Origin of the sequence: Paenibacillus xylanexedens (genome assembly GCF_001908275.1) — a bacterium.
In the GTDB taxonomy this organism is placed as follows: domain Bacteria; phylum Bacillota; class Bacilli; order Paenibacillales; family Paenibacillaceae; genus Paenibacillus; species Paenibacillus xylanexedens_A.
The window spans coordinates 4,210,020-4,267,690 of sequence record NZ_CP018620.1 but is presented as its reverse complement, the minus strand read 5'-3'; the positions used below and the strand labels follow the sequence as shown (position 1 = coordinate 4,267,690).

The following is a 57,671-nucleotide window of genomic DNA, read 5'->3' as shown; positions in this document are numbered from 1 at the left end:
CAACCATTGTTTTAATGACCGTGCTTTCACTTGGAAACGTACTCAATGCTGGCTTTGACCAAATCTATAATCTCTACTCCCCTGTTGTCTATCAGACTGGTGATATTATTGATACCTATGTCTACCGTCTGGGAATTCAGCAGGCACAGTATTCGATTGGTACCGCTGTCGGGTTATTTAAATCGATCATTTCCAGTGTTCTCGTTGCTGTATCGTACATCCTAGCTTACAGAGTGGCTGGCTATCGTATCTTCTAAGAAGGAGGAACTCACATTATGATCTATGATAAAAGTATGAGCAGACGTGTATTTCTTATCATAAACTACACCATACTGCTTCTAATCTCTCTCCTATGTATCCTGCCGTTTATCAACTTGCTGGCTGTTTCATTCAGCAGCAGCGCAGCTGTATCTGCGGGGAGTGTTACGTTCTGGCCTGTGGAATTTACGACAAAAGCCTATGAATTTGCATTAACGGGAGGATCATTTTTCTCCTCTCTCTGGGTAGCCATTCAACGAACGGTTATCGGAACGTTGGTGAATCTGGTTCTGATCGTACTCACGGCTTATCCCCTCTCCAAATCAAAACAAAAATTGATGGGGCGTAATATCTATATGGGATTTTTCATAATAACCATGTTATTCAGTGGAGGATTAATTCCAACCTATCTCGTGGTCGTCAAAATGGGACTAATCGATTCCATATGGTCTCTGATCCTGCCTGGAGCTCTCCCCGTATTCAGTATGATTATCCTCATGAATTTCATTCGGGGGCTGCCCGAGGAAATTGAAGAATCAGCAATTATCGATGGTGCTGGGCCTGTACAGGTATTGCTTCGTATTCTACTCCCACTTCTCAAGCCCGCTCTCGCTACGGTTGGTTTGTTCAGCATCGTTGCCCACTGGAATTCGTGGTTCGATGGCATTATCTATATGAACAATCCAGACAATTATCCATTGCAAAGCTACCTCCAGACCCTCCTGCAAAGTTTTGAGCAAATCATGCTCAAATCTGGGTCAGATTATACGCAGCTGTTGTCCATGATGAACGCCAGAACGGGGCGCGCCGCTCAGATGTTCCTGGGTGCCATTCCGATTTTACTCGTGTATCCGTTTTTACAAAAATATTTCACCAAAGGTTTGGTGCTAGGTAGCGTCAAAGGGTGAACAAAAGGGCTTGCAGTTCATACTGCGAGCCCTTTGTTTATATCTAAACTTATTTTTATGATCGCTGTACCGCATTATGAGATGCATAAATGAAAGCATGAATGACTATTTGGCTTCTATGATGGCAGGCAGCAGAATGGAGAAAATGGTACCTTCACCCATTTTACTCTCCACCTGTATTCCATAAGGTTTACCAAAATGAAGCTGAATCCGCCGCTGCACATTATGCAATCCAATCCCATTCGTTCCCGTACTTGCACCGGGCTTCTCTTCCAATAGATTCTGCATCGTATGGTGATCCATACCAACACCATTATCGCAGATCTCGATCACAACTTCATCCAGCTGTGATTGAATCCGAATGGTGATGATTCCGTCTTCTTCCAGTTCGGCCAGACCATGAAAAATCGCATTCTCCACAATCGGCTGCAGGATCATTTTGGGCATGCGATAATTTAGCAGTCTATCCTCAATCTCGTATCTCATCTGAATACAATCGTAATACCTGACATTCTGGATCGTTACGTAATTCGTTATATTATCAAGTTCCTCACGAATGGTTACGAGGGTTCCATCGGATTTTGTTGCATAGCGGAGCATCGAGATTAGTGCATCGGTCATTTCCACGATTTTATCAGCCTGCTGCATTGAGGCAATCCATTTCACCGACCCCAGTGTGTTATACAGAAAATGAGGCTTGATCTGGTCATGGAGCGCACGCATCTCGGCCTTGGCTTTCTCTATTTCTTCCTGCTGCATCCGTTCGACCAACCGCTTCAATTCATGCGACATTCTGTTAAATCGAATGGATAAATGTCCAATCTCGTCTCTTGAGCCAATAGGTTCAACTTGTTCAAACTGACCTTTCTCGACTAGAGCGATATTCCGTAGCAGTTTTTTAATGGGAGTTGTGATCACGTGAGATAAAAAGATGGATATGACGGCAGCAAAAAGAACAATGACTATGGCAAGCGTCACCAGATTACGGCCCAATATTTTGCCATCAGCAGTCAGCTCATCCAAAGGCATATATAAGTAAGTTGTCCATTTTTGCTGACTAAGTGGACTGGTCACCACGACATTGAGTGATTCAGGCGGACGAACGTTGTCCCGGAACAGTGTCCCGATTAATCGTTCGTTAACGTTATATACGATCTTGTCATCCTCATCAACAATCATGAATCTGGAGCGTAGTCCTTCCTGCAAGTTTCGATTGACGATTTCAATGAATTTGATATCAATGCTGACAACGATCACGCCAAGCAGTTTTCCACTAGTCACATCATGAATTTTGCGAGCGTGTGACACTGCCAGTATTTTATTCTCCAATTGCTCGTCGATTCGTGTTGTGAGGGTAATGGTTCGATCCTTATCATGCATGAACTTTTTAAACCACAATTCGTTTGCTACTTTGAAGTTTGGATCAATGGGTTGATGTGGACTGACAAAAAGGTCTTGCCCCCCGTTCATATTGTAGAGGTAAATGGAGAATACGCGGTCTTTCATCATGATGTAATTCATCAGAATATTGTATGCGGCAATCTCATGTTGTTCATCACCCTCTCGCAGGAAATCCTGGATCGGAAAACTCCCTTCATGAGTCGCAGACAGATTGTCACTAAGCCCATTGCTGGCGAGCAGCGAAATTTTCTCAATCTCCTTGAGGAACTCGTCAATGCGAATATTCGTTTGTTTGGCCAGATCGTTTAGTAACGCTGTATAGTTCTGTGCCAATAACCGCTCTGAGGAGTAATACGAGTTGATTGTCATCACCAATACCGGAAGGATAATGACCGTCATACAGATCACCATAATTTTGTACTTGATTCGGAAGGGCCGAACATGCTTCATATGCTGCACCTCTATTCACCGATTACATTCATCCCTGCTGTAATTCTCGATATTCCTCAGGAGTGACACCTACCGATTTTTTGAAAATCTTACTGAAGTACGTGTAATTATGGTAGCCCACCTTTTCTGCGATTTCATACACTCTCATTCCTCTGCTCAATAGATACGCTTTGGCATGTTCAATTCGAACTCGGGTCAAGTACGTAATAAAGTTCTCTCCTCGTTCCTGTTTGAACACGCGGCTGAGATACGACGGATTCACACTGATTTGGCTAGCGATACTTTGCAGTGAGATATCTTCCGCATAATACTTGTCGATCAATTCAGTGGCGAGATCGGTGTAGGTGCTTTCCTGTTTGATTTGGGAATCGGTTTGGAAGTAATATGCAATATGAGCAAGCATATCTTCGTGGATATCCTCCCAATACTCTCCCTTTAGAACGATTTCATAGGGTGATTTTTCTGTTAAAGAAGGTGCACCTCTTTCTGTAGCTCGGGATAGATGGGAATGTATCGTTTCCATTACCATGATATATTGCTTGCGAATGCTATTCTCATCCGCTCGTAGCTGTTCCAGATTGGATCGGATTCCTTCAAGGAACTCTTCCGCCATTTTGTTGTCTTTGCTTACCCACAACTTCAACAAATCTCGTTCTTGTTGCGGGCTCAAAGCCCCCTTAACTTCATGTCGATCTGGGGATTGAACCATATCATCGTAATACAACACCTGGTTGCTTCCTGTGAAGAAACTCTGTTGTAGAGCCGTTTCTGCCTCTTGGCAGGCCTTCCTGATGTGAAGGAAACCGGAAGTCATTCTACTTACCCCAGCCGTGAGCGATAGATTCATAAAATCCTTGATCGAAGAAAGCAATTTATTACATAGTTTGTTCAAGTCGGCGTGTACAGATTTGCTTTCAGGAAGTACATTAACGATCACCCAATATTCAGAAGAACTTTCAACAAAAATCTCTTTCTCCCACTTCGATGGAATGATCTCTTCCATAATATTAAGAATCGAAAATCGGAGCAGCTTTTCCCCCTTCTCTACATATTTCCGCTTTGCATCCTCGTAATAATTCACGATGAACTTCATGACAACCAACTGGTCCGAACGTATACGAAAATGCAGTTCTTCCGCTTTGGTGACGATATCCTCCTCACTAATGAATCCGCTTACAATATCTTGGAAGAAACTATCCTTTAGATATCTTAGGCTCTTGGAATAGTCCTGTGTTATAGAGGGTGTGTTGGTTGGGTGAACATGTTCACTTTGCAGTTTCTGTCCAACAGTACTCAGGAGGTCAATAAGGGAGGATTCGGTGATCTCACTTTTAATCAAGTAATCTGAAGCGCCAAGTTTTAGCGCCTCTTTCACATAATGAAATTCGTCAAAATTACTCAGGATGACATACTTACAGGTTTTCAGTACGCAGGAGGCCTCTTGTATAAGCTGTAGCCCATCCATAATCGGCATCTTAATATCTGTAATAATTAGATCAGGCATCACTTCAAGCGCAAGGCTTAAGGCCTCTTTTCCATTTCCCGCCTCTCCAACAACATAGAAATTATACTCTTCCCAATTCAGCATGGAACGAATTCCAACCCGCATGAGCAATTCATCATCTACGATCATCAGTTTATACATACGTATCCCCCAACATGAACCATTTTTAGATATTTTACCATTAAACGAACTGTTGCAAAGATGTCTAGCGAACCTTATCGAATTGCGGGTATCATAAATAACACTTTTACAGAACATACGTTCCTGTTATAATCAGATTATCGTATTTGGTGTAACATAACATGCCCGCCTGGAAAGGATACATATCATGAATTTATACAAGTTTGAATTAACGGTGAACGGATATCTATTACGTGTTCATTTCAGTGCATCTGAAGAAAGTGGATTGAAATGGTGCAAACGAGTTGCTTCTGAATTCCAGAATAACGTTGCCAATCTGGAGATCAAGGTTGATATACATAAAAAGCAGAAACAAAAGCATGCACGGGAATATCACGGAAAGCCATATCTGTATGACAGGACACTAAGGAAAAAGCCGATTGCGAAGAAAAATAAAACGGCTGAATCATCTGCGGTTATGTAAAGGGGAATTAACATTGCTGCTTAACGAGTCTTCTCAATAGAAAGACAAAAAGACTAAAGAACGGATTACTGATGATAGCATCAGTGGCCGTTCTTTAGTCTTTATTGAAGTACTATCGACACCTTGAGTAGACTGAAATTCCTTTCACGCCCCGGCGTCTCCAATCATTTGTCGTTCAATTTGTTTCATTTCATAAAAATAGCCTTTTTGCTCCATTAGCTCGGAATAAGAACCCGATTCCACAATCTTGCCTTGGTCCATGACCACAATCCGATCCATCTCTTCCAATCCCGTCAGCCGATGGCAGATCAGGAGAAGTGTATCTTCGGCAGCTTGTGCCAGAAGATGCTGCAACACACGTTGCTCTGTGACGTAATCCAGCGAAGAAGTTGGTTCGTCCAGAAGCCATAACCGTCCTTTACGCAGCATCGCCCGTGCCAGAGCCAGCCGCTGTTTCTCACCATCCGACAGGTTCTCCCCTTTTTCATAAACCAAATCGCTCAACAACTTATTCGGCAGTTGTACTTGATCCAGCACAGCCGACAGTTGTTCATCCGAATGTCCTTCTCCATTCAGCAACAGGTTGTCCCGGATGGTTCCCCGGAAAAAATGACTTTGCTGCAACACAACATTTGCCCTTTGCCATATGCTCTCTTCATTCAGTTCCTTCACCGAAACATCGTTTAATCGTATATCGCCAGACGTTGGTGCACGCAGCTTGAGTAACAAATCGATAATCGTTGACTTGCCTGACCCGCTCGGCCCGACAATCGCTGTTTTGGAGCCTGCTGCAAGTTGCAGGGAGAGCTCCCTCAGCGCCGGTCTCCATTCCCCTTCATATTGGAAGTTAACACCGGATAGTTCAATCGAAACCGCCTGATCGGCTGAAACTTCACCGCTTGGCTGTACAGGTTGTACATCGGAGGTTGGTACCGTTTCCGCCAGTCGCTGAGCGGCGTGTTCGCTGTCCTGCTTATATAGAGGCAATATAGCCATTGCGGCAGCTTCTTCGAACACGGTCTGCGTGGCCAGGATCAGCATGGCGAGAAATACACCGGCAAATGCTCCATTCACAATTAAGAAAGCGCTGAGTGCTAGCACTCCCCATGTAACAAGATACGTCACAAAAACGTGCATGGACTGCCCGCGCAACAGGTGCGAAGCGGCTTGCCTCTGTTCCGTTGCCAATGCAGCGGAAGCCTGCTGAAGCTGCTGCTCACGCTGTTCCAATTGGCCGTATACTTTCAAATCCCTGAAACCATACAACACTTCGGTCACTTCCGTGGACAGCAAGGCCCGTTGCTGGCGGACACGTCCGTGTATTTTTCGCTGACCTAACAAGACAATACCTGGTACAACAAATGCCGTAATCAGCATACCTAGTACTAACAAACACGCAATCCAGATCGAAAAGGCCGAAGTGAACAGCATGGTAGCCAAAAACACCATAACGACCATGATGGGTGGATACGCGACCCGCAAAAAGTAATTTTGCAAGCTTTCCACATCACCCACGATCCGCGCAAGCAGATCCCCGCTTCGGTTTTTGTTCAATATACCTGGCGTTACCGGGATCAGTTTGGCAAAAAAGGACGTCCGCAAACGGCTCAGCATGGAGAATGTTGCCCTGTGCGAATACAAGCGTTCCCCGTAGCGACTTGCCGCTCGAAGGAAACCAAGTAGTTTGACCATGGAGGTGAGTACAATTAAGGTGTACAGCGGTGGCGCAAATACTGTTTGCGATATCATATAACCACTCGCGGAAAAGAGAGCTACCCCTGCTATGCCGGCGATAAATCCGCCCAATATCGAAAGCAAGATATCCTTGCGCTCCTGAATCATCGCTTTTGACAGAATCGTCAGCTCATTCATGCTAACCCTCCTTTCCGTTGTACATCAACCATCTCCGCATATTGAGGCAGGCGCGCCAGAAGTGCTTCATGATGTCCTGAATCCACTAATACCCCACTATCCATAAACAAAATGTTGTCCGCATGTTGAATTGTATATAAACGGTGTGCCACCGTAATCATCGTTGCCGTTTTGGCTAATGCCGCAATGGATTGTTGCAATACCCGCTCGGTGTGTAGATCCAGACCAACGGTGGGTTCGTCGAACAAAATGACGGATGGTCTCTTCAGAAAAGCACGTGCTAAGGCAAGTCTTTGCTTTTCCCCACCAGACAGCCCCCGGCCACCTTCACCAACAAATGTGTCCAGTCCCTGCTCCAATTGAGCGACAACGCCAGCAAGTCCTGCTTCCTCTGCCGCCTGCTCAATTTCAGCTCTGGAGACGTTCCGACCCGCGCCAATCGCGATATTTTCGGCAAATGTACCTGCAAAAATATACGGATGCTGTGTAATATAGCTAACACGTCCAAACCATGCAGCCTCATCATGTTGTGAAATCTCGCTTCCGTTAACCAGAACCGCTCCCGAATCTGGTTTCAGTAAACCGGCAATGAGATGAAGCAGCGTGGTTTTACCTGAGCCACTTTTGCCTACAATAGCAATCTGTTCTCCTGGTCCAATTGAGATCTGTCCTGTCTTAAGTCCAAAGGAATTAGGTGTGTACTGGAATCGGACATCGTTCAGTTCAATGGTTGGTGGCATTGTTATCGACTCTGTACGAGCTGTACGAAGCTCTTCCGTCCTTGCAATTGTATCGACATTGGTTAATACGCTTTGATCCGGTCCTTCTTCAGGCTTCGTTTGTGTGCTCTTGACACTAGTGTCCGCGAGCATCTGTTCCACCTTGCGAATGGCCCCCATACTGGTTCGCCCGCTGTGAAAAGCCGTTCCTGTATTCTTCAACAGACTGTAAAACTCAGGGACGAGTAACAACACGAGAAAGGCTGTGTGGAAGCTCATCGATTTGAAAACCAGTAATTGAATAGCCAGTTCAAGCGCGACAATACCAATGCTTAACATCACGATCGATTCCAGCATAAACGTATTTGTAAATGCAATCTTCAAAATGCCCATGGTGGCATCACGATACCCCAGACTGCTGCGTTCAATCTCCTGTTGCTGACGTTTAGCCCGTCCGAATATTTTCAACGTAACCAGCCCTTGAAGCGAATCCAGGAATGTACCGGAAAACTCGGCAAGTTGCGCGTATTTCTCTTCTGATTTGTTCTTTGTCTGGAGCCCAACCAGGATCATGAACAGCGGGATAAACGGTGCCGTAAACAGCATAATCCAGCCTGTGTTGGCGTGCTGCGTAAACGTAACAACCAGAATCAGAATCGGGATCATCGCAGCTTCCATCATTCGAGGCATATATTGACTGAAATAACTGTCAGCCTCATCCACAGCATCCAAAGCAACGCTGACCTTTCCTCCCGTCTGTCCACTCAGGGTTGAAGGCATGGAAGCGCGGGTCAGGTTCTGCAACACAGATGCTCGCATATTCGTCTTGGCGCGTGCTGCCATATGCAAGCCCACTTTCCCATTGCCATACGACAACAGTGAGCGTACAGCCATAACAACCAGTAATAGGACAAGCAACAGCATCACTGATGAAAAGGAAGCTTTCTCTACAAAGATTCGCTGGACTGCTTCAGCCACCAAGGTGGCCTGGCTTATAATAGCTACACCAAGGGCCAGCGAAATGATCGCAAGGAGAAGTCTTTTTTTTCGTTGTAAAGACATTTGCTGCGAGATCAGATTGGATTTGCCTCTCCTCTTCATTGAACGCTCCTCCTTTATTTTTTCCCTTTCACATAATCCGCATCAAACAGGAACAGTTTGAAGACCAGAATCAGAGAAGGAACTAACAGACACAGACCACCGATAAACACTACGACGAGTGCAAAGCCCATTGCAGGTGATGTGGCGCTGCTCTGAATGGTGATGTATGGATCGAGAATGTAAGGATATTGCCCAATCCCGTAAGCGAAAAAGGCTGTGAGAAATTGCAGCATGATGCATATAAAAGCTAATCCGTAACGTCGTCCGTTATATAACAGCCACATGGCAATCATGAAAAACGCAACGGAAAGCGCCAGCAGCCACCATAAATCCATCATATTTTGAAAATGACGCTCATTGTGTTGACCCAAATATATAAATGCAGTCAGCGCGAGAATAATGGTCGGTGTGCTCCAGAAAAAAGCATAGTTCCGCATCAGCTTCAATGCCGAATGGTCCTCTGCGCGAGAAGCGTAAAATGTGAGAAATGACCCACTAATGAACAATACGGACACGATCGCCAGTCCAACGATGCTCCACGATAATGGATTCGTAAATAGTGCCCAGTAATCCAGGGAAACGGTATCTCCCTGCTTCAAAATAAAGCCACCTTCAGACAGGGTCAGTGCCACTGACAATGACGCTGGAATAAGCAACCCTGTAGCTCCATATAAGAACAAATACACGATACTTTTTTTGGAACCATAATTTTCGAAAGCATAGAACGACCCACGAATGGCAAGTAAAATGACGGCAATACTTCCTGGAACAAGCAGCGCGGAGCCATAATAATAGGCCGTGTCCGGGAAAAATCCAACGATGCCAATATAGAAAAAGACAAAGAATACATTGGTGATCTCCCAGACCGGTGATAGATAACGGGAGATCAGACGATTAATCAGATGATCCTGCTTTGTCAGGCGTGCATAAAAGGCAAAGAAACCTGCTCCAAAATCAATGGAAGCTACAATAAGATAGCCGTACAAGAACAGCCAGAGTACCGAAATACCAATTAATTCATAACTCATCAGGCCTGATCCCCTTTCTTGGCTGATTGATCATGCTGCTCCTTCAACCATTTCTCCATCTCGAGTTCAGCAGGATTGTTATTGAACAACCGTCTCAGTACGACGACACACATAACGCCTAGCAGGATGTAGAGAAGCAAGAAGACGAAAAATAAAATTCTCACACTCGGTGAAGAAGTAGCGGCCTCTTCTACCCGCATATAACCTCGGATGATCCATGGTTGCCGCCCGATCTCTGCATAGAACCAACCCATCTCAACGGCCAGAAAAGCAAGCGGTGCACTCAGTGCAACCATACGTAGCATCCACTTGTTAAACTGATTACGTTTCTTCCAGAATACAAACAGGAAGTACAGACTTGATATAGCAAGCAGAGCGAATCCAATACCAGCCATTAGATCAAACAAATAATGCACAAGTAAGGGCGGGTGTTCATCTGGTGGAAATTCGTTCAGCCCGGTTACCTCGGCGTTAAAGTCTCCAAAGGCAAGGAAACTGAGCAGTTTCGGCAAATGAAGAGCGCCTATAATTTCATGTTCTGCATTCAGCCATCCCAAAAAAATCAAATCCGCTCCGCTTTCCGTCTCGAAATGCCACTCGGCAGCTGCGAGCTTCTCCGGCTGATGCTCAGCCAAAAACTTGGCAGACACATCTCCAGCTAAAGAATTTAACAAACTGAATACCAGCACAACGGCCATCATGAGATTCAAGCCTTTTTTGTGGTAGGCCGACACTCCTTTTCTCAGCATCGCAAAGGCTGCTATTCCTGCTAACAGAGCAGCTCCTGTCAGATAAGCCGAGCTTAATACATGGAACACTTTGGAGAACGTCGCTGTATTCAGCATCGCTTGCACGGGGTTCACTGCCATGAATTGACCTGCTTCCATGACAAAACCTTCAGGCTGGTTCATGAATCCGTTCACTGTTGTAATAAAAACAGCAGACATGCCTGCCCCGGCGACAATCGGAATAGTCAGCAACCAGTGGATATACGGATTTTTGAACCGATCCCACGTGTACAGATAAATGCCCAGGAATATTGCTTCAAAAAAGAATGCAAATACTTCCATAAATAGTGGCAGTGCAATGACATTCCCGGCCAGTTTCATAAAATTCGGCCATACCAAGGCCAACTGTAGTGAGATCGCTGTGCCTGTCACGACACCAACCGCTACAGAAATGACAAACCCTCTGGACCACCTCTTTGCCATAAGTATGTAATGGTGATCCTTCTTCCGAATGCCGATGAACTCTGCAATAGCAATCATCAAAGGTACGCCGACACCAAGCGTTGCAAAAATCACGTGGAACCCGAGCGTCAAACCAGTCACTAGCCTGCTCCATAAAACCGTATCAATAGCCATTCTTTGTGTTGCCTCCTTTCAAACTCTGTTCAATTTAGAAACATTCAATATCCGATTTGGCCAAGCTCAATGCAGAGTTGCGAAAAATTTCACAAAGTTAGGTATGACGATATCTTGCCACACCTATAATGCGTTTACTCCTGTAGGCCTCCGATAATAACAATCATTGGATGCCTATTAAAATCTGATATTGATGCACTTAAAGTACTAACGAAACCTATTAATCAAAATTATTATATCTTTATTTTTACCTAATTCAATCAAAGACACGTCTTCTACCCTAAACGTTCAAGAAAGGATCAACTCTTTCTGACAACTTGGTGAAAATCAAAAAATACACCCAATGGAGCTATTGATTCATTGGGTGTAAACGTGTTATTGCACGGAAGATTTTCTATTTTACTTTCTCCGGACTCACCGCACCTGCCTCGCGACGTACGCTCATGATGATCAGTGATGCAGCTAATACCGTAAGGATGATTCCAAGCATCTGAAATCCTGTCACATTGAATGTATCCCCCATAACAATTCCAATCAATAACGACGATAAAATGGTCCCCAGGTAGCGTGATGTATTAAAAATACCCGATGCCACTCCAATCATTTCTTTCGGTGTGCTTTTAAACAGTGCTGCTTGCATGCCGACCGCGTTTAGGCCGTTACTTATTCCAAATAAAGCTAAAGCAACAATGATTATGAAGATTGGAGAAGTTTCATTCATAACAACGATTAATATAGAGCCAAATGTCATTAAAGAAGCGGATACGATCAGAGCTGGCCGTGATCCTGATCTGTCAATCCAGCGCCCTGCGATCGGAGCAATAATGACTGAACATAACCCCAAAGCTAGCATGCTCATTCCTGTATGAACTTCGTTGAGATGACGTACCTGCTTCAAATACGTAGGAACTCCAAAAAAAAGTGCGTAAAACAGGATGTTCACCAGCATGTATTGCACATTCACCCAAGTCATCTCCGGATATGAGGCAAACGTTCGCAGAGGGATAAAAGGCGTGGCTGCTTTTAATTCATGTCGGAAGAACATGACGAGTGCGATTAACCCGATCCCCCCTGTCAGCAGATGCCATGTTGAAATATCTCCTGTGGAATTTACTGAAAGTAAACCGATGAGCAGAGTCACCAAAGCTACCGTAAACATCAGGATACCTGGTGTGTCAATTAACGCAAGCCATTGCCGAATGGACATGTGACCAGAGATAGACAGGGATTGCTCGTCCTTCGGGATTGTTTTCCAGGCGAACCAAAAACTCGCCAAGACAAACGGAATATTAACGAAGAATATGCTGTGCCAGTCCCACCAATGAATCAATACTCCACCAATAAAAGGTCCAATTGCAGCCGCTCCAGAAAGGAATATAGCCAAGGTGGACAAGGCGGAGGCTTGTTTTTCAGTCACGTTCATTCTGACAATCGCCATTCCGACGGCCACCATCATACTTGTGCCAAATGATTGAACAATCCGGAATACGATGAGCCACGAAAAACTGGGAGACCACGGAGCTAGCATGGACGATACAAAAACAATAACAAGACCCATGAGGAATATCTTCCTGCGGCCAAACAAATCACTACACTTGCCCATGACGGGTTGAGCGACTGCACTGGAAATGTAAAATGATAAAATAATCCACGAAACGGCTGTAAAATTAAGTTGATACACTTGTTGTAGCCTGGAGATTGCCACCGAAATCATGGAGGAATTCAACGGATTCAACATAATTCCGAGTCCAACAGCTAACATCAATCCTTTATTTCGAACGTTCATTGGTGCACCTCTCTCTCTTCTGCTGTTATCTTACTTGAACGTATTCATTTATTCCAACGCATTATATGTTATGATTTGATGAACTAGAAGGAATGAAGGAATGGTGCAAATGGAGCTTCTTCAACTAAAATATTTCCTGACGGTGGCCCGATGCGAACATGTTACGGAAGCTGCGGGAAAGCTGCATGTCACGCAATCCTCCCTGAGCAAAACGATACAACGATTAGAGGACGACCTTGGAGTCCCTTTATTTGATCGAATCGGGAGAAAGCTGCGACTAAACGACTTTGGAAGAACATTTCTTCAGCGAACTGAAAAAGCCTTATTTGAATTGGAACAAGGAAAACGGGAAATCGCTGACCTCTCCAACCCGGATCAGGGTACACTGCAATTGGCGGTGACTACGGCAAGCACATTGCCCGGCATACTGCGGGAATTCCGGAAAAACAAGCCGAATATTCAGTTCCATGTGCAAATGGTTTCGTTAGAAAACATGTCCAGACTCCTACATCGGGGCGAGGTGGACTTTTGTCTCTCCTCCCCTCCGATTCAAGGTGACGATATCGAATGTCAGATACTATATGACGACCCGATTGTAGTCGCTGTTCCTATGGCTCATCGATATGCAGACCGAAGCAGCATTCAATTAACCGAGCTTAAGGACGAGTGGTTTGTTGGGGTGAAGCAAGGGTATGGGGTTCGGGATATGGTGGATTCCGTATGTCAATCCGCTGGTTTCCTACCAAAGTATGTGTATGAAGGTGATGAGCCTGCAAGATTAACAGCCCTTGTGGAGGCGGAGATCGGTCTCGCGTTTATACCTAGCACAGCCAGAAACCCGCATGAGCGCATTAGATATCTTCAGGTAGAGGAACACCAGCTCGTTCGGGAAATCGCTCTACTTTCGCATAAAAACAGGTATATTTCCAAAGCCGCTTTAGAGTTTCGCAGTGTGGTTATGGACTATTTCAGTGCTATGCCATGAGCATAAATTCAATCCAAAGGAGTCCATTCGAACATCTGAAGTTCCACCGTATAGAAGCTCATATTAATGTGGATAATACCCCTTCAGTAAAGTTAGCTGAAAGCGTGGGTATGGAATTTGAATGTGTACGTAAAGGTTTCATACATGAAAATGATGAGTGGACCGATCATTTGGTTTATTACAAGAATTCTAATTAAATCTAATCCGACCGATAATCAAAAAAGCGAACAAAGCACTTGCGTGCCCTGTTCGCTCTTCTTCATGCATCCAGATTGCTGTCTTCGCCTTACTCGCCCAAGCTGTTCCAGAATGATTGGAACGCACCTTTCTCCACTTCCAGGAATGCCGGAACATTACCATAACGAACCAGAGCTTCTTCACCAAACAGAACCAGTGGGACCTGCGTTTTGTCTTCCAGCGTGAGATAGATGATCTTGCGATCTTCCTTGCCGTAGAGGTTCTCTTCCAGCTCCGGGCTCGTTGCGATCGGTTTGGCAGCATTTAGCGATGAGATAAAGCTGTCCAGTGCTTCATCCGCTGCTAACGGTTGAAGCTGCTGCAATCCATTGTTCCAGCTATTAAACGTCTCCCATTGCGCCGAGGCGATGTTGCCTTCGAGATGAAGCTTGCCGATCAGGTCGGCACCAGTACCAATAGTGATCCCGTTGTTCTTGTCGAATAACTGAGCATACACCTGACCATCGATCTCGGTGTAAGACATGATGCGGAAATCCTTGTCGTAGCCATTAACAGCATAGATGTCAGCTTCGCCAATGTTGGAAGCAAGCTCCGTATATTTATCTTGGCCGCTCAGCTCATCAATGCCGCCAGTGGTGGTACCCAGTTTATCCCCCCGCAGGTTGAGTGCATTTGCGCCTTCAAGCAATGTTGGGGACTGTGTATATACGCCTCCTCCATATACAACCAGTTGCATCATATCAGCCATCGCGCCTTTGCCCTGTGAACTCGGCAACTCCATCTTCGGAATCACGATCGGATCAAACGATGCGCCTGGAGTCACCGCTGCCACCTGTGGTGTTGGTGCGGCTGGTCCATTGAATTGTTGCCATACACTTGGCGCAGCCAATCCAATGCTGGCAGCGATAACAACACTTGCTGCAATGTATAGTGGTTTACGTTGACGTTTTGGTCCCTGATGTTGCGTGTTTAAGGATTGCTCTACCCGTTTTTTCATTTGCTCGTTTGTTTTCATATGATCCACCGCTTTCTTGTAGTTTTGTTTGAATTGTTCTTCGTTCATTACAGTTCCTCTCCTTCCAGCTCCAGTTTTAACAGCTGTCTTCCTCGTTTCAATCTCATTTTCACTGCTGATTCGCTAATCTCTAGGATCTCGCTGATTTCTCGGATCGGATAATCTTCGTAATAATACAGATGAACCACCGATCTATACTTGACGGGCAGTGACAGTACAAGTTCGATCAGCGCGTGATCTTCAGGGTTGTCTGTTGTAAGAGGATCGACTCCCTCCAACTTGACCTCCCGTTTGCGCCAGCCTCTGCCTAATAAGGATTTGCAATGATTGGTGATGACCCGAATCAACCATGCTTTTTGATGCTCCGCATCGTTGAACGTAGGGGCTTTTTCTATTAGTTTGATGAAGGTATCCTGAGTGGCTTCCTCCGCGTCTTCTCGTCTGCCGAGGTGCACCATGGCAATCCGGAACAGAGTATCCGCGTATGTCTCATAGACTTTCATCACATGATCGCCCAGCTGGGGCACTGATCGCTGCATGGTTGGTATGCCCTCCTTTATACCTCTAACACTCTTACGGACGGCATTTGGTCACATTTTGTTTTAGGATTTTTTTACTGGTCCATTTCATTCAAAATGCAAAAAAAGAAAGCAGCTCCATGAAAAGGAGTTGCTTTCTTCATCTTCGTCTTTATTTTCATATAAAATGCATATCGTTTCACCGATTAGAATTTCTTCTGTAAAAGCTCGATATTGTCTTCCAAACTGCTGTCCAAGCTTACGCCTACCTTCTGTAGTTTGTTTTGGTAATATGCTTTTACATCTTCCCACTTATAGTATGGATAGGTCTTTGTTTCGATCGGGAAGGCGATCTCTTCTTCATTTCTAAGCATTTTCACGAGAACATCCTTACCATTGGAATACAGAATCCATTGAATATTTGCTCCCATTGGTGAGATAACCGAGCCATTCCAGTTTTGGGTCACGTCCTGCGGTTTGTCGATACTCACATTAGCTCCGGCGATATCCAGGAATGAAGATAGTGGAATGATGGTTTCTGCGTGAGCAAAACGAAATATACCAGCCGTGTCTTTCTGCTGAATGGACTGGTCGGTAGACACGATCAACTCTTTGACCAGAGGTGCAATGATATTTTGCGGCAGATCCGTTGACGTTAAAGATGGACCTTTTTCATAGAAATCATTGATATTGTCAATGCTCTCGTACCACTTTAACTGATTAGCCGTGAAATACCGCCCGAATTCGAAATCACCTTCTCCTTTTATATTCGAAGAAATGATGTAGAGTTCATATAGATTAGAAGCAGCCTCGGTTGGGTTGCTGAGCTTCACTTTTCCCTTCTCATCTTTCAGTTCAAACTCTCCAGCGTTCAGCCGTTGATAGAAGTCATCAGAGAAAAATTGAAGAAGGACCTCTTTTGCATAACGCGTTCCAGTGCTCTGTGTGACATAATCCTCGTATAACTTAACCCAGTCTCCATCTTCTACGTACTCATTATACTTTGTCGCTAGGTCGTAGGGCCGTAGATAGGGGTCTTTCCCTTCTTCAAAAGCTGAAGCCAGAATGTCTACCTTGTTATCTCCCAAGCTTTCCTTTAACCCGTCAATAAACTGATCTCTGCTCTGCGGCGTTCGATCTTTGAAGGTTGCTTGTGCAATCACTTTTTTATCCGATGTAAATAGTTCTTTGAAATTCTGCCCAACCCTGGCCCCTATTCCTTTCAATTCTTCTCCACCCGTAGTGGATAACAATCCATAATGATCTTTTTCAACCTTCATCAGATTGCCAATTTCCTTCTTCAGCTCTTTGCCCAGATTAGTGATCTGCCCGTCCTTTTCAGCGATGTCGAGCAGTTCAAATAACGTCTTGTCGTACTTGGAACTGGATAGATGTCTGGAACCATGTCTCCCTATGTAGTTAATAAATATGGGTTCATATCCACTAGGAGCTTTTGTATAACTTGTTTCCTTAAAAGGATATGGTGTTTTGGTACCGCGGTATCCCTGCTGCTGATCATCCATTTTTTGTCCAACAAACACCGATTGGGTGTTGTTATCCCAGTCTACCTCTTGCCCCAAGGCTTCACCAATTGCTCTTGCAGGTACATAAGTAACCCCATTGTAGAGAAATGATTCGCCTTCCACCCTTTGTCCGTTCACAACCACATTAGCCGATTGTTCAGAAACTTCGATCATGCGTTTGGAGCCTGCGCCATATACGTCAAACACACTTACAGACGTTAAGATGGCGAGTGATGCTACTGAAATCCCGATTTTTTTGATCATCATATTGATTAGTTTTCTCCTTATTCCGCCTGATTTTGGTTTATTTTCCCTCATCATACTATAGGTGAGAAGTGTGTGCGCCGTATCCATCCTATGTTAATTAATTGTAAAAGAATACATATAAATATTGACGTAAAGTCTCATACGACAAAAAGAACCGCTCCTTAGCGACTCTGAATCAGCATAATAGGCTACCTTGCTCCGAGACACATGAACAAAATAGTTATCACATGTCTCGCATTATCATAGCGCCCTATATATTTTTATATCTATCCCTGACTCCGTCGGATGACCTTCTCCAATAAGTGCCTCACGGTTCAAGAAGGATAAGGCTTTGCTGTCTGTAATCATTTTGGGGGAAGTACGAAATAAAGCAGTTTTCAGCGTTTTATCAATATTTCCGTTATTTTCGATATAAATTTTGCAGGAATGGCCTGCGTTGTCGGTTCCTTGGAGCATGTATCTGGCCGATAGCGTATGCGGACCACCATTCTTCCCGATGATCTGCGTATCCACTCCTCCACCCAGCACAATTCCCTCAAAGTACTTTCCGGTTACGCTGCCTGTAAAAGTAATCATGACAACCGAATCATCTTCGCTATTCTGTAAATCAAATGATTCTTCGATGTTCACATGTACCGTAAACAATTCCTCTAATTTCACGTGTTCCCACCTCCGTATGAATTCAATTATAACTCTACTCATTAGACTGCTTCACTAAAAAAAAAGATTTACATATTTCCTTCAAATCATTTAAAATGGTTTACACAATGTAAAGGTTAACAAGTTGTAAATGAAGGGGTTAATGACGTACATGAGTACATTACCAAAATCAGTTCGCTTTCCACTGTTCATTCTGATGTTAAATCTGTTTATTGCTTTATTGGGGCAAGGGATGATCATCCCCATATTGCCGGAGTATTTGAAGCTTTTTCATGCGGGAGGCACAGTAGCAGGATTTTTAGTTGCCGCCTTTGGTGCTGCTCAATTCTTCTTTTCACCTCTCGGGGGACAACTGTCTGATCGATTTGGACGCAAAAAGTTGATCATCGCAGGTATGTTTCTGTCTGTCATTTCAGATATCATATTTGCGCTGTCGACGTCATTACCGTTCCTCTATGTCGCACGGTTTATCGGTGGAATCAGTCTTGGTTTAATGGTTCCTGCCAACCTCGCATACGTCGCCGATATTACAACGCCAGAGACACGTGCAAAAGGTATGGGCTATTTCGGCGCAGCTATGAATTTGGGGATGGTTCTCGGACCTGGTCTGGGCGGTCTCATCGCCGAGATGGGCATTCGCATGCCCTATTTCTTCGCAGCGGGTCTGGGACTGATTGCGGCCCTGATGACGCTGCTATTGCCTGAGACACTTCCCCCCGAGAAAAGAACGGTCTCCATCCGTCTTCAAAAAGGAGATCACTTGGGCAAGAAAATCTGGAGTTCTTTTAAAGTCCCCTATTTCAAATACTTGATTGTGTTGCTTGTCATGACCTTTGGTCTCATGAGTTATGAGACAGTATTCGCGCTTTTCGCAGAGCAAAAATACGGATTCGACGCTGCAACAATCTCCATCATTATTACTTTGGGCGCAATTATCGGTATCGTTGTGCAGATCTGGCTTTTGGATTGGTTCGTACAGAGAATAGGTGAAGTTAAGTTGATCCGTCTCTCCTTAATAATCACACCCATAGCTTTATTGTTAATGTTAATTAAGGTCAACCTTGTGTTTCTGTTGTTCGCTTCTGCGTTATTCTTTGCCTTTAATTCGTTTTTACGACCTTCGGTCAGCACGTTAATATCCAAAAATGCAGGAGATCGGCAAGGTTATGCATCGGGTCTGAATACTACATTTTCCAGTCTCGGCACGGTGATTGGGCCGCTGATCGCAGGACTATTGTTTGACAAAAACATAAACTTCCCGTATATTTTTGGTGCAATTATGCTGCTCGCTTCTCTCGGACTGACCTTGAACGCATTTCGTTCGAAGAAAGGACAATTGTATACAAGTGAATGAAAACTGGCATCAACAATTGGGAAATAAACATCGTGATGATTTGATTGCAGCAGGTAAGGAGCTTTTTTTGAAATATGGATTGCTCCAGGTGAAGATTAAGGATGTATGTACAAAAGCTGAACTTAGTAGAGTGACCTTTTATAAACATTTCCAGTCAATGGATGAACTTCTTCTAGCCATTCAGATGCAACTGATCGAACATTTAACGGATGAAGTTAGCCGTGCTTCAACGAAGGACTTGAACGGCCGGGAACAACTCACGGTTATGTTGAATGCATGGGTTGTTTATGCCGAGAATCATCCAGACTACATCCGGTTTATTCAATTGTTTGATATCAACTATGAGATGTATGATTTTAGCCCTGAATTAAGAGAAGAGTATGATAAGTTCAACCAGAACGGGAAAGAAAATCATTTCCTGATGGACGCTTTATCCCAAGGCGTTGTTGACGGCAGTATTAAGAATCCATCTCCTCCGCTGGATCTGGCTCAGTTTATCTTCACAACGATGATGGGCATGCTCCAGCGCATGGTAACTATTCGTGGTGCTCATGATAATTCATTGGATATGCGGATGACGGAGCAATTTGTGAAGATGCTGCTTCATTTTGTTTGTAGCGAAGAAATACCCGAGTGATGGCATGGTACATGGATCGATAAAACAAAAGTTTGAAATAAAAAACGGATTCCGTATGCTGGAATCCGTTTTTTTCTTCATTAATTAAGCGTTAATCCGTTAGTACGGGTAATTGTCCTCCAGCTTTCAGTTGACCAAGCAATACTTTGATCCCGGCAGACGTATTTGGCTCCTGCTTTCCATACACAGCAATTCCTGAGCGCACGTTCTGCAAATAGATCGTTTCGTAAGGGTTACCGAGAGACAACAGCGTGTATCGCTGATTACTCTTGTTCATCGCATTAATCAAGGTTTGATACTCACTCCAACCGAACTGGCTGGCCACATTGCGGAATTGGTAAGAAGCAAGAATGACATAATTGGCTTTGCCAATCGCCTGAAGTGTTTCATTCATGTTGCCTTGTCCAACAAGTGATATTTCAGTCTTTAACGACAGGTTATTAGCGGCTTGCAACAGTTGTTTCTCAAGCTGTTTCGCCTGTTCCTGCTCGGCTGCGACAATAACAACCCGGTCGCCTTGCTGAATTGGATCAGGAAGCACACCTTCGCGACTGCTGAGTACAGTGACCGCTCGCTCTGCGATTGTCTGCTCCACTGCTCGGTGCGCCTTCGATCCGATGATACCGTTAAGCTGAGTTAGCTTTTGCGCAAGAGTTTGACTGCGTTCAAACAAACCATATTTCGCTTTCATCTCCAAGATTCGTTTCACAGATGCATGTATGGTTTCATCCTTGATCGTTCCATTGTTCACCGCGTTTACCAGCGTTTGATGGGCCGCTACTGATTTTTTTGGCATAAGGATGATATCAACACCTGCAGAAACGGCGCGTTCTACCGATTGATTCTCCCCAAAATGCTCTGCAATTGCATTCATGGTAAAGGCATCCGACACAATGAGACCTTCGTATCCCAACTCTCCGCGAAGCAGTCCTGTCAGTACCTTTTTCGATAAGGTGGCAGGAATCGGCACACGTTCACCGTCCTTGAGGGAAGTAACATGTTCGTTGTCTATGGAAGGGAAAGCAATATGCGCGGTCATAATCATCTCTGCCCCATTTTCAATCGCAGCCCGAAACGGTTTTAATTCTACCGCATCAAGCCGTTCTCGGTTATGGGCAAGCACAGGCATACCAAGATGGGAATCTACCGTTGTATCTCCATGTCCCGGAAAATGCTTAACTGCCGCCATCACCCCTGATTGCTGTAGCCCTTTTATTGTTGCCAGACCAAGCCGTGTTACCAAGTCCGCCTTCGAGCCAAACGACCGTATACCGATGATGGGGTTATCTGGATTGCTGTTGATGTCCAGCACTGGCCCAAAATTAATCTGCAGTCCCAGTGCCTTCAGCTCCTCCCCTGTCAGCTGACCAGCTGCTTCGGCTAGTGTTGCATCTCCAGTTGCGCCAAGCGCCATTTGACCTGGCAGGTTCGTACCGCCTGGTATTCGCTTAATAACGCCTCCTTCTTGGTCGATGCTAAGAAATAGAGGAATGTCACCTGCTTCTCTTTGTATATCATGTGTGAACGTTGTAAGCTGCGTCACGTCTACAATATTTTTGTCAAAAAGAATAAGTCCGCCCAAGTCCTGATCATGGATCGTGCGTTTCAGCCCCTCATTAACGGTCGTTGTCGCTTTACCATTCCATTCCCTAATGTCGGGCATAAGCATCTGACCAACTTGCTCGCTTACCGTCATATAGGATATCAGTTTGTCCCAATCTTGTGTCCGAATGGCCGCTTCACGTTCGAAGCGAATTACTCTCGCCATAAATACGGCATATTCAGCACGCGTGACAGCTTGATTCGGACGGAAGGTGGCATCTGAATAACCGCCGACCAAGCCGTTTGAACTCATAATAAGAATGGGTGCTGCTGCCCAATGCCTGTCCGTATCTGTCCATGCTGCGGGCTTCTTACCTTCCGCGAGTGAATATGCCCGTGTAAGGAAGGCCGCAGTCTCTGCGCGGCTAAGTGGTGCGTCCGGACGGAAAGTTCCGTTAGGAAAACCACTTGCAAGACCATTTTTAGCAGCTATCATGATTTCTCGATGGAAGGGGTGTGTAGTTGGAACATCCGAATAGGTTGTACCTTCCACTGCTCTTTGAAGCTGATCTGGATAAAGCTCGCGCACCATAAAAGTGACGGCTTGTGCCCTTGTCACAAGTGCCTCTGGCTTGAAGATCCCATTGCCGTATCCGGCTACTGTTCCCCGTTTCGCCATATACGTGATGCCATCCTCTGCCCACTTGGAATACTTTAGATCAACAAACGTTTCTTCCGCAGCTGCCGTTCCCACCCCTATAAGCATAGAGCCAACAACGGCACCAATAATCGTCATCCATTTTACATGCATTTGTTTCACTCCTGTTGTTATTCTATGGATGAATAGACGCTAATGCGGTATAGTTTGTTGCGTTTTCACAGATTCAATGAAGTTATACAGTTCATCACTACCCCTTCACGCCGCCAATCGTCATGCCCTGTACAAAGTATTTCTGTAAGAACGGATACACCATCAGAATAGGAACACTTGCAATAATGGTCATGGTCGCTCGAATCGAGGTTGGTGTGACCGCCGTTGCATTGCTCTCAGCAGACTGATAAGCATCACTTGCTGATGAAGTCGCTGAGGTCGTCGAAGTTTGCAGAATCTTCATCAATTCGTATTGCAATGTGCTTAATTCTTTATTGGAAGAGTTGTACAGGAATACATCGAACCAGGAATTCCATTGTCCCACAGCTACAAAGAGTGATACGGTTGCCATTGCGGGAATCGTTAGCGGCAGGACAACGCGGATAAATGTCGTGAACTCCCCTGCCCCGTCAATACGTGCTGACTCCAGAATGCCTTCAGGAAGACCTTCAATAAATGAACGGATGACAATCATATTGAAGACACCGATTACACCCGGAATGATATATACCCAGAAGGAACCAATCAATCCAAGGTCTCGAATCAGCAGATAACCGGGGATCAACCCCCCGCTGAAATACATGGTGAATACAAAAAACATCGTAACAAACTTGCGTAGCACAAACTCCTGACGACTAACCGTATACGCGAGCATGGCTGTACAGAAGACGGACACCACGGTTCCAATGATCGTACGCAGCGCCGAGATCAGAGTTGCGTGATAAATATCGGATTCGCCAAAAATGTATTTGTAGTTGTCCAGTGTCCATACACGAGGCCATAGATATATTCCACCCCGAATGGCATCGTTTGCATTATTGAAAGATACGGCAATCATATTAACAAAGGGATAGATCGTCACAATCATCAGACATACCATGAAGATGATGTTAAAAGTGTCAAACGCTCGATCCCCGGTGCTGCTATTCCGCAAGCGGGATGTGTTTCCTTTACGCATGGCATAGGCCTCCTTTTAGAATAGTCTGCTCTCTCCCATTTTTTTCGCTATATAGTTCGCTGAGAAAAGGAAGATGAAGCTGACCACCGTTTTGAATATGCCAGCTGCTGTACCTAAGGAAAAGTTCCCCATCCCTAATCCATATTTCAGTACAAAGATGTCCAGATTCTCCGAATAGTCCATATTCATCCCGTTACCCAGCAGATATTGCGGTTCGAATCCGGATTCAAGAATACTTCCCATGTTCATGATCAACAAGATCACAATAACCGGTTTCAAGCCAGGCAGGGTGATATATAACATCCGTTTGAAGCGACTGGCTCCATCAATCTCGGCAGCCTCATATTGCGCCGGATCAATTGCCGTAATTGCTGCCAGATAGATAATGGTGTTCCAACCGACATCTTTCCAGACCTCAGTTGCCCCCAGAATACCCCAGAAGTATTCTCCTTTCCCCATCCATAGTACCGGACTGTCAATCAGGTGAAGCTTCATCAGCAGCAGATTGATAATTCCGTCTGGTGACAGGACTGTTAATACAATGCTGGAAGCAACAACCCACGAGATAAAGTGAGGCAGATAACTGACGGTTTGCACAAAACGTTTAAATATGACATTTTTCAGCTCATTCAACAAGAGAGCCAGCGTAATTGCTGTCACAAATCCCAACACCAGTTTAATGGAACTCATAACGAGTGTATTTCGCAGCACCCGGTAGAAGGTATTGTCTTCAAATAACGTACTATAATGTTGCCAACCTACCCATTGCTGATCCGAGAAGGACCTTGCCGGTTTGAAATTCTGAAAAGCCATGGTCCATCCCCATAACGGCAGGTACTTGAAGATAAAAGCCCAGATGACAAAAGGAATACACATCCAGGCAAGCGTTCGTTGCTGCACAAGTCGCTTAAAGAACGAGTGTGCTCTGGTTCCCTTCGGACTCGAGGCTGGAGGCATCGAGTTAAGGGATACATTAGGTTTCTCCACGGTGAACCTGCTCCTTTCCTGTGCTGTTATTCATGCGAGGAGAAAGCCGGAGTTTATGCTCTGTCATCTTCTCCTGCGCATGTAACAGTTTGTTTTAAAGTGTTTGTTCAAAAGTCCGCTTTTGAACACGCACTTAAAGTGTTCGTATTACCATTTTCCTGCAACACGATCCTTCACAACGTTGGTAATGGTCGCTTCATAACCAGCTTTGTCCAATTTGTTCAATTCAGCCATGTAGGCATCCCACAGCTTATCAAAATTCGATGGTGCTCCCAAGATCATTTCCGGTAAGTATTTACGTTGCAGATCATCCGATTTGGTGGTGAAGATCTGTTCAGGTGATCCTTGCTCAAGGGCGATGGACCATGCGGGGAACCATGGCCGCTCTTCCGGTTTATTAAATAATTCACTAAAGGTTTGGATACCGTAGGCTTCAAGGAACTTCTTGTCTCCCTCGGTGTAAGATGCAGCGGCCACTTCCGGCTGGTTGCCAGGGCTATAAGCGTTACCATCGGTTAGTGTAGATTCACCGCCATATTTCGGCCAGTCTGTCCCAAAGTAGGTGAACCCGAATTTACGGCTGAGCTCCAGATCATCATGAGCCTTGCGTTGATCTTCATTTGCATAATAGAATCGGCCCTTTTCATCCACACTGTACGTCTCATCCTTGATTCCCCATTGCACCAGAACCTGATTCTCTTCCTTCAGCAAATTATCAAAATATTTGATGATACGAACAGGGTCTTTGGCATTCACCGAGATACCTGTTGCATAGTTGTTGACAAAGCCGGGAGGATCCACATACTGATCCTTGATTCCTTCATCAAACACAATCGGAAGTGGAGCGTAGCGCTTCTCATCAATGCCTGCCGAGAGCAGGTTTTTCGATGCATCCCCAATCTGCCAGCCATAATTGAAGTATCCTAACACACGACCCGAAGTCAGCTTGGCCAAGTACTGGTCTTTGTTCATCGTAAAGGATTCCGGATCAAGCATGCCTTGAGCATTGATCTCATTCAACTTCTGAATCCATTTTTTCTGGGCATCTGTACCCGCGACAACTTTTGCCTCATGGGTAGTCATGTCCACCATGACACTGCCATCGTTCGGATAACCGGCAAGATGCATCGCAGGATTTTGCAGTGTGAAGAAGTTATTAGCCACACCCGCAAGTGACACAAATCCGATTGTGTCTGCACCGTCGACAGTTGGATGTTTTTCCTTATAATCCTGAATTAGATCAAAATATTCATCCAGTGTAGTGATCTTGGGATAATCAAACTCTTTGAGCACAGATCGTTGAATCCAGAAAGCTCCTCCGCCCACATTTGGACTACCTGAATACTCACCCTGATTAGCCGTATAAGGCAGGGCATAGATTTTACCGTCTTCGGCATTTTTCATTTTATCGAAGTATGGTCCATACACCCTTTTGATATTAGGACCGTATTCCTCAATCAGATCATCCAGCGGAATATAGGCACCTGCATCCAGTAACTTGGACATCTCACCACTGGAGCTAATGACATCAGGATAGTCTCCACTGGCAATCATGACACCGGCTTTTGTAGCACTATCACCTACCAGATATTCCATCTTCCAGTCCACACCCGTCTGCTCTTGCAACGCTTTACCGATGGTAGTTTCGCTTGCCAGAACATCCTTCTTGCCTGGAGAGAACATGTAATACGAGAACGTGACTGGACTGTTCTCATCATCACCTGTGGCTGAAGGCGCTGATGACGAACTGTTCTGACTGCACCCAGCCAGCAAAGCTGTTAGTACTACAGCTAAACCCGCTGTTCTAAATTTTGGTTTTAACATGTGAATATTCCCCCGTTCCGTGTTTTCTCTTATGGATTACACTCACCATTTGCCAGCTACACGATCCTTAACTGCCTGTGTTATCGTAGCTTCGTATGTTTTCTTGTCGAGTTGATTCAATTGACTCATATATTCATTCCATGTGTTCTCGAAAGTGGAAGGCGAATCCATAATCATTTTGGGTAAATATTTCTTCTGGAGATCTTCTGCCTTGGTGATAAAAATCTGTTCAGGAGAGCCCTGCTCCAGTGCAATAGACCAAGCAGGAGACCAAGGACGCTCATCCGGTGTGCTGAATAGTTCTGTGAATGTCTCCACACCATATTTCTCTAACAACAGCTTGTCACCGTCCGTGTAACTAAAGGTAGCCACTTCTGGTTGGTTGCCCGGTCCATAGGCGTTGCCATCCTCCAGCACGGAGTTATTCCCGTAACGAGGCCAGCTGTAATTAAAATAGTCAAAGCCGAATTTACGACTTAATTCCGGATCTTCATGTGCCTTGCGTTGGTCATCATTTTCAAAGTAAAAGCGGCCCTCATCATTCACACTATACGTCTCGTTCTCAACACCCCATTGAACCAGAATCTGGTTTTCTTCCTTAAGCAAATTATCAAAATATTTAATAATTCGCACAGGATCTTTGGCATTTACGGTAATTCCGACACCGTAGTTATTCACAAAACCTGGCGGGTCCACATACTGGTCTTTGACACTGTCATCAAATACGATCGGTAGAGATACGTATCGTTTATCGTCAATACCAGCCTTCTTGAGGTTGTTCGTTGCGTCTCCAACTTGCCAGGAGTAACTGAAATATCCCAGTACCCGACCGGACGTCAACTTGGCGAGATACTGATCCTGGTTCATTGTGAAGGATTCTGGATCAAACATCCCCTGTGCGTTAACCTCGCTCAGCTTCTGAATCCATTGTTTCTGATAATCAGATCCGGCTACCAGTTTGGCTTCATGACTCTGCATATCCACCATCACACTGCCATCGTTTGGATAACCTGCCAGATGCATAGCCGGATTTAGCAGGGTGAAAAAGCTGCCCGATTCACCAGCAAGTGTGGCGAAGCCGATGGTTTCTTTTCCATCGATCTGCGGATGATTTTGCTTGTATTGCTCAATCAAGTCAAAATATTCGTCCAGCGTTTTGATCTTGGGATAGTTAAACTCTTTTAACACAGCACGCTGAATATAAAAGCCGGTCTGAAAATTAGGCTCTGACACATAACCGATGTTGGCAGTGTATGGCAAGAAGTATATCTTTCCATCCTCCTGTCTGAATTTGTCCATATAAGACCCGTATACCCGCTTGATGTTAGGCCCATATTGATCGATCAGTTCATCCAGCGGGATAAAAGATCCTGCATCCATCAATTTGGCCATTTCACCACTGGAGTCGATGATATCGGGGTAATCACCACTCGCAATCATCACACCTGCCTTAGTTGCACCGTCACCGACCAAATATTCCATCTTCCAGTCAACGCCTGTTTGTTCCTGTAGCTTCTTGCCAATGGTCGTGCTGCTTGCCAGAATGTCCTTCTTGCCACCGCCAAACGTGAAATATTTAAAGGTGACCGGGGTGTTGTCATTACTGTCAGGATAGGAGGCTTCCGGGCTGGCTTTATTACAACCTGCCAGGGTTACAGCCAGTAAAATGGCCAGACCTGTTATAATGTTTTTTTTTCTAAACATGTAGCAAATGCCCCCTTAAAGTATTGTTTGTGTCTTTAAGCCTTCTCAATATATCAAGATAGCGCTTTCAAAGTTACCCATGAAAGTGTACCTCCTACTTTGAAAAGTATATCCCTCGTATTTAGTCGCCTGGCATGGCTGATGGATTAAGTGGAAGCTTAATTTGGATATGCGTACCTTCTCCTTCCCATGTCTGGATGTCGAATGTAAAGTGATTTTTATAACAAAGTTTTAAGCGACTATACGCATTTTTCATGCCAACATGCTCTCCCATATCGGTGTTTTGATCCAGGTAACTTAACAACTCTTCTAATTTTGCTTGTGACATCCCTATACCGTTATCCGTTAGTCTGATATGGAGCTGTTCATTTTCCATTGAAACAAAGAGTTGAATGATGCCTACACCCGGAGATGACTCAATTCCATGAATACTTGCATTCTCAACAAAGGGAAGGATAACCATCTTGGGGATTCGGTACATCAGTACCGCAGGATCTGCCTCAATGGTATATTGGAGTTTTTCTCCAAAGCGGTATTTCTGAATTTGCAAAAAACTCTCGATGAGTTCCAATTCTTCCTTCACTGTCACATCATTCTGATTCCAACTAATCGACTTGCGAAACATCTTGGCCATGTTATGCACGATTTTGGCAGTCTCTTTCTCACCTTTGATGAGGCTCCGCATACGTACCGACTCCAGCGTATTAAACAAAAAATGTGGGTTGATCTGACTATGGAGCGCATGAAGTTGTGCTTCCTGCTGCTTCAACTCCAGGTCTTTCTTTTGGATGTCGGCGAGATATACCTCATGAATCAGGTTATGGATCGTCTCGGTCATTCGATTAAATTCCATCGTGAGTTGACCTATTTCATCTCTTGCATCTTCAGGCGGAATCGTCTGAAAATTCTGTGTTTTTACTTTTTTCATATGTTTTAGAATACGCACCAGCCTGACATGGATGGATCTGGACATAGCCGCGATGATAATAGAAGGCAGGACAAAATTAATGCAAGCCAGCCATACGACGAAGGAACGGGACTTCCGCACCTCCTTCAACACAATTTCTTCATCCATCACTCCATGCAGGGACCACCCTTCCAGATAGTTAATGCCTGTATACGTAAGTTCAAAGGGAATCATTTTGTTCGGAAACTGGATCTCGCTGTAACGTTTCCCTATCTGAGCTTCTTTTGCTGTGGGATCATTTGAAAATTGGATGTGTCCCCCCGGATCAAGAAGATACACTTTTCCATCAAATCCGCTGTTGTGGAAATACTGCTTGATCATATCCATATTCAGGTCAATTTTAAGTAACTGCTCTCTCCCCCCAGTGTCCAGATTGTCGAGCCTTTGAACCAGACTTAACATCTGATCCGATGAGATCAATGCCGGATAAGGGGCGGAGTATGCCTGAAATTGAACGTACCAGTCCGAGTTGCGGACATCGTCAGTTAAACGATCAATATAACCGGAAGATAAAATGGTAGAATTATCGGTATACACTTGATACCAGCGAATTCCCTGATTCATTTGACCGGAGAATTGCCCTTTTAGATAGGAATTATAAGCGTCAATATACTCAAAATGACTTTGAAATGAACGGGAGATGGTGTCGTTGAATACAGGGTCAGTATATAACGAATAAGAGAGGCCGACGCCCTGATCAATGGTTACCCGCAGATCGTTCTTCAGATTGTTCAGTGCCATGCCGGCATCACGAGTTTTCTGACTACGAATATTGGCGGATGTGACATTGTAGAACACCACATTGGTAACAACGATGGGAATAAATACAGATAAGACATACATGAGCAGTAGCTTATCTCGAAGCTTCATGTAATTCAGGTTCCATCTTGGCATTGTGCACCTCGCTGCTCATTTGCCATAAGGAGATTGCGATACTCTGTGGGCGATAACTTAACCAGTTTCTCAAACTGGGTTACAAAATAATCCGCATTCTGAAATCCTACACGTGCAGCAACCTCGTACATTCTCAGATCCGTCTGGCGCAATAACTTCTTCGCTTCATGAATCCGCAGGTTGAGCAGATAGTCATTGAAATATTGATTGTAGCTTTTGCGGAATAATCGCCCAAGATAAACGGGATTCATATAGAAGAGTGCAGCAATGCTTTTGAGATTGATGTTCTCGGTATAATTTGCATCAATATATCGTTTGATCTTGCTGATATCCCCTTTGGATCGTTCCATCCGCAGATGAGAGACATAATCCTCGGCTTCCTCCAGCGCGATGAGAAAAGCATTTTTCAATAGTCGTAAACTCCAACCTTCATGACTTTGTTGTGCCAGCTCCTTTAGCTGCTGTAGACCTTCATCATTACCACCCATTTCATGGACCACAGCGAGAATACCCGTTATATAACGCAAAAGAGAACCCGATACAGCTTGAGGAGAAAATCGATTCATATGAAACAATTTGAATTTCTCCTCTACAACCTTGTGATAAGCTGACCTATTCCCCTCTTCCAGGCTCAGAATTAATTGATCCACCTCGTCTTGGTATACATTAAAAACAAACAGCGGTTTGTCCTTGATCTCGGTATAACGTACGACACCACCAGTTTCAGCATATTTATGCTTGGCTGCTTCTTCAGCCGCCATAAGGGATTGTGGGACATCACCAATTTCTTTGACGAGTGTTCCTGCGTAAAGACCGATATCCAGGTTAAACCTTTTGCTCAGTGTTATATGAATATTATGCAGTTTATCCTGTAACGCCGAGCCCCCTTGATGATGATCAGGCCACAACAGTAATAAAGTAAACATTCCGCGTTGTTGCTCACTGATGAATATTTTGCATAAATTACTCTCCAGAGAATGTACTGCTTCACGTAGCTGTTCAATCGTAATTTTAATTGCATCTAATCCGGTCTGAAGTTCAATCAAAGTCATGAGCAGACTGGAGTTACGATTGATCCCAAGCATCTCGGCATATCGATGTTCATCCTCCTTCTGTACATGGCCTTTGATCACATCCTCCAGCATGATGTTACTGGCCTGTCCCTCAGCCAAAAGAATATGTTTTCTTTTATTGCAAATCAGATTAGCCGACTTCTGCAACGTCGCCGTCAGTTCTTCATCATCAATAGGCTTCAGGATATAGTCATGAACACCGTACCGGATTGCCTGCTGTGCATATTTGAAGTCATGATAACCACTGATGATAATGAACACAGGTTCCAGATGTGGCATTTTCTCTACGGCACGTATCAGTTCCAGTCCATCCAGAATTGGCATGCGGATATCTGTAATAATCACGTCTGGTTGCAGGCATTCAATCAGATTTAATGCCTCTGCACCGTTCTCTGCCTCTCCGATAATCTCCATATTAAGATCCATCCAATTTATGAGTTCATACAGCCCCTTTCGTACATACATCTCGTCATCTACCAGTAATACTTTTAACATCCTTGTGTCCCCTTTCCTCCAACGAAAATAAACCGCCGGTAGCATGTCTCCCTATCGGCGGCATCTAATATGGTGACTGTTGTAGTTATTGCATAATACATTCATTCATGTCGCGCATAATCCCAATAGTCGCCAACGAGGCCTTCAATGATCGATCCACTGGCCCATGGCATCAGGCAAAACCAGGTGCTGGCTGGCGTACCATCCGCATATTTTTCAGTGACCAGTCCTTCCGAATGACAGAAGCGTTCAGACATCCATCCTTTTTTGCCATAGCCGAATTCTTGATCATAACGATTATAGGTCTGACAACCCCACTCGATGGTATCCATCATACGTTGACGAACATAATTCTCGTCCCGCTGTCCAACATAATACAACAGCTCGTCCACTAGATTGCTGGACATGGGGTGAATATGCGGATTAGCTACAGAAGTAACACTTCCCCCGGAACTGGACCAGCCTAATGTACTGAGTGGCGGAATCTTAATAGGTGAGTTGTAACAAAATTTGAAGCTGAATTCATAACTGATCGCATCTCTCATGTGATCTAGATGCAGCTCGTCACCGGTCAACGCGTGCAGAAACCGAACAGCTTTGATGTAAGCCAGAATACCTTCCGAATCAACAGCTTTGTCCGCATCCAGCGGAGCGCCGTAACATTCCATATGTTGCACATAGGTATTGTAATAGTGGGCTTCACTGCGTCTGAGCTCATCCAGAGAAGATTCATCATGGGTTAACCAACTGTAATATGCCTTGGAAGCAAGACACCAGACTCCACTAAAAGCATCATATTCAAGACCTGCTCCGGTCCGCTCTGACAAAATGGTGGGGTATTCTCCATCCGTATTCTTCGTGCACTCCAGACGATCAAGTATTTGTTTGACGTAAGCAAGCCAATCATCGTGTCTCACATTACGAATGCGCTTCTCATAATCGTAGCTTTTCAGAATGTAGAACATCGCTTGAGCTACAAGGTAAGAGGAATGTCCTGGGGTACGCATACCGTCGAACCACCAGCCTTTAACACTCCATATCCCATCCTGATAGGCATCGTATGGAAGTCCGGATTCGGAATTCATGGCATTCTCGATAATATTGGTAATGCAGGATAACGCCTGCTGTCGCATAGGCTCATTATTCAGGCGCAGTGCGGCCATAAGCATTGGAGCAGCTATGGTCATACCATTTGTCCAACTGATTGAGATAATTTTGTTGTATCGGTAGCCATCAGTTTCAGCAGCATCTTCATATACAAATGTTGAATAATGACGATCCTCCGGAAGCCAGGCATATTCATAGATGGCATTGGACAAATCCGTTACCGTTGTCTGAATGTCACTTCCTTCTCTTGGTTTTTCGTGATACCTCCTATAGATTGTTTCCAGTGCAGGATTGATACCCAGTTCTGATTCAGACTCGTAGTTATATAGTTCAAGAGTGAGCCCAACTGATTCACCTGCCGCAAGTTCAAAACAATTTTCTCCAAGGGCAGCTCGCTCATGGACAAGTCTGGATTTGATAAATAACAACGGAGCATTCTCATATCCCAGCGTATATCCGACCGTACCCTTTTCAATAGAACATGTGAATCCCCCATATTGCACGAACGTTCCTTCCATTCCTGGATACCATTGCTGCTTCTGGTTTCCCGTATTGATCCAGTAGGGACTTGCGCTTAGACCAACAATCCGACCTTCATCATAGATAAGTGCAGCCGGATGAGACAGACGATCGCTTCGGACCATCCACCAGGGTGATGAAGGGCGAGAAGGACTGCCCTCCCTTAGTCTAGGGAACTCATTTGGGACATTCTGGGGTGCTTCGCCCCGGTTGCGGCCATACATAAATGCAGGCAAAAAAAACCTCGGATTCTTTTTGTCCAACGGCATTTCCACATGAATAACTCCTGTCCAGGCATTCTGTCCCTCGTTGTAAATCTGAATGTCGGCTTGCCATGGAGCTTCTGCACTGCCGTTTCCGCTTATTACTTTTACGTCAGCCTTGAGAGCATGCTTGTCCAATGCTGTGTACTCTACGGTGTCCTGCGCTCTACTTCGTGCCGTGAAAATCAGATCCATCTTTTCCTCCAATCGCGTTGTACACACCTGAGTGGAAACGCTTGCAATTATGTATCCATCATGCTAGGATGGTTACATTTTATAGGTTCACGTCTGCAATTTCATTGCACAAACGGCTATATTTATTGCGCGAAACGACAAGGAGGTCATATATCTGATATGAATGAGACTTCAGAATACCTGTTTGATCCAATCCAGAATGAGCTGTTGTACCTTCATCGCACCACCACGTATAATATGGGAACGTTTTATCATCGACATAATGCATATGAACTCTACTTATTTCTTCGTGGCAATGTAAACTTCTATATTGAGAACCGTTGTTACCATTTGCAACGTGGCGATCTGCTCGTTCTTAGCCCGGAGGAGATGCACCGTTCCTTTGCCTTGGACAAAAACGAATATGAGAGAATTACCATAAATCTGAAAAAGTCATATCTGAACCGCTTGTCTACTTCAAGCACCAACTTATCCGCATGTTTCGACTACCGTCCCAAGGGTAAGGGTAATATCGTACATCTTGAAGAGGAAGAGCTTCAACGAGTGCTGCAATTAGCTGGCGAGCTTGAACAGTGTCTCTCATCAAGTGACTATGGAGCGGATATTCTGGGGAATATTTTGATTACACAGCTACTCCTTCTAACGAATCTAACTTTTCAAAATACGGATTTTGTTGCAACGGATATTATGCCTAAACTAGTTCGAAACACGATGGATTACATTGAATGTAATCTGACGAGGCAACTGACGCTCGAACAATTGTCAGAGGCTATGTTCACGAATAGCAGCTATATTAGTCGACAATTCAAAAAGCATACCGGACTCACGATTCGAGAATACATTCTTAGTCGCCGTATAGAGCTGTCGAAATCTTATTTAATCGAAGGTTTAAGTATTACAGAGGCCTGTTATCAATCCGGTTTTGGAGATTATGCCAATTTTATTCGCAGCTTCACCAAGCAGGTAGGCACTTCACCTGGTAAGTACGTTAAATATGGAAGTCTTCTTTGAAACATTGTATTGAGCAAAAACACGCCAACTCTTGCCTAAATCTTATCTCAGCAAAAAAAGAGCGAATTCGCCCGGCAATTTTGTCAGCCGGTATTCGCTCAGGTAATCGGTAAATTCTTATTGATTATTCCAGTCGTATCCTTTTAGTTCAATTATTGAATTGGGGCCAGGAAAGGTTAATTCTATTTTTTGGTCCAGATAGGACACGGTTACTCTTGTTTCTTCAATAGAACGAATTCTGGTATTCAACAGACGACCATTTTCCCATTCCAGATCTATTTCAAATCCCCCACGAGCCCGAATACCACGAATATATCCTTTTGGCCAAGCTGCTGGCAAAGCAGGTAACAATCTGATTACTTCGTTATGACTCTGGAGAAGCATCTCTGCTATCCCTGCAGTACCTCCAAAGTTCCCATCAATTTGAAATGGAGGATGGTCACAAAACAGATTGGGTAACGTGGAGGAACGAAGAAGTTCCACTATGTTATCGTGTGCAAGTTCCGACTCCTCTAATCGTGCCCACATGTTGAGAATCCACGCCCGGCTCCATCCAGTGTGTCCACCACCGTGTTCCAGTCTTCTATCGAGTGTTACACGAGCTGCCTTGGCCAGGTCAGGCGTTGATTGCAACGTAATTTGCGTTCCAGGATGCAAAGCGAATAAATGGGAAATATGTCTGTGACCCGGTTCCAATTCATCATAATCGTTACTCCACTCTTGGATCTGGCCATGTTTGCCAATGGAGGTCTCCGGTATTTTGGTTAAAGCACTGCGGAGTACTTCTCCGAATTCCTGATCTTCTTGCAAGATCCGGGTACTTTCAATGCAACGCGTGAAGAGTTCTCTAATAATCTGATTGTCCATTGAAGCACCAAAACATAAAGCCCCCGACTCTCCATTATCTAATATATAGCGATTTTCCGGTGAGGACGAAGGACATATCACCCAATTGCCGGTAGGATCCTCTATTAGATAATCCAAAATAAACATAGCCGCATCTTTCATCGTGGAGTAAACTTTTTTGAGAAACTGAACATCCTTATTGTATTCGTAGTGGTCCCATAGATGTAATGAAAGCCATGCTCCTCCCATAGTCCAAAACGTCGATGTCATACATACATCCTGCGGAGCAGCGTCTGCCCAGATATCCGAATTGTGATGAGCAACGAACCCCTTGCATCCATACATGGTTCTAGCGGTTTCCTTTCCCCGGACTTGCAGTCGATCTATAAAATCAAACAATGGAACGTGACATTCAGACAGATTGCAGCTTTCTGCAGGCCAGTAGTTCATCTGTGTATTAATATTAATCGTATATTTGCTATCCCATACAGGAAGCATGTCTTTATTCCATATCCCTTGAAGGTTTGCCGGTAAAGAACCTGGACGGCTGCTTGAGATAAGCAGATAGCGACCAAATTGAAAGTATAGACTCATCAGTTCCGGATCATGCTTACCAGCTCTAAGCCGTTCAAGGCGCTGATCGATTGGAAGTTCGGAACATATCACATCTTTATTTTCATCTTCGAGATGTATATCCATCTTTTCGAATAAGGATTGATAGTCCGAGACATGATTGGCGAGCAGTTCGCTATATGGTTTTGTTGAAGCGGCCTCAATTCTTCGGAGGCACTCCACTTCGAGTTGTTCCTTGGGTACTCGGAAATCCGTGCACGCCGTAATTAGAATAGTCGCTGAATTACCATCCTTCAGAGAAAGCTGACCGCTTGAATAATGAACCTGCCCTCCTTCAGATATAAGGCGAATCGCACAACAAAATCGGATTCCTTCTTCTCCCCCACTTCTTCCCCGGATGATCAAGTTATTCGTTCCACGCCTCTCAATCCGGTCCAGATAGGATTGGAAACCAACAGGATGCTTAAGAATATCTGAATAGGATGTTGATTTCAGAACGGTTCCCCTGCCAAAAACAGTGGAGAAAGATAACTTTCCAGGCACGCTAGATTTGAGATGAACAACGAGCACTTGATCCGGGTAGCTAGCAAAATAATCACGGCTGTAAATGGATTGATCTGCGGTATAATTCACGTTTACCTTACCTTGTTCCAGATCGAGATGTCTTTGATATCCATTTGGTTCATGTTCACTGTGATCCATAGCGATATAGAAGTCCCCTAATGGCTCATAATGTCTTTGCCCGTCAGGAACACCTACCAAAGTATCTGCTGCGAGTTCTTCTGCTTCCCTAATCTTACCGTCAAAAATCAGGCTTCTGATCTGAGATAAAGATTCAAGTGCTTGAGGATTATTCCGCTGCATCGGACCACCATACCACAGACTATCTTCATTAAGCTGAATTCTCTCGATCTGTGTTTTCCCAAAAATCATGCCTCCAAGAGTTCCATTTCCGATAGGCAATGCCTCTTCCCATGTTCCAGCAGGTTGATTAAACCAGATATTTTTGGTCTTCACGTTAAAACCTCCAACGAATTATAATTCATCACATTTTTCATGTTTAGTGTGTTCCATTTGTATGTTCTTTCAGTGTACTGTAATCTCTTAAGCATCTAAATGAACAAAATTAACTTGAATTATCATAATCTTATCCCAGCATTAGAGGTATAATCGTAAATTCCGAAACTGACAGTACAAATTCTTTGTTCTGGACAGGGAAGTTTAGCTATTGGCAATAAAAAAAGCCGCTATAATAGCGGCTCTGCTTCGTTCATTTCATTTAGCTTACGTGAAGCTTGGCATAAGTTATAAGATATTTCGCTCCATTTGTTGCATGAATTGTCTCAGTATCATCCGATCTTCCGAAGAAATGGATTGAAGTAGTTTCTCTTGCTGCTCTCTCCATTTATACTCAACCGGTTTTTCTAATTCTTTGCCCTTATCGGTTAGAAAGATACGCATGATCCTTGCATCCTGTACATCACGTTTGCGATATATAAATCCGTTCTGTTCCAGTGATTTGACCATGTTTGTAACCGTTGGTGGTTCGCATTTCATATGTTCACTTAGTTGCATCTGTGTTACCCCATCACCCAACCACAGCCGATACAACAGATTATCTTGTCCTACATAGAGATTAAGTTCCCGAAGAGATTCACTATAATTTCGACGCATTTGGGAGGAAATTCGATCTAAAGACTGTCGAATATCACAATCTACTGTATCTGTCATGAACGATCCCTCCCTAACATCCGAATTATATTTAGCAGACTAAATGTATCATGTGGTTATATAGGTGTCAATTCGCCTTAGTATCGTTATAAGGGCCTTTCCTAACCAAGTTCCATAACAAAGATTGGATTTATCGTAAAGCTTATTTTTTGGCAAAACCTTGCTTGTTCAAATAGGCCATCATTTGCGGTTGAATACTTCTCTCGAGGTGATCCTGGATATGGTCACTCCATCCTTTTACTTTTTTTACGGTGAAAGGAGCTCTCGTCGGACGATTTTCATAATACTTCAGCATGGTCTCATCATAGATTGCTAATTTCTCTTGATCCATTGGTTGGTATTGATTATCAAGCAATACCATGGATTGAGGGAGCCGAGGTTTCAGTTCCGGCTTATCTCCAGCTGGATTACCGATACATAATCCCACCAGAGGTATAACATATTTAGGTAAATTCAATACGTCAGATAGTTCGCTTATATTGGCTCTGACCCCACCAATGAACACTCCGCCAAGTCCCATCGATTCAGCCGCGGTTAACGCATTTTGTGCCATCAGGCCGGCATCGAATGAACCAATCAACAGAAATTCAATATATTCAATATCCACATCCGGAGCGATTTCATGATTTCGGTTGAAATCTGCACAGAAGACCCAGAATTCTGCCGCTTCTTCAATATAGGGTTGATCGACACAGAGATGTCTGACTTTTTTTCGAAGAACTGGATCTGTGATGCGAATAATGGATACCGCCTGCAGAAGACTGAACGATGAAGTTTGATTTGCTGCCTGAAATATTGCATCTATTTGTTCCTCAGTTAGGGGTTGAGATGTGTAAGAACGAAACGATGTATGGTTATGAAGCAATTCGAGTGTGTTATTCATTAAAAAGCTCTCCTTTATTCGTTGATTCCATGTTCCTGCAATCCGTATTCGTAAGGAACGCCCATATTCTCGCGTAGTGTTTTCCCTTCATATTCCTTATGGAACAAACCGCGTTCCTGCAAGATAGGTACTACCTGATTCACAAAATCTGCAACGCCATCAAAAGATACATCGGGAACGACGGAGAATCCGTCACATGCTTCAGCCAAAAACCATTCTTCCAAGAAGTCAGCAGCCTGTGTCGGGGTGCCTGCAACAACCGGATGATAGTTGATGACCCCGTGAGCGAGAACATCCCTTACAGAGAGTCCTTCTTTTAATAACTTTAAGGCTCTCGGAGAACGTGGGTCCATGGGGTTGGCATATGCATTTTTTAACAAATCTCCCGCTAAAGGTTGATCTATATCTACAGAATTTACCGATAAGGGTAAACCAACCATGGATCCGAGGTAACTTACCCTGCTAGGGATTTCCTGGGGATTAAAGCTCATAAGCTGTTTCCGACGATCCAGAGCTTCTTCCTCCGTTGAAGCCAGAGAAAACATAAAACCTGCAAACATTTTGATATCATCGGGGTTTCGACCAAAACGAACAGCACTTTGCCTTATGGCTTGTCTGTGTTCACGGGCAGACGTAATATCATAAGGATTGGCGTACACTCCCGAAGCATATTTCCCAGCTAATTCTAATCCTTCACCTCCTCCCCCTGCCTGGAAAATCACTGGCTGTCCTTGCTCAGAGGGCGGAATGGGCAAAGGACCACGAGATGCATAATATTGACCCTGAAGGTTAATAGGCTGGATTTTGTCCATATCAGCAAATTCCCCTCCTTCTACATCTAACGTCCAAGCTTCTGGTTCCCAACTCCCCCACAAGGCCTGAACAATTTGTATGCTTTCATGTGCCTTGTCATAGCGCTCTTGGCGATTTTCAACCCGGGCACCGAAATTAGCCGCCGCTAGGGGGTCGGATGTGGTAACCGCATTCCATCCCACACGTCCATGACTGATAACATCCAGTGCTTTGAACTGACGTGCAATGTTGTAGGGATAATTAAATGTTGTAGAGAGGGTAGCAACAAGTCCAATGTGTTGTGTCTCTCTTGCTACTGCCATCAGTGCCAACATGGGGTCCATAGGGAACATAGGCGTCTGTGGGCCTAAATTGTTGGATAATCCTGGAGTGTCAGCGATGAAAATCATTTGAAATTTTCCTTGTTCAGCTAATTTAGCCCGTTCTACATAACTATCCATATTGCTGTAAGCTGCAGGATCCGTGCCAGGCATTCTCCATGCGCTAAATTCGGCTCCATAACCCGAAACCATCTGTAAAGCCAGTTGCATTTCACTTCTTTTTTTCATAACGATTTTCTCCTTCGTTCTGGACAGGCACAGATATGTGTGCCCTTTCAATAGTGCGAATATATTTAGCATGCTAAGTATCTGGATAGATCGGATTTTGTTCCGTTGAGTGAGGGTTATAGATATTGACGTTCACCGGTCTGGGCTGATTTCTCGACGGCATCCAGTAACTGATGAAGTTTCACCGCATCCGCGAAATTAGGTGCTAAGGTAGTACCTTCTTGAATATCTTTGGCAAACTTACGATAAGCCTGAGCCATGTTCAGAACAATTCCGGAGTCGTTATATAAAGAATGTGGAGCCGAGTAATAGGCATCGGGAATGGTTAGTTCACGAAGCTCGTTGTCCGTAGATCCTGCACCGCGTAATTGGTGTGATCCGAATTGAATGGATGCCGGGGCGCTCAGCACAATCGTGCCATTGTCTCCGAAAATTTCAAGTGTGAGTCCTGTCTGATGTTTAACTCCACCTTGAATATGAACACTGGCTGCTGCACCATTAGTCAATTTTCCTGTAATCATGATCTGATCATCCGTTGTTTTCTTGATGACTTTCTGAATATCTACCAATTGAACTTCTGGAAACTGTTGAGCTGTGGTGGCAGACAATTCTGTAAAGTCCCCAAGCATATAGGTAAATGCATCCAGATTGTGTCCACCTACAATGGTCAGCAAGTTCCCTCCAACTTTCCGGTCATACAAGTACGCACTCGACTTGTCACCAACGCCACCCATGCCATCTATAGAGATCTTCAGGTTGGCAGATAACACTTTACCCACATAACCTTCTGCCAATAAATCTTTTACATATTGAACGGCCGGGGCTTGTCTAGCCTGTAGTCCAATCGCATTTGGCAGTTGTGCGGACGCTATCCATTCCTGCATTTCAAACGCTTCCTCTGTATTCGACCCCAGTGGCCATTCACAATAGATTGGTTTGCCAGCAGGCACGACGGCTTTAACGGCGTTATAATGTTCCTTGACATTAATACTGACAACGACCATATCCACATCAGGATGCTGAGCCAACTCCTCCATATTATCAAAGCCGTGATCTGCATAGAAAGCTTCTGCGCTCTTCTTTGCACTTGGCATATTACTTGTTCCCACTGCGGTAAGCTCGAACTCATCCAGGTGCTCAATAGCTGGAATATGTGTGCCACTCGCCCATCCGTTATTAATTGAAGCTCCTATGATACCTGTACGAATTTTTTTATTCATTGTTAAACATCTCCCTTGTTAAAATTTACAGTATGATCGAATATCGGTTTTTCTCCAGCCCTTATCAGTCACTCGTTTCTATGATATATTTATTTAGCTTGCTAACTATTCAATCGAGATAACATTAATTATTCTTTCACACTTTAGGTAAACTAAAATTATTTTGGTGTTGACACCATCATAGATGTATTTGTTTTATTAGCAAAGAGGGCAATTTAAATGAACATAGTACATCTTTTTGTACCTTTGGATCAGGAGTGATATGAATGAGAGTTTGCAATGAAGGATTTGAACAAGAATTTATAGATGGAAAAAGTGACATGTACGCCATAGCTTTTACTCAGAATGTCCTTTCTGGGCGTTGGAAATATTTTATCTTATGGTACCTAAAAGACGAAACACGTCGATATACGGATATCAAAAAATTTCTTGGAGATCTGTCTCAAGGCTCCCTTACAAAGCAGCTTAAAGAGTTGGAGAATGATGGTGTTATTCAACGTGATGTATATCCGGAAGTTCCTCCGCGAGTTGAGTATTCGTTAACAGACAAGGGGATGAAGTTACTACCGATCCTTGAAAAGATGGAGGACTTTGGCAAAGAATACGGCTAAGCAACTTAAACTAGGCTTCCACATTACTTATCTTTGTTAAAGGGGGGATAATATGTTTTTCTTCTTTTTCTTTCTGTTGCTTGGAATGATTGGTTTATTCTTTGGGGTTAGAGCACTGAGGCGACCTAACTCGTGGCCTTTTAATCGTACGAAGGATGAACTCCATGAATACGATATGATGGGTATCAAGTTTAGAGGCGTTTTTCTCCTTGCTTTTGGTATTGTACTGACTATCGCCTCTTTCCGGCTTCTACTTATTTAATAAAAACCAAAAAAGCCGCTAATAAAGCGGCTCTCAATCGAATATGAAATTCCCCACTATGATTAAGATAATCGACATCCCGTACAGTAATAGAGGAAAAAACGTATTTTTTCTTATGTTAATCGTATAGACAAATAAAGTTGCTATTGTAGCAACTTTATTAAAAGGCATTTTTAGATTTCTTAAACATTTTCAGGTTCATAAATTCCGTAACCATTCTTGCCATTCTTTTTAATCTTGTACATGGCTCCATCCGCATGTCTCAGAAGTTCGGAAGGCTCCTGTCCATGCTTGGGAAATAGGCTGATACCAATACTCATCGAAAGGTTGATATAGTTTCCGGCAATTTTGAAATGGGTACTGAATGCAGCTTCCAATCTTTTAGCGATAATTTCAGCATCGTGATCATCTTTCAGGTGGCTTAAAATGATGAATTCGTCCCCGCCAAGCCGTGCTACTGTGTCCGTACTTGGAATCGTTTCGCTTAATCGCTTTGCCATCTCCAGCAACACTTGATCGCCAACATGGTGTCCATATGTATCATTCACTTGTTTAAACCCATCAGCATCCACAAACATAATGGCAAGTTTATTATGGTTTCTTTGAGCATGACTGATAGCCCAGGCAAGACGGTCATTATAAGCAAGACGATTAGGCAGACCTGTAAGTGGATCATGCAAAGACAAATGTTTGCTGATTTTCTCGGAGATTTTGATTTTGGCGTACTCCGTCTCCAGTTCTTTAATCAGATTTTTAAGTTTATATACCCGGGTGTTTGTGTTTGTCATGTCAGTAATCTGAATAAGGGCATAACTGCGATCTTCATGATAGAGCGGTTCAACATGCATATTTTGTCTGAATAGTTGCCCATCCTCTCCGCCATTAGGAAGAATGAATGCCTTATGTAAAGCGCTTGAGCAAAATCTGCTCTGTCCATGATACAGCGCATTTTGCAAAATATTTAGATACATGTTCGACTTAAACCGCGGGCAGACCTCAAGCAGATTCAAGCCTACTACCTCTTCTGCATTTTTGCCAGTAAAACGTTCCAACCAGGCATTCCACACAACAATTTTCAAATGTCTGTCCACGATCATTATTCCCATATGGGCTTTGTTCAAAGCTTGCGAAATGAGATTATCCATTGTCCGCCTCCAACAAAGCGTCCATTTTGGCCAGCAGACTCGATATGGAGTTCATACTTAATGCTATGACAATGATACCTGTCACATCCGTATCGGCAAGTAAAAATGAGGTATGTAAAACCAGGACATAAACTTCATTCTGAAGCAATATTTGTTGATCGGAATTGGTGACATAGATCAGTTCAATATCAGGCAGGACGTATTCCAGTTTCATCTCCAGGAAATTACCGAATTCTCCAATAATGGCGTTAAGCAGGACATTACTAACTTCCTTCAAAACGTCCAAATCCGTGTCCATCAGGTTCGGATCGTTTGGTATAACGCTCTCACCCAGTTCTCCAAGACATATGTTTGCCAATACTTTAGCCTGCTCAACAGGAAACATCAGAAATGCTTTTCCCTGAAATTCGTATCCAAACTGTAAGGATGATCTAAACAGGTGACCTTCACTGAAGAAAATGTTGTATCTTCGATCTCCAGGATCAACATCGGATATGGAGATTAGTTCCACTTCCGGAATATTCAAAACGATACGCTTGTCTACAATCTCTGACAACATGTTAGCCGCTTGTCCCACGTAAACGTTCACAAGTTCAGTCAGCAAATCCTTCTGTAAATCATTCAGCATGATAGGCCGCCTGAATCAGTTGAATCATGGTAGTTGCCTTCTCTGCGGTTAACGGTTTGTTCAGGAAGCCAGAAATGCCCAGCATTTCAACTTCATCCCTAGTTGTCTTCTGAATATCTGCAGATAAGATAATAATTTTGACATTGCTATCCGTTTCTCGAATCATTCGAAGCATCTCTTGTCCGTTCAAACCAGGCATCAGCAGGTCGGTGGTTATAAAATCAGGTTGAAATTCCTTGAATAGGTTGTATCCTTGCTCTCCATTGTTAGCAATCTGAATCTCGCATTCTGGAATATGATCAACAATCAGTTTTGTAAGTAATTTCTGTACGAAAATGGAGTCTTCCACAATTAATACTTTCATTTTCTCTTCAGTCTCCTTGATAAAATGGTAAGAGCTCGGGATGGTCAGGCGCTGTGGACAGTTCTTGATATAGGGCTTTCGCGCGCAGTGGCACCCTGAAAAGAGACTGACTGGTGAATCAAGTAAATATAAATTATAGTAACTTTAATTTAATTGTCAACAACATTATTGAATAAGTTAGATTCGTGTGCAATTGACATACTACGGCCCGCCGTTTAAAAAAACATAAAAAAACGGTCACCTAGTGACCGTTTTTGATCGGTTATCTGGAACTGCATTAAGTTTACTCTTTTACCCCTCCAAGCTGCAAGCCATGAACGAAATACTTCTGCAAAAATGGATATACGACTAAGATGGGTAATGCGGCAACAATCGTAATCGCTGCCCGAATAGATACAGGTGTGACCATGTTACGCGCAGCGCCAAGATCTGCACCATTGGCAACGGCTGCACTGCTGTTGGAATTCATAGAAGATGATAATAGTTTCATCAACTCATATTGCAGCGTGCTCAGGTTTTGTTTGGAAGATGCATACAGAAACGTATCAAACCAAGAATTCCATTGACCGACTGCAATGAACAGTGCAACAGTAGCCAGAACCGGTTGGCACAGCGGTAGAATAATGGAAATGAATGTTCTGAAATCTCCAGCACCATCAATTTTGGCAGATTCGATCAATCCCTCGGGTAGTGTCTGGATATAGGTTCGAATAACAATCATATTAAAGGCACTGATCAGCCCAGGAATAATGTACACCAGGAAGTTGTTTAACAAATGCAAATCTTTCATTAGGAAGTAAGTTGGAATAAGACCTGCACTAAAATACATCGTAAGAACAACTGTAATGGTAATGGGCTTTCGTAATATATAATCTTTTCGGCTTAGTGTGTAAGCCAGCATGGAGGTTAAGAATAGACTTAAAACTGTCCCCAAAACCGTTCTCGCCACAGATATACCAAAGGCGCTGAAGATGGTCCCTCCTGCAAATACTGCTCTGTAGTTTTGATCTGTCCATACCCGAGGCCACAGATAAATCCCACCCCGGATGGTGTCATTACCGGCATTGAATGATACGGCGAGTGTATTCACAAACGGATACAGGGTAACAATCGCGATTGCGATCATCAGTATACCATTTAACGTATGGAAGACAATCGGTTCAAGCCGAGATTTATTGATTCCCATCTCTAGTCCCCCTTATATTAATCGGTCTTCCCCGAGCCGTTTGGAAATTGAATTCGCCGCAAAGATCAGCGTGATACTAACTACTGTTTTGAAGATACCTGCCGCAGTAGCCAAAGAATAATTCCCGATCTGTAGTCCGTATTTCAGGACAAATATATCTATCGTCTGTGACCAGTCGACAACCACACCATTACCTAACAGATACTGAACCTCGAATCCAGCTTCCAAAATCCAGCCCATATTCATGATCAGCAAAATGATAACAATGGATTTGATTCCGGGTAAGGTCACATACAGCATTTTCTTATATCGGTTCGCACCATCAATCTCTGCCGCTTCATAGAGGGAAGGATCGATAGATGTGATGGCTGCCAAATAAATAATGGCATTCCAGCCAACTTCTTTCCATACATGGGATGCGCCTACAATGCCCCAGAAGTATTCCGGAACGCTAAGCCACATGATAGGTTCTTGAATGATATTCAGCTTCATGAGTACCACATTCACAATCCCACCATCTACAGATAGTGAACTTGCTACGATACCTGTCACAATAATCCATGAGAGAAAGTGAGGTAAATACGATATTGTTTGAATGGTTCGTTTATATAACTTATGTTTGATCTCATTAAGTAAAATGGCAAATATAATGGCTGTCGCAAATCCGAGTACCATATTGATGACGCTCATCGCAATGGTATTACGAAGCACGTTAAGAAATGCATCGTCTGTTAGCAAAAACTTAAAGTGTTTGAGCCCGACCCATTCCTGCTGGGTGAAACTCTTCGCAGGACTGTAATTCTGAAAGGCCATAACCCAGCCCCAAATGGGATAATACGAGAATACGAGAATGTACGCAACGATGGGCAATGACATGAACATGAGTTGTCTTTGTCCGCGCAATCGTTTTAACAGTGGTGCTTTGGTAACGACTGTACGGGTAGTTTGCTCTGGTATGGCTCCAGGCGTGTTCGCCATCTTTCACTCCTCCTATTGGCTTGCAGCGACTTTAAGCATGATGTCCTCGGAAGGCACTCGCCTGAGTAATCCTTTGGTTGGTACCTTCCGAGAGAATCATTGCCGCATTTTTTTATTTAACAGACCAGTTCTCGATTCTCCATTTCAGTTGGTCATTAATTCGATCTTCATAGGATTTGACATCGATTTTCTTGTAAGCGTCTACATATTCAGTCCAAATGTTATCGAACTCATCCGGTTTGGACATGATTGCTTTAGGCAAGAATTTCAATGAAGTGTCTGTCATTTGTTTGTTCGCTACCGCAGCATCAGAGCCTTCTTTCAGATCGACCTGCCATGCTGGATAGTACACTGGATTCTCTGGTGCAGGAGAGAAGAAATCACTCCACGTCTTGAAGCCATATGCATCCAAGAGTTCTTTATCTTCCGGTTTGAGGTTGTCATAGAATTCCTCAGGTTGGTTGATCGCTCCAATTGCATTGCCATCTTCAAATGTTCCTTCGAGCTTCGGTGCAGCAGCGTAGAAACCTTCAGCTTTGTTAACCAATCTCCATGCCGGGTCATCCTGCTCTGTCCGTTGCTCTGGTGTACGATAGAATCTTCCCTCTTCATTCACTTGATAGTCTACACCCTCTTCACCCCATGACAAGAGCTTTTGGTACTTCTCGTCCATAAGCTTATCGAGGAATTTGATGAGTGCGACAGGGTCTTCGGCATCTTTACTGATACCAAAACCATTGTTCAAGTTAATGACCGGACGGTCCAGATAATGATCTGTGATACTTGTATCATAGACAAGCGGGAAGCCTACGTATGTCTGGCCAATTTTCCCCTGTGCTACGAGTGGGTCTTCGCCGGCTTGGAAATTCCAGTGCTGGTCGAACATACTAAGCACACGTCCTGAAGAAATTTTGGCCAAATATTGATCATAGTTCTGAACAAAGGCTTCTTTATCCAGCAATCCCTCATTATACAGATTGTTTAGTTCTTTATAGTACCGTTTGGAGATATCTTTGTCGGCAAAAACGGTTGCGACTCCACTATCATCTACGACTACGCCCCCGTCATTGGGGTGACCCGTAAGATGTTCAGGTGGGTTAAGCAAAGGGAACGTCCGCCAGTCTGAAGCCAATGTAGTGAAACCAATCGTCGGTTGACCATCAATCGTTGGATTCTTGGCTGCATAATCACGGATCAACTTTGTGAAATCATCCAACGTTTTAGGAGTCGGGTACCCGGCATCCTTCAGTATGGACTTTTGAATCCAGAATGCAGGACCAGAATAATAGTTACTAATGAACTCCCCTGTATACACACCATAGTTAGGCAACCAGTAAATATGTCCATCACTGGAGTCTTTCATCCGGTTCCAGTCTTTACCGAAATGTTTCTTCAGATTAGGTGCATGCTCTTCAATGAGATCTTCGAGCGGAATAACCGCACCGGCTGATACCAATTTGGTATCTGCTGTGATCAAGTCAGGGAAATCGCCACCGGCAATCATAACGCCGAGCTTCTGTTGAAGATCACCCACAAGAAACTCCATCTCAAGATTAACGCCGAGTTCATCCTGGATCTTCTTGTAGATTCGGTTATCTTTAGCTGGCGCCTGATTTGGCGTTCCGATAAAGGCCGTGATGTTCAGTACCTCTTTCCCATCCTTTGTAGTCGTTTTCTCATTGTCACCGCTGCATCCTGCAAGTGCCAAACTCAAAGCCAGAACGAGTGATACGGAACCCCAAAGCTTCTTTTTCTTAAGTCCCCCCATGTACTTGCCCTCCTTGGAAGTGGTATGTCTTACTGTTTTTAGTATGAAGAAATGTATGCGGTTACAAAATATATACATTTAAGGTCTACCCCCCTGTAATTGTAGGTCTTATTCAGGAGGGGTTCTTCTTTTTCATGGATCAATTCGCATACTTTTGCCTGTATTCTAAAGGTTTCATGGCTGTTCGTTTTTCGAAGTGTCTGAGAAAATGCTGGTAACTGCGGTACCCTACCTGCTCTGCAATCGCACTTGATGTTTGATTCGTCTGCTGGAGGAGACGCTTCGCTTCTTCCATTCTTAGATCATGTACTACCTCGATGACACCCTTGCCATACTTTCGCAAAAAGGATTGCCCTAAATGGACAGGGTTCACGTAGAATCGTTCTGCAAGCTCCTGAATCGTAAATGTCTCTCTGTAATGCATCTGCACATATTCAGCAACCGTCGCCTGGATGCCACCAAGTTGCCTCTCCCGGAAAATAGCCAGTTCTGCCTTGCATTGCAAACAGAAATGTTCCAGATTGTTAGCAACCTCTTCTATGTTTCGATGGCCCTTCTCCAGAATTCCGCTTGCCAATTCATTCATTAGAGCATTAGGTTCTCCTCCTAATTCTCTACACAGGGACAGTCCGCGGAATATAATGTGAGTAGAGAAAATATGTACAATCTCTGGGGCAGCCTTCATCTGTATAAACAGTTCAAAGGCACCACGAATGGAACTTGAGAGTTCCTCTACAGAACCGTTTTCAAGCAAATCGCAAATATGGTCCACCTCTGACAGCGTTTCCGGATCAAACTGCCAATTCTCCAGCTGAATATCTTCGGCAAACAAAAGACGCTCTTGATTAAAAAACAAATAACGCCCAACTTCCTGAGCGGAGCGGAAGGATTCAGATAAATGCTCCAGTTTGTTGACCGTTAATCCAACCGCGATATGAATTTCTTCGCAGCCGTTATGTTGCATATTGTTCATTAAACGCTGTGTAAAAGCTTTAATTGCTTCAAATGTCTCATTTCTATCATTCGTTTCCTCCCCCCATACAAGTCCGAATGAGTCTCTTGTTCTGTCTATCACATAACAGCAAGTTGTTTCTTCAGCCGTTTGTTCGGCTACTGAACAGACTTCCTGAATATCTCCCTGAAAGGCTATCCGCAGGTATGCCCAATGGGACTTGTTTAAACGATGAAGAATCTCTGACATCTCCTCCTCCGATATATTTTGCTTATCCTTAATCAGTGCAGACAAAAACGTTTTGATCCTTTGCTCGTTTGCTTGTCCTCTTATACGCTCCTGGGTTTCACGCTCCTGCAATTGCATACGGAGGCGGACCAACATATCCTCTGCTTCTGTACTGTCAACCGGTTTGGTTAGATAGTTGGAGACACCTAATCGAATAGCTTGTCTGGCATAATTAAAGTCACTGTATCCACTCGTGATGACAAACAGCACAGACTCATGTTCCAATCGTCGTGCTTCTTCTACAAGTTCCAGCCCATTCATCACAGGCATACGAATGTCTGTCACCACGAGATCAGGTCGATCTTGTTCCATCATCCGAATGGCTTCCTCACCGTTGGCGCACACGCCTCTGATTTCGAAACCATACTTTTCCCAATTGATCAGAAGCTGTAACCCTTCAATGGCATACGGTTCATCATCGACTAACAGTACTTTATACATGAGAGTTTACCTCCTATTTCCTCTGTTCCAGCTTGGAGATCGGTATACGGTACCCTGCAATGGTTTCCTTTCCGGGTACACTGCTTAGATCAAATATCGCATTTCCTTCATAAAAGAGTTCCAACCTGCGGTAGACATTACGGAGTCCTACATGCTCGCCGTTCCTGGGTCTTTCAGAACGAATATCTCGCAGGAGTTCGGTTAATCTCCCTGCATCCATACCGATTCCATTATCGATCACCTGAATAACCAGTTCAGAAGCATTTCGTCTCGCAGTTATCTTGATCTCTCTTCCATTTTTTCGCGCCTGCAAGCCGTGTTTGCATGCATTTTCGACGAGCGGTTGAATACTCATGCGGGGAATGAGCGACGAAGCTGCATCAGGATCAACCTCGAAGGTGTAATCAAACAGCTCTCCAAAGCGAAACTTCTCAATCTGGAGATAAAGATTCGTAAATTCCAGCTCTTCTTGCAAAGGAATCAGATTGTCAGAATGACTGAGCAACTGTCTCATCAGTTTGGACAGACTTTTAATAATCTCAATTACTTCCGTATATCCATTCTTTGTACTAACGACTAGCAAGGCATTCAATGTGTTAAATAAAAAATGGGGATTCATCTGACTCTGGAGCATGGACAATTCAGTCCTCACTTGATCCAGCTCCAGATCTTTTTGGCGGATTTCCAGTTTATATACGTCATTAATCAGCGTATGAATTTTACCAATCATGATGTTAAATGTACGAATAAGCCCGCCAATTTCGTCGCGGCCTTCGTGAATTTCAATCAGATCGAATCGTTCGTTACGAACCTTCTCCATATGTCTGGATAACTTGCGAATCCGATAGTGGTAGGAACGCAAAATAATGTAGATCAATACAGAGGGGACCACGATACTTAATGCGAGCAACCCCAGAATTGATTTAAAGGCTTCTTGCAGCAGGTGGTCAAGGTGACGCGTATCGGCAACTCCAATCAATTTCCAGCCCTTTAGGTAGGCTAGATTCCCCAACGATTTTTCGAGCGTGTAAGCAGAATCTCCAGATTCCTTGAGCATTGATTCATTATCAAGGGGGGATAAGTCAGTTTCGCTGAATTCCCCACTTGAAACGACAGTTCGATTGTTGCTGTCCACCAGACGCAACTGAAGACTGTCTGATTCACGATTTAAAATGCTATACACCCGGCTAAGTTCCAGATCAATCTTGGAATACTTGTTGTAATTGGCATAGGAAGTATAGGTATCCATTTTGCCAATCACACTGATTCTTCTTCCCGCGTTAAATCCGGATGGCTCAATATAATCAACGACAAGAATGCCTCCACTGGTGGATTTCAGCTGTTTCAATCCAGGGAGTACATTCTTGTCTTTCATCACGATATAATGACTGCCCGTCTGAATGGTATCGTTATCCGTATAGATACGCACCTCCAGAATATTCGCTGACATATACCGTGTTAATTTATCTCGCAGGAATGCATGATAGACGTTGTAATAATCCACGGGGGAGTGATAGGTCCGATCCAGTGCCTCATAGAGCGAATCATCTGCTGCAATAATTCGGCTCAGGGCAACGCTCTCATCAATCATGCCTAGCAGTTCCCCTGCAGCTCTGTCGATGGATTTACGCAGATTTTCCTGTTCTCTAATCTTGATATCCGCAGAGGTTCGTTCATAAAAGAAGATATTAATCGTTATTACAGGAAGGAGAATACTAAGTACATAAATAAGCAGAAATTTGGATCGGAGAGGAATATCATTAACCTTACTGAACATCCAGAATTTATGACGCATGTAATCACCCTTGGTTTTTGTTTTTATAGACTGACGGAAGCTCCCCTGTATGCGCTCTGAACTTTTGGGTGAAATATTCAGCATCATGATATCCTAGCCTGAATGCAATGTCAGTGATCTTCATATTGGTACGTCGCAGGAGTTTACGGGCCTCCTCAACACGAAGCTGGTGCACATAGTCACTGAAACTGACCCCCATCTCCCGCTTGAACTGTTGACCCAGGTAGGCAGAATTCACGTGAATACGATTAGCTACATCTTGTAATTTAATTTTACTTCGATAGTGTTGCTTCAATTCATTCACTGCTTCTGAAACCAGCCCTCCCGTACCCGTCTTTTGCTTTAATTCAGACTGGGAAAGTTGCTTCGACAATCGAACACACAGGTCTTGCAATGTGCCGGAAGACCAACTCGCAGCATCATGCCAATCTTTTTCACATAGTATTTCTCTGCAACCCTCTCTTTTTCCATATTTTCGTAGCAACTCCCCATGGATATATCGAATGACATGATGTATCCATTCCAACGAAACCTCTGCTTTTTCACTTTTCTCTAGCAGTGCACTCACTGCAATATCGATAGAATACGTATTTTCTGCCTCAATAAACGCCAAGATCTCTTTGGAGATGTTCATCATTTGCTCTAAATCATATTCTTCGCTTATTCGATATTCATGAAGATGATCTTCATAGGTTTCATCTGTAACCATGACTCCATTTTGCTGTTTTTGCTCATTTCTGCGTTTGTCCAGAGGTTCAATCATTTCCATAAGGATTTGATGAATTTCCTCGGGAACAAGTGGTTTAAGCACATACTGATCGACCTGATACCGTATGGCTTGCTTCGCGTAATTAAAATCGGAGTATCCTGTAACGATAACAATTTTAGAGGTATAGGCGAGATCTTCTCGCAAGGTGTGAATCAAACCAAGACCATCCATAACAGGCATTTGAATATCAGTGACGACAAGATCCGGTTCAACCGAGTTGAATAAAGCAAGTGCTTCCTCCCCATCCGTTGCCGTGCCGCATAGTTCATATCCACAAGCTCGCCAGTCAATCATTGTTCTCCATCCTTCTAGCATAAACGGCTCATCATCCGCGACAATGACCTTGTACATTAGCTCACCTCACTTTTATCCTTGATCAGCTGCATGTATTTTATCTATATCAATAGGTAGATTCCAGTTGTTCTGAAAACGCTAAACAGCAGAACAACAGCAGGATTGTTGTCTGCTCGCACAACTTGGAGAACAAAATTTCTACCAATCTCATCGTCATTAATCAATAACATAGAAAATGGTTCCATCAGACCGTACTATAAGAACGCTCCGATTGTAGCGAAGCGCCGGGATAACAATTCAAGTGTAACGCTTACATTTTGGTACAACAACCTGATAAACTATAGGTTTTCACCCGACAAATTATAGGTCGGGTTCAGAAGTAATCTATTGTCAGGAAAAAGATTTTTTATTCTCCACGCACAATACGGAATCCTTGATCGGGACCAAAACCATTTGCATCAAATTTGCCTCGAAATGATATTTCATTGTTATTGACACCGCCAATCCAGCCTCCGCCTTTTACAACTCGCCAGGATTGATTGGGACTCTCCGAATCACTGTACCAGTCCCAGCACCATTCTCTCACATTCCCAGACATATCATAGATTCCTAACTCATTCGCCTTCTGAGTTCCGACTTTTTTGGTTTGATTACGATTGCTCTCAATAGCGGGCCAGCTCCAGTCACCCGTCAGAATGTTCTCGCCGGCATTTACCCAGTACCAAGCAACTTCATCAGGATTGTTACTTCCACTGTATGTGTAATGTAAGCTCTTTTGACCTCCGCTTGCAGCGTATTCCCATTCTGCCTCTGTGGGTAAACGGTAACCGTTGGCGTCCTCGTTGATCGTTACATTCCATTTTATAGTGTCGTTTTCATTGTGATTATTCGTGTCCTGGTTGTCTTTATCTATATTGTAATAAGGTTTCAGGTTTTCTTTTATACTTTTTTGATTACAGTATTCCACTGCGTCATACCAGCTGACCATTTCAACAGGCTGGTCATCTCCCTTGAAGCCAGAAGGGTTTTCCCCCATAACCTCCATCCATTCTTTTTGAGTTACTTCGTATTTGCCAATATAGAAGGAATCCAACGTTTCATTCCTATCAATCTGACTTGGCTTACTACTCTTGAAGGCTCCCCCTTCGACAAATACCAAGTCATCGTTTAATTTGGTATTACTTGCTGAACAAGCACTTAGACTAACAACTATAGCGATTAAAGTTAACCATACCAGCTTCCTCATTCAATTATTCTCCTTTACTAAGCTTAAATCCGGCAACGTCGAGGTCGTTAGTCTGGAGAATAACGTTACTCAACGCTACCGGAAAATTGAATTCAAATGCAGGTCAGAAGTTGAACTGCATCACATCATTTTTACCAAACCGTCACGTTTGCGCTTCCGCTGCTTTGATAACCTTCCGTTGCCATCACCTGATAGGACCAGCTGTTGCCTAAGTACATCCCTTTGCTCGCCCATGCATTCACATGATTACTGAACGTGATGGTAGAATTGACTCCGATTGGTTTCTTGGACTGTCTAACACTCCAATACTGAGGGAAAGTCTGCGTACCATCAATGGAAGGTGCATTGTATCTCATCGTTGTATAGATGTCATATGTGCCGCCATCACTAGTCATAGAGCCCTTATACGTTCCGGTCGGACGATACGTTCCCCAGCTATCCACCACGTAATATTCAATTAGAGCGTTTCTAGTCCAACCATAGAAAGTGAGATAGCCGTTACCTGAAGGAGAGAATACGCCGGCATTGTAATTGACCACTCGATTAGGCGTACCAGATGTCCACCCTTTCCCAACAACAAAGTTGCCTACATTCTGCCAGTTTACACTATAATTCCCTCCTGATCCGTTAACAGCGTTGACCGTTCCTCCACCATCTGTCCAATTTTGCCAATAATCTGTTGCAGCGCTGGATGTTGCTGCAAAGACACCAAAACTCATGGAAGCTGCGAGAACAACGGTCATTAATTTTTTGCCAAATTTGAACATGGATGATACCTCCTGATATTTTAATAGATTTGGTTGATGCTACAATCCGATATGAATGTTTTTCAGCAAATTCACTTAAAAAGACGTTGCGAAAACAGATACAGATCGTTCTTCCACACGGGCCAATCATGTCCTCCACTTTCCTCATGCCAAATGTGAGGTACTCCGTGTTGCGCCAAATATTGGTGAACCCCAAGACTAATCTCTATAAGATTGTCCTGTTCACCGCAAGAGATCCATAACAGCGAGAGTAATGAAGGCGCTTTCGAAAGATCAGGGACAAGTAGCTCCGGACTTCTGGTGTTTGGGGCTGCGGAGAAAGCACCGATCCATGCAAAATGGTCTAGATTACTTAATCCGATATTTAAGGATTGACCTCCACCCATGGATAAACCAGCAATCGCCCTTTTATCCCGGCTTTTATGCAAAGGGTAGTTCGACTCCATGTAAGGTATCAAATCGTTGAGCAGATCGGATTCAAACCGTTTAAATGCTTTGATTTTCTCAGGTTCAAACAGGTCTCCTTCGGCTCGGTCATTCGACATTGCGCGACCGTTGGGGAAAACAATAACCATCGGCTCAAGCAAGTTATCGTTGTACAGATTATCGAGAATAATTTGCGGAGAACCGTGAGTATGCCATTCGGTTTCGTCTCCACCAATACCATGCAAAAGAAACAGTACAGGATACATCGTTGTCGAAGAAAATTCTGGTGGGGTGTACACCATCGCTTTACGGGAATTGCCAACCGTGGTGGAAGGATACTCTACCGTCTCCATGACTCCACGTGGTATATTCTCCCGATACTGGTCATATCCCGTTACTGCTGGTGAGATCAATTCCATTCTCTTTTCCTCCGAACATATGAGTGACTATCAGTCTTCAGTTAATCCACATATCCAAAACCCAGAATGGTGAAGCATTTATGTTCATGACCTTCCGCCATTTCGATCTCGATGAAGTGCTCCCCCACATGCTCTTCGTTAAGCAGAAGTGTGGCATGGCAATGGGTCCAGTTCACTTGACGCGGATCGACTTTTTGGACGAATACCCCATCTACCTTGATATGTGCAGTTCCGAATTCATCGTTACCAGAATCCTTGAAGATCAGAATGAGGCTTTTACACTGCAAACTTATCCGAAAGCTGCTCTGAGCCTCTTTGTCCTCTCCTGTACGCATCCAGTTGTTGGGGAACTGAGGTGTACCATAGTCATGAGCATCCATCTCAGCCATCTGCAGATCCGTGTCTGTTTTACAAAAAGAGCCTGCATCAATTCGGGCAATATGATTGCCGTTTTTCCGATCCAACAGCTTCACATTAACAAATTCATTTCCAATTAGCGGAGCTTTTTCAATATCATGATCTTTCTCATCCCACTCAGAACGATTCGTCACGTCGAACAAATATTCCAAACAATCGGCCATAATTCGATGCCCTATGTTAGTTGGATGATATATATCATGGAAAAATTGCTTTTTGGAAATAACGTTGCCTTCACCTTTTGTCTTATTGAACTGATCTACGACAGCATCTTTCACACTTACCATTGGCAGATCATAATGCCAGCCTACCGGAGCGAGACGATCCTGTAGATTCCAGTCATTTTCGAATACACTGAATAACAAGATGACCGCTGGCTTGTTATCGGCAGTAAGTGCTTTGAGTACCAGACTCTCGTAACATTTACCTTGGGTTTCATCATCTGCGTCATTGACTGCGAATTCGATTATGACAATATCCGGCTGAACGGCACCTCCCCTCAGCACATCACGATCATAACGTACAATCCCCAGTTCTGAAGGAGTTCCACCTACACCTGCTTTAATCAGATGAATCGGACTATCTTTTGAAAGCGCAAACATAAACTTGAACGACTCATACGACCGATAAGCGTAACTTTGGAGATGAATAGGTACTGCACCAGCACCATGGGTAATGGAGCCTCCAATATAAGCGATAACGACAGGTTCGCCGTTTTTTGCCTTCTCAATGGCTCGTTTCAATCTGACATTATTCCCTTTGTTCAGAAGAGATCGGCCAATCATGTCGCGATATCCATGTGATTCAAAATCAATTGCGGGCTTGACTGCCGACGCTGTCACTCCAACTGGATCGCGCGGTGCAGTGAATTCCGTGTTTTCACCTGCATCTCCTGAATCCGGGCGCATAAATCACCATCACATCCTTCCGGTTAGATTCTGACCATCCTCAAACAACATTTAAAGGATCACAGCTTGTATTATTATTAGATCAGATGTGATCCTTCTCCCAAAGTGTAGCGCTTACATAATTTTACAACAACCTGACAAAGTATAGGATTTTAACTAATATATCATTTTAATTTGAGTACAATGACATGCAGATCAGAACACCTATAATTTTTCATGTAAACGCTTTAATTTGTACACTATTTCCATGTTATAATTTTGAAAAACCGCATTGATGAAGGAGGATACTCATGAATATCACGGGTCAAGGCGCGTGGGATACGGGTACATATACAAATCTGTTTTTGACGCTAGGTTACGATGAGAATGAGATCACGAACAGATTGGAAGAAACATGGAACGAGCTGTTTTATGGCGATGACAATACTCGAATATATTACCCCATGGGTGAGGACAAGGGTTATTTGCTGGACACTGGTAATCTCGATGTTCGCTCCGAGGGCATGTCCTATGGCATGATGATGGCTGTTCAGATGGACAAAAAGGAAGAATTTGATCGACTCTGGAATTTCTCACACTCGTTTATGCAGCATAAAGCGGGTCGTTATAAAGATTATTTTGCCTGGCAATGCAAGCCTGACGGAACCCGACTCTCGCAAGGTCCTGCTCCTGATGGTGAGGAGTTTTTTGCCCTGGCACTTTTTTTTGCCTCCAACCGCTGGGGCGATGGCGCTGAACCTTATGATTACAAGGTACAAGCCCGCAAGATCCTTCGTGCATGTATACATCAGGGCGAAGACGGCGAAGGCGATCCCATGTGGGACCCGGAAA

The 57,671-nt window shown here is 43.9% G+C and carries 46 protein-coding genes and 1 pseudogene (2 of these 47 cut by a window edge); 10 read left to right on the top strand and 37 right to left on the bottom strand.

Going from position 1 to position 57,671, the window contains the following annotated elements; all coding sequences use genetic code 11:
• On the top strand, positions 1-257 hold the final stretch of the coding sequence (locus BS614_RS18915; RefSeq protein WP_074095111.1) for an ABC transporter permease. It extends 634 nt beyond the left edge of the window; only the last 257 of its 891 coding nucleotides appear in the window; its start codon lies beyond the left edge, outside the window; its stop codon occupies positions 255-257.
• An 18-nt stretch (positions 258-275) separates the two neighbouring features.
• Positions 276-1,166, top strand: coding sequence for a carbohydrate ABC transporter permease (locus BS614_RS18910; RefSeq protein ID WP_036615762.1), 891 nt, complete (start codon positions 276-278; stop codon positions 1,164-1,166).
• A gap of 105 nt (positions 1,167-1,271) precedes the next feature.
• On the opposite strand, the gene BS614_RS18905 is transcribed toward BS614_RS18910, so the two are convergent.
• Positions 1,272-3,017, bottom strand: coding sequence for a cache domain-containing sensor histidine kinase (locus tag BS614_RS18905; RefSeq protein ID WP_074095110.1), 1,746 nt, complete (start codon positions 3,015-3,017; stop codon positions 1,272-1,274).
• 28 nt (positions 3,018-3,045) lie between these two features.
• Positions 3,046-4,662 (bottom strand): helix-turn-helix domain-containing protein, encoded by a 1,617-nt coding sequence (locus BS614_RS18900; RefSeq protein ID WP_074095109.1) that lies wholly within the window; start codon positions 4,660-4,662, stop codon positions 3,046-3,048.
• A gap of 187 nt (positions 4,663-4,849) precedes the next feature.
• On the opposite strand from BS614_RS18900, the gene BS614_RS18895 reads away from it, so the two are divergent.
• Entirely contained in the window at positions 4,850-5,125 is a 276-nt protein-coding gene (locus tag BS614_RS18895) for a hypothetical protein (protein ID WP_074095108.1), read from the top strand.
• Between the two features lie 144 nt (positions 5,126-5,269).
• Here BS614_RS18895 and cydC read toward each other — a convergent pair whose 3' ends face one another.
• From cydC to BS614_RS18870, 5 genes are all read right to left on the bottom strand, one after another.
• Positions 5,270-6,997 (bottom strand): thiol reductant ABC exporter subunit CydC, encoded by a 1,728-nt coding sequence (gene cydC, locus BS614_RS18890; protein ID WP_074095107.1) that lies wholly within the window; start codon positions 6,995-6,997, stop codon positions 5,270-5,272.
• Positions 6,994-8,817: a thiol reductant ABC exporter subunit CydD gene (cydD, locus tag BS614_RS18885; protein ID WP_074095106.1), complete on the bottom strand. Its 1,824-nt coding sequence runs from the start codon at positions 8,815-8,817 to the stop codon at positions 6,994-6,996. The genes cydC and cydD overlap by 4 nt, the downstream gene beginning before the upstream one ends.
• 14 nt (positions 8,818-8,831) lie before the next feature.
• The gene (locus BS614_RS18880) at positions 8,832-9,845 is read right to left on the bottom strand and encodes a cytochrome d ubiquinol oxidase subunit II (protein ID WP_210436940.1); all 1,014 of its coding nucleotides are present in this window, start codon (positions 9,843-9,845) and stop codon (positions 8,832-8,834) included.
• A complete protein-coding gene (locus tag BS614_RS18875; RefSeq protein WP_074095104.1) occupies positions 9,845-11,209 on the bottom strand; it encodes a cytochrome ubiquinol oxidase subunit I in 1,365 nt (454 codons plus the stop codon). Before BS614_RS18875 ends, BS614_RS18880 begins: the two co-directional genes overlap by 1 nt.
• Before the next feature lie 394 nt (positions 11,210-11,603).
• Positions 11,604-12,995 carry an MFS transporter gene (locus tag BS614_RS18870; protein ID WP_074095103.1) on the bottom strand — a complete coding sequence of 464 codons (1,392 nt, stop codon included), beginning with the start codon at positions 12,993-12,995 and terminating at the stop codon, positions 11,604-11,606.
• Between the two features lie 109 nt (positions 12,996-13,104).
• On the opposite strand from BS614_RS18870, the gene BS614_RS18865 reads away from it, so the two are divergent.
• On the top strand, positions 13,105-13,980 hold the full coding sequence (locus BS614_RS18865) for a LysR family transcriptional regulator (RefSeq protein WP_074096902.1): 876 nt from the start codon (positions 13,105-13,107) through the stop codon (positions 13,978-13,980).
• Between the two features lie 26 nt (positions 13,981-14,006).
• Positions 14,007-14,177 (top strand): annotated as a pseudogene (locus BS614_RS32170) (GNAT family N-acetyltransferase); the annotation flags it as partial.
• An 89-nt stretch (positions 14,178-14,266) separates the two neighbouring features.
• Here the strand turns inward: BS614_RS32170 and BS614_RS18855 are convergent.
• The 4 genes from BS614_RS18855 to BS614_RS18840 form a co-directional block, all read right to left on the bottom strand.
• The gene (locus BS614_RS18855; protein WP_074095102.1) at positions 14,267-15,241 is read right to left on the bottom strand and encodes a hypothetical protein; all 975 of its coding nucleotides are present in this window, start codon (positions 15,239-15,241) and stop codon (positions 14,267-14,269) included.
• Positions 15,241-15,732 (bottom strand): RNA polymerase sigma factor, encoded by a 492-nt coding sequence (locus tag BS614_RS18850; RefSeq protein ID WP_036615805.1) that lies wholly within the window; start codon positions 15,730-15,732, stop codon positions 15,241-15,243. The genes BS614_RS18855 and BS614_RS18850 overlap by 1 nt, the downstream gene beginning before the upstream one ends.
• Positions 15,733-15,917: 185 nt before the next feature.
• Positions 15,918-17,501 carry a histidine-type phosphatase gene (locus tag BS614_RS18845; RefSeq protein WP_074095101.1) on the bottom strand — a complete coding sequence of 528 codons (1,584 nt, stop codon included), beginning with the start codon at positions 17,499-17,501 and terminating at the stop codon, positions 15,918-15,920.
• 240 nt (positions 17,502-17,741) lie between these two features.
• Positions 17,742-18,161 carry a DUF3237 domain-containing protein gene (locus BS614_RS18840; protein ID WP_127548556.1) on the bottom strand — a complete coding sequence of 140 codons (420 nt, stop codon included), beginning with the start codon at positions 18,159-18,161 and terminating at the stop codon, positions 17,742-17,744.
• A gap of 151 nt (positions 18,162-18,312) precedes the next feature.
• Here BS614_RS18840 and BS614_RS18835 point away from each other — a divergent pair, with 151 nt between their 5' ends.
• Together BS614_RS18835 and BS614_RS18830 are read left to right on the top strand one after the other, a co-directional pair.
• On the top strand, positions 18,313-19,515 hold the full coding sequence (locus BS614_RS18835; RefSeq protein WP_074095099.1) for an MFS transporter: 1,203 nt from the start codon (positions 18,313-18,315) through the stop codon (positions 19,513-19,515).
• Positions 19,508-20,152: a TetR/AcrR family transcriptional regulator gene (locus BS614_RS18830; RefSeq protein ID WP_036615814.1), complete on the top strand. Its 645-nt coding sequence runs from the start codon at positions 19,508-19,510 to the stop codon at positions 20,150-20,152. Before BS614_RS18835 ends, BS614_RS18830 begins: the two co-directional genes overlap by 8 nt.
• A gap of 91 nt (positions 20,153-20,243) precedes the next feature.
• Here BS614_RS18830 and BS614_RS18825 read toward each other — a convergent pair whose 3' ends face one another.
• From BS614_RS18825 to BS614_RS18790, 8 genes are all read right to left on the bottom strand, one after another.
• Positions 20,244-22,505, bottom strand: a complete 2,262-nt coding sequence (locus tag BS614_RS18825) for a glycoside hydrolase family 3 N-terminal domain-containing protein (RefSeq protein WP_074095098.1) — start codon at positions 22,503-22,505, stop codon at positions 20,244-20,246.
• A gap of 97 nt (positions 22,506-22,602) precedes the next feature.
• Positions 22,603-23,523: a carbohydrate ABC transporter permease gene (locus BS614_RS18820; protein WP_036615816.1), complete on the bottom strand. Its 921-nt coding sequence runs from the start codon at positions 23,521-23,523 to the stop codon at positions 22,603-22,605.
• A gap of 15 nt (positions 23,524-23,538) precedes the next feature.
• Positions 23,539-24,480 (bottom strand): ABC transporter permease, encoded by a 942-nt coding sequence (locus tag BS614_RS18815; protein WP_074096901.1) that lies wholly within the window; start codon positions 24,478-24,480, stop codon positions 23,539-23,541.
• A gap of 177 nt (positions 24,481-24,657) precedes the next feature.
• Complete coding sequence (locus tag BS614_RS18810; RefSeq protein WP_074095097.1) at positions 24,658-26,334, bottom strand: ABC transporter substrate-binding protein; 1,677 nt, start codon at positions 26,332-26,334, stop codon at positions 24,658-24,660.
• Positions 26,335-26,376: 42 nt separating this feature from the next.
• A complete protein-coding gene (locus tag BS614_RS18805) occupies positions 26,377-28,038 on the bottom strand; it encodes an ABC transporter substrate-binding protein (protein ID WP_074095096.1) in 1,662 nt (553 codons plus the stop codon).
• Between the two features lie 121 nt (positions 28,039-28,159).
• A complete protein-coding gene (locus tag BS614_RS18800; RefSeq protein WP_074095095.1) occupies positions 28,160-29,899 on the bottom strand; it encodes a sensor histidine kinase in 1,740 nt (579 codons plus the stop codon).
• Positions 29,881-31,467 carry a response regulator gene (locus tag BS614_RS18795; protein ID WP_074095094.1) on the bottom strand — a complete coding sequence of 529 codons (1,587 nt, stop codon included), beginning with the start codon at positions 31,465-31,467 and terminating at the stop codon, positions 29,881-29,883. The genes BS614_RS18800 and BS614_RS18795 overlap by 19 nt, the downstream gene beginning before the upstream one ends.
• A gap of 101 nt (positions 31,468-31,568) precedes the next feature.
• The gene (locus tag BS614_RS18790) at positions 31,569-33,551 is read right to left on the bottom strand and encodes a hypothetical protein (protein ID WP_074095093.1); all 1,983 of its coding nucleotides are present in this window, start codon (positions 33,549-33,551) and stop codon (positions 31,569-31,571) included.
• Between the two features lie 159 nt (positions 33,552-33,710).
• On the opposite strand from BS614_RS18790, the gene BS614_RS18785 reads away from it, so the two are divergent.
• Positions 33,711-34,562: an AraC family transcriptional regulator gene (locus BS614_RS18785; protein ID WP_074095092.1), complete on the top strand. Its 852-nt coding sequence runs from the start codon at positions 33,711-33,713 to the stop codon at positions 34,560-34,562.
• A gap of 117 nt (positions 34,563-34,679) precedes the next feature.
• Here the strand turns inward: BS614_RS18785 and BS614_RS18780 are convergent, their stop codons facing one another.
• From BS614_RS18780 to BS614_RS18760, 5 genes are all read right to left on the bottom strand, one after another.
• Positions 34,680-36,998 carry a glycoside hydrolase family 95 protein gene (locus tag BS614_RS18780; protein WP_074095091.1) on the bottom strand — a complete coding sequence of 773 codons (2,319 nt, stop codon included), beginning with the start codon at positions 36,996-36,998 and terminating at the stop codon, positions 34,680-34,682.
• A gap of 288 nt (positions 36,999-37,286) precedes the next feature.
• Complete coding sequence (locus BS614_RS18775; RefSeq protein WP_074095090.1) at positions 37,287-37,712, bottom strand: MarR family winged helix-turn-helix transcriptional regulator; 426 nt, start codon at positions 37,710-37,712, stop codon at positions 37,287-37,289.
• 142 nt (positions 37,713-37,854) lie between these two features.
• Positions 37,855-38,595 carry an oxygen-insensitive NADPH nitroreductase gene (gene nfsA, locus BS614_RS18770; protein WP_074095089.1) on the bottom strand — a complete coding sequence of 247 codons (741 nt, stop codon included), beginning with the start codon at positions 38,593-38,595 and terminating at the stop codon, positions 37,855-37,857.
• A 14-nt stretch (positions 38,596-38,609) separates the two neighbouring features.
• Positions 38,610-39,956 carry an NtaA/DmoA family FMN-dependent monooxygenase gene (locus tag BS614_RS18765; RefSeq protein ID WP_074095088.1) on the bottom strand — a complete coding sequence of 449 codons (1,347 nt, stop codon included), beginning with the start codon at positions 39,954-39,956 and terminating at the stop codon, positions 38,610-38,612.
• Between the two features lie 116 nt (positions 39,957-40,072).
• Complete coding sequence (locus BS614_RS18760) at positions 40,073-41,176, bottom strand: Gfo/Idh/MocA family protein (protein ID WP_074095087.1); 1,104 nt, start codon at positions 41,174-41,176, stop codon at positions 40,073-40,075.
• A gap of 266 nt (positions 41,177-41,442) precedes the next feature.
• On the opposite strand from BS614_RS18760, the gene BS614_RS18755 reads away from it, so the two are divergent.
• Complete coding sequence (locus BS614_RS18755) at positions 41,443-41,787, top strand: winged helix-turn-helix transcriptional regulator (RefSeq protein WP_074095086.1); 345 nt, start codon at positions 41,443-41,445, stop codon at positions 41,785-41,787.
• 444 nt (positions 41,788-42,231) lie between these two features.
• Here BS614_RS18755 and BS614_RS18745 read toward each other — a convergent pair whose 3' ends face one another.
• The 13 genes from BS614_RS18745 to BS614_RS18685 form a co-directional block, all read right to left on the bottom strand.
• Positions 42,232-43,194, bottom strand: a complete 963-nt coding sequence (locus tag BS614_RS18745; RefSeq protein WP_074095084.1) for a sensor domain-containing diguanylate cyclase — start codon at positions 43,192-43,194, stop codon at positions 42,232-42,234.
• A complete protein-coding gene (locus tag BS614_RS18740) occupies positions 43,187-43,822 on the bottom strand; it encodes a chemotaxis protein CheC (protein ID WP_074095083.1) in 636 nt (211 codons plus the stop codon). The genes BS614_RS18745 and BS614_RS18740 overlap by 8 nt, the downstream gene beginning before the upstream one ends.
• Positions 43,812-44,186 (bottom strand): response regulator transcription factor, encoded by a 375-nt coding sequence (locus BS614_RS18735; protein WP_036615858.1) that lies wholly within the window; start codon positions 44,184-44,186, stop codon positions 43,812-43,814. The genes BS614_RS18740 and BS614_RS18735 overlap by 11 nt, the downstream gene beginning before the upstream one ends.
• A gap of 283 nt (positions 44,187-44,469) precedes the next feature.
• Positions 44,470-45,372 carry a carbohydrate ABC transporter permease gene (locus BS614_RS18730; RefSeq protein ID WP_017688457.1) on the bottom strand — a complete coding sequence of 301 codons (903 nt, stop codon included), beginning with the start codon at positions 45,370-45,372 and terminating at the stop codon, positions 44,470-44,472.
• A gap of 12 nt (positions 45,373-45,384) precedes the next feature.
• The gene (locus tag BS614_RS18725; protein WP_084174602.1) at positions 45,385-46,350 is read right to left on the bottom strand and encodes an ABC transporter permease; all 966 of its coding nucleotides are present in this window, start codon (positions 46,348-46,350) and stop codon (positions 45,385-45,387) included.
• Between the two features lie 112 nt (positions 46,351-46,462).
• Entirely contained in the window at positions 46,463-48,118 is a 1,656-nt protein-coding gene (locus tag BS614_RS18720; protein ID WP_074095082.1) for a type 2 periplasmic-binding domain-containing protein, read from the bottom strand.
• A 139-nt stretch (positions 48,119-48,257) separates the two neighbouring features.
• A complete protein-coding gene (locus BS614_RS18715; RefSeq protein ID WP_074095081.1) occupies positions 48,258-49,799 on the bottom strand; it encodes a response regulator in 1,542 nt (513 codons plus the stop codon).
• A 13-nt stretch (positions 49,800-49,812) separates the two neighbouring features.
• Positions 49,813-51,594 (bottom strand): sensor histidine kinase, encoded by a 1,782-nt coding sequence (locus BS614_RS18710; protein WP_074095080.1) that lies wholly within the window; start codon positions 51,592-51,594, stop codon positions 49,813-49,815.
• 4 nt (positions 51,595-51,598) lie between these two features.
• Complete coding sequence (locus BS614_RS18705; RefSeq protein ID WP_074095079.1) at positions 51,599-52,714, bottom strand: response regulator transcription factor; 1,116 nt, start codon at positions 52,712-52,714, stop codon at positions 51,599-51,601.
• 349 nt (positions 52,715-53,063) lie between these two features.
• Positions 53,064-53,903 carry a formylglycine-generating enzyme family protein gene (locus BS614_RS18700; protein ID WP_074095078.1) on the bottom strand — a complete coding sequence of 280 codons (840 nt, stop codon included), beginning with the start codon at positions 53,901-53,903 and terminating at the stop codon, positions 53,064-53,066.
• 131 nt (positions 53,904-54,034) lie between these two features.
• Positions 54,035-54,670, bottom strand: coding sequence for a glycoside hydrolase family 11 protein (locus BS614_RS18695; RefSeq protein ID WP_074095077.1), 636 nt, complete (start codon positions 54,668-54,670; stop codon positions 54,035-54,037).
• 71 nt (positions 54,671-54,741) lie between these two features.
• Positions 54,742-55,515 (bottom strand): alpha/beta hydrolase, encoded by a 774-nt coding sequence (locus BS614_RS18690; RefSeq protein ID WP_074095076.1) that lies wholly within the window; start codon positions 55,513-55,515, stop codon positions 54,742-54,744.
• A 41-nt stretch (positions 55,516-55,556) separates the two neighbouring features.
• Positions 55,557-56,840 carry an SGNH/GDSL hydrolase family protein gene (locus BS614_RS18685; protein WP_074095075.1) on the bottom strand — a complete coding sequence of 428 codons (1,284 nt, stop codon included), beginning with the start codon at positions 56,838-56,840 and terminating at the stop codon, positions 55,557-55,559.
• A 290-nt stretch (positions 56,841-57,130) separates the two neighbouring features.
• Between BS614_RS18685 and BS614_RS18680 the strand changes: the two genes are divergently transcribed.
• Positions 57,131-57,671, top strand: partial view of a family 8 glycosyl hydrolase gene (locus tag BS614_RS18680; RefSeq protein ID WP_074095074.1) — the beginning only. 602 nt of this gene lie beyond the right edge of the window; 541 of the gene's 1,143 nt are visible here — the first part of the coding sequence; it begins with the start codon at positions 57,131-57,133; the stop codon falls past the right edge of the window.

Excerpts from the sequence above, each read along its gene's own strand:
- BS614_RS18775 (WP_074095090.1), bottom strand. The coding sequence starts at position 37,712 with ATGACAGATACAGTAGATTGTGATATTCGACAGTCTTTAGATCGAATT.
- BS614_RS18895 (WP_074095108.1), top strand. The coding sequence starts at position 4,850 with ATGAATTTATACAAGTTTGAATTAACGGTGAACGGATATCTATTACGT.
- BS614_RS18760 (WP_074095087.1), bottom strand. The coding sequence starts at position 41,176 with ATGAATAAAAAAATTCGTACAGGTATCATAGGAGCTTCAATTAATAAC.
- BS614_RS18820 (WP_036615816.1), bottom strand. The coding sequence starts at position 23,523 with ATGCGTAAAGGAAACACATCCCGCTTGCGGAATAGCAGCACCGGGGAT.
- BS614_RS18765 (WP_074095088.1), bottom strand. The coding sequence starts at position 39,956 with ATGAAAAAAAGAAGTGAAATGCAACTGGCTTTACAGATGGTTTCGGGT.
- BS614_RS18785 (WP_074095092.1), top strand. The coding sequence starts at position 33,711 with ATGAATGAGACTTCAGAATACCTGTTTGATCCAATCCAGAATGAGCTG.
- BS614_RS18720 (WP_074095082.1), bottom strand. The coding sequence starts at position 48,118 with ATGGGGGGACTTAAGAAAAAGAAGCTTTGGGGTTCCGTATCACTCGTT.
- nfsA (WP_074095089.1), bottom strand. The coding sequence starts at position 38,595 with ATGAATAACACACTCGAATTGCTTCATAACCATACATCGTTTCGTTCT.
- BS614_RS18755 (WP_074095086.1), top strand. The coding sequence starts at position 41,443 with ATGAGAGTTTGCAATGAAGGATTTGAACAAGAATTTATAGATGGAAAA.
- BS614_RS18715 (WP_074095081.1), bottom strand. The coding sequence starts at position 49,799 with ATGTATAAAGTACTGTTAGTCGATGATGAACCGTATGCCATTGAAGGG.
- BS614_RS18735 (WP_036615858.1), bottom strand. The coding sequence starts at position 44,186 with ATGAAAGTATTAATTGTGGAAGACTCCATTTTCGTACAGAAATTACTT.
- BS614_RS18835 (WP_074095099.1), top strand. The coding sequence starts at position 18,313 with ATGAGTACATTACCAAAATCAGTTCGCTTTCCACTGTTCATTCTGATG.
- cydD (WP_074095106.1), bottom strand. The coding sequence starts at position 8,817 with ATGAAGAGGAGAGGCAAATCCAATCTGATCTCGCAGCAAATGTCTTTA.
- BS614_RS18900 (WP_074095109.1), bottom strand. The coding sequence starts at position 4,662 with ATGTATAAACTGATGATCGTAGATGATGAATTGCTCATGCGGGTTGGA.
- BS614_RS18725 (WP_084174602.1), bottom strand. The coding sequence starts at position 46,350 with ATGGCGAACACGCCTGGAGCCATACCAGAGCAAACTACCCGTACAGTC.
- BS614_RS18855 (WP_074095102.1), bottom strand. The coding sequence starts at position 15,241 with ATGAACGAAGAACAATTCAAACAAAACTACAAGAAAGCGGTGGATCAT.
- cydC (WP_074095107.1), bottom strand. The coding sequence starts at position 6,997 with ATGAATGAGCTGACGATTCTGTCAAAAGCGATGATTCAGGAGCGCAAG.
- BS614_RS18865 (WP_074096902.1), top strand. The coding sequence starts at position 13,105 with ATGGAGCTTCTTCAACTAAAATATTTCCTGACGGTGGCCCGATGCGAA.
- BS614_RS18815 (WP_074096901.1), bottom strand. The coding sequence starts at position 24,480 with ATGCCTCCAGCCTCGAGTCCGAAGGGAACCAGAGCACACTCGTTCTTT.
- BS614_RS18740 (WP_074095083.1), bottom strand. The coding sequence starts at position 43,822 with ATGCTGAATGATTTACAGAAGGATTTGCTGACTGAACTTGTGAACGTT.
- BS614_RS18910 (WP_036615762.1), top strand. The coding sequence starts at position 276 with ATGATCTATGATAAAAGTATGAGCAGACGTGTATTTCTTATCATAAAC.
- BS614_RS18795 (WP_074095094.1), bottom strand. The coding sequence starts at position 31,467 with ATGTTAAAAGTATTACTGGTAGATGACGAGATGTATGTACGAAAGGGG.
- BS614_RS18800 (WP_074095095.1), bottom strand. The coding sequence starts at position 29,899 with ATGCCAAGATGGAACCTGAATTACATGAAGCTTCGAGATAAGCTACTG.
- BS614_RS18710 (WP_074095080.1), bottom strand. The coding sequence starts at position 51,594 with ATGCGTCATAAATTCTGGATGTTCAGTAAGGTTAATGATATTCCTCTC.
- BS614_RS18845 (WP_074095101.1), bottom strand. The coding sequence starts at position 17,501 with ATGATGATCAAAAAAATCGGGATTTCAGTAGCATCACTCGCCATCTTA.
- BS614_RS18730 (WP_017688457.1), bottom strand. The coding sequence starts at position 45,372 with ATGGGAATCAATAAATCTCGGCTTGAACCGATTGTCTTCCATACGTTA.
- BS614_RS18790 (WP_074095093.1), bottom strand. The coding sequence starts at position 33,551 with ATGGATCTGATTTTCACGGCACGAAGTAGAGCGCAGGACACCGTAGAG.
- BS614_RS18690 (WP_074095076.1), bottom strand. The coding sequence starts at position 55,515 with ATGGAATTGATCTCACCAGCAGTAACGGGATATGACCAGTATCGGGAG.
- BS614_RS18875 (WP_074095104.1), bottom strand. The coding sequence starts at position 11,209 with ATGGCTATTGATACGGTTTTATGGAGCAGGCTAGTGACTGGTTTGACG.
- BS614_RS18695 (WP_074095077.1), bottom strand. The coding sequence starts at position 54,670 with ATGTTCAAATTTGGCAAAAAATTAATGACCGTTGTTCTCGCAGCTTCC.
- BS614_RS18705 (WP_074095079.1), bottom strand. The coding sequence starts at position 52,714 with ATGTACAAGGTCATTGTCGCGGATGATGAGCCGTTTATGCTAGAAGGA.
- BS614_RS18870 (WP_074095103.1), bottom strand. The coding sequence starts at position 12,995 with ATGAACGTTCGAAATAAAGGATTGATGTTAGCTGTTGGACTCGGAATT.
- BS614_RS18805 (WP_074095096.1), bottom strand. The coding sequence starts at position 28,038 with ATGTTTAGAAAAAAAAACATTATAACAGGTCTGGCCATTTTACTGGCT.
- BS614_RS18745 (WP_074095084.1), bottom strand. The coding sequence starts at position 43,194 with ATGGATAATCTCATTTCGCAAGCTTTGAACAAAGCCCATATGGGAATA.
- BS614_RS18685 (WP_074095075.1), bottom strand. The coding sequence starts at position 56,840 with ATGCGCCCGGATTCAGGAGATGCAGGTGAAAACACGGAATTCACTGCA.
- BS614_RS18880 (WP_210436940.1), bottom strand. The coding sequence starts at position 9,845 with ATGAGTTATGAATTAATTGGTATTTCGGTACTCTGGCTGTTCTTGTAC.
- BS614_RS18810 (WP_074095097.1), bottom strand. The coding sequence starts at position 26,334 with ATGTTAAAACCAAAATTTAGAACAGCGGGTTTAGCTGTAGTACTAACA.
- BS614_RS18905 (WP_074095110.1), bottom strand. The coding sequence starts at position 3,017 with ATGAAGCATGTTCGGCCCTTCCGAATCAAGTACAAAATTATGGTGATC.
- BS614_RS18850 (WP_036615805.1), bottom strand. The coding sequence starts at position 15,732 with ATGCAGCGATCAGTGCCCCAGCTGGGCGATCATGTGATGAAAGTCTAT.
- BS614_RS18825 (WP_074095098.1), bottom strand. The coding sequence starts at position 22,505 with ATGCATGTAAAATGGATGACGATTATTGGTGCCGTTGTTGGCTCTATG.
- BS614_RS18700 (WP_074095078.1), bottom strand. The coding sequence starts at position 53,903 with ATGAGGAAGCTGGTATGGTTAACTTTAATCGCTATAGTTGTTAGTCTA.